The sequence below is a fragment of the Chryseobacterium rhizosphaerae genome (assembly GCF_003385455.1).
Classification (GTDB): Bacteria; Bacteroidota; Bacteroidia; order Flavobacteriales; family Weeksellaceae; genus Chryseobacterium; species Chryseobacterium rhizosphaerae.
Window position 1 is genome coordinate 1 of record NZ_QNUF01000017.1, and the last position, 57,671, is coordinate 57,671.

49 protein-coding genes (1 of these 49 running past the window's edge) are annotated in these 57,671 nt (G+C 35.9%); 22 read left to right on the forward strand and 27 right to left on the reverse strand.

Annotated features, from left to right (window positions below):
* Positions 1-360 precede the first annotated feature (360 nt).
* The 17 genes from DRF57_RS14375 to DRF57_RS14455 form a co-directional block, all read right to left on the reverse strand.
* Positions 361-1,047, reverse strand: a complete 687-nt coding sequence (locus DRF57_RS14375; RefSeq protein ID WP_115919250.1) for a hypothetical protein — start codon at positions 1,045-1,047, stop codon at positions 361-363.
* Positions 1,048-1,059: 12 nt separating this feature from the next.
* Entirely contained in the window at positions 1,060-1,923 is an 864-nt protein-coding gene (gene rfbD, locus DRF57_RS14380) for a dTDP-4-dehydrorhamnose reductase (RefSeq protein WP_047492537.1), read from the reverse strand.
* A 43-nt stretch (positions 1,924-1,966) separates the two neighbouring features.
* Positions 1,967-2,452 carry an acyl-CoA thioesterase gene (locus DRF57_RS14385; protein ID WP_084087138.1) on the reverse strand — a complete coding sequence of 162 codons (486 nt, stop codon included), beginning with the start codon at positions 2,450-2,452 and terminating at the stop codon, positions 1,967-1,969.
* A 70-nt stretch (positions 2,453-2,522) separates the two neighbouring features.
* The gene (locus DRF57_RS14390; RefSeq protein WP_115919251.1) at positions 2,523-3,026 is read right to left on the reverse strand and encodes an OmpH family outer membrane protein; all 504 of its coding nucleotides are present in this window, start codon (positions 3,024-3,026) and stop codon (positions 2,523-2,525) included.
* Between the two features lie 73 nt (positions 3,027-3,099).
* Complete coding sequence (locus tag DRF57_RS14395) at positions 3,100-3,648, reverse strand: OmpH family outer membrane protein (protein WP_047492528.1); 549 nt, start codon at positions 3,646-3,648, stop codon at positions 3,100-3,102.
* Between the two features lie 8 nt (positions 3,649-3,656).
* Positions 3,657-6,200, reverse strand: a complete 2,544-nt coding sequence (bamA, locus tag DRF57_RS14400; protein ID WP_115919252.1) for an outer membrane protein assembly factor BamA — start codon at positions 6,198-6,200, stop codon at positions 3,657-3,659.
* 28 nt (positions 6,201-6,228) lie between these two features.
* The gene (locus DRF57_RS14405) at positions 6,229-6,978 is read right to left on the reverse strand and encodes an isoprenyl transferase (protein WP_047492522.1); all 750 of its coding nucleotides are present in this window, start codon (positions 6,976-6,978) and stop codon (positions 6,229-6,231) included.
* 5 nt (positions 6,979-6,983) lie between these two features.
* On the reverse strand, positions 6,984-7,874 hold the full coding sequence (gene porG, locus DRF57_RS14410; protein ID WP_047492521.1) for a type IX secretion system protein PorG: 891 nt from the start codon (positions 7,872-7,874) through the stop codon (positions 6,984-6,986).
* A gap of 213 nt (positions 7,875-8,087) precedes the next feature.
* On the reverse strand, positions 8,088-10,589 hold the full coding sequence (locus DRF57_RS14415; protein WP_115919253.1) for an exopolysaccharide transport family protein: 2,502 nt from the start codon (positions 10,587-10,589) through the stop codon (positions 8,088-8,090).
* Between the two features lie 4 nt (positions 10,590-10,593).
* Complete coding sequence (locus tag DRF57_RS14420; protein WP_115919259.1) at positions 10,594-11,469, reverse strand: polysaccharide biosynthesis/export family protein; 876 nt, start codon at positions 11,467-11,469, stop codon at positions 10,594-10,596.
* A gap of 35 nt (positions 11,470-11,504) precedes the next feature.
* Entirely contained in the window at positions 11,505-12,623 is a 1,119-nt protein-coding gene (locus tag DRF57_RS14425) for a glycosyltransferase family 4 protein (protein ID WP_115919261.1), read from the reverse strand.
* A gap of 110 nt (positions 12,624-12,733) precedes the next feature.
* The gene (locus tag DRF57_RS14430) at positions 12,734-13,735 is read right to left on the reverse strand and encodes a glycosyltransferase family 2 protein (RefSeq protein ID WP_115919263.1); all 1,002 of its coding nucleotides are present in this window, start codon (positions 13,733-13,735) and stop codon (positions 12,734-12,736) included.
* Between the two features lie 3 nt (positions 13,736-13,738).
* Positions 13,739-14,809, reverse strand: a complete 1,071-nt coding sequence (locus DRF57_RS14435) for a formimidoylglutamase (protein WP_115919265.1) — start codon at positions 14,807-14,809, stop codon at positions 13,739-13,741.
* Positions 14,810-14,967: 158 nt separating this feature from the next.
* Complete coding sequence (gene topA, locus DRF57_RS14440) at positions 14,968-17,529, reverse strand: type I DNA topoisomerase (RefSeq protein ID WP_115919267.1); 2,562 nt, start codon at positions 17,527-17,529, stop codon at positions 14,968-14,970.
* Between the two features lie 275 nt (positions 17,530-17,804).
* Positions 17,805-21,170: a T9SS type A sorting domain-containing protein gene (locus DRF57_RS14445; protein WP_157969897.1), complete on the reverse strand. Its 3,366-nt coding sequence runs from the start codon at positions 21,168-21,170 to the stop codon at positions 17,805-17,807.
* A gap of 306 nt (positions 21,171-21,476) precedes the next feature.
* Entirely contained in the window at positions 21,477-22,616 is a 1,140-nt protein-coding gene (locus DRF57_RS14450; protein ID WP_228450393.1) for an EpsG family protein, read from the reverse strand.
* On the reverse strand, positions 22,613-23,623 hold the full coding sequence (locus DRF57_RS14455; protein ID WP_115919271.1) for a hypothetical protein: 1,011 nt from the start codon (positions 23,621-23,623) through the stop codon (positions 22,613-22,615). Before DRF57_RS14455 ends, DRF57_RS14450 begins: the two co-directional genes overlap by 4 nt.
* Before the next feature lie 255 nt (positions 23,624-23,878).
* Between DRF57_RS14455 and DRF57_RS14460 the strand changes: the two genes are divergently transcribed.
* From DRF57_RS14460 to DRF57_RS14480, 5 genes are read left to right on the forward strand one after another with little or no spacing between them, the layout of a single operon-like run.
* Positions 23,879-27,472: an MMPL family transporter gene (locus DRF57_RS14460; RefSeq protein ID WP_228450392.1), complete on the forward strand. Its 3,594-nt coding sequence runs from the start codon at positions 23,879-23,881 to the stop codon at positions 27,470-27,472.
* Between the two features lie 42 nt (positions 27,473-27,514).
* Positions 27,515-28,429 carry a hypothetical protein gene (locus DRF57_RS14465; protein WP_084087121.1) on the forward strand — a complete coding sequence of 305 codons (915 nt, stop codon included), beginning with the start codon at positions 27,515-27,517 and terminating at the stop codon, positions 28,427-28,429.
* A gap of 1 nt (position 28,430) precedes the next feature.
* Positions 28,431-29,570 (forward strand): beta-ketoacyl-ACP synthase III, encoded by a 1,140-nt coding sequence (locus tag DRF57_RS14470; protein ID WP_115919275.1) that lies wholly within the window; start codon positions 28,431-28,433, stop codon positions 29,568-29,570.
* Positions 29,570-30,001: a hypothetical protein gene (locus tag DRF57_RS14475; protein WP_047492494.1), complete on the forward strand. Its 432-nt coding sequence runs from the start codon at positions 29,570-29,572 to the stop codon at positions 29,999-30,001. Before DRF57_RS14470 ends, DRF57_RS14475 begins: the two co-directional genes overlap by 1 nt.
* Before the next feature lie 5 nt (positions 30,002-30,006).
* Positions 30,007-30,450: an ABC transporter permease gene (locus DRF57_RS14480; RefSeq protein ID WP_047492491.1), complete on the forward strand. Its 444-nt coding sequence runs from the start codon at positions 30,007-30,009 to the stop codon at positions 30,448-30,450.
* Positions 30,451-30,872: 422 nt separating this feature from the next.
* Here DRF57_RS14480 and DRF57_RS14485 read toward each other — a convergent pair whose 3' ends face one another.
* Positions 30,873-33,785: a M16 family metallopeptidase gene (locus tag DRF57_RS14485; RefSeq protein WP_115919277.1), complete on the reverse strand. Its 2,913-nt coding sequence runs from the start codon at positions 33,783-33,785 to the stop codon at positions 30,873-30,875.
* A 378-nt stretch (positions 33,786-34,163) separates the two neighbouring features.
* Here DRF57_RS14485 and DRF57_RS14490 point away from each other — a divergent pair, with 378 nt between their 5' ends.
* From DRF57_RS14490 to DRF57_RS14515, 6 genes are read left to right on the forward strand one after another with little or no spacing between them, the layout of a single operon-like run.
* Positions 34,164-34,568: a hypothetical protein gene (locus DRF57_RS14490; RefSeq protein ID WP_047492487.1), complete on the forward strand. Its 405-nt coding sequence runs from the start codon at positions 34,164-34,166 to the stop codon at positions 34,566-34,568.
* A 56-nt stretch (positions 34,569-34,624) separates the two neighbouring features.
* Positions 34,625-35,620, forward strand: coding sequence for a BtrH N-terminal domain-containing protein (locus DRF57_RS14495; RefSeq protein ID WP_047492484.1), 996 nt, complete (start codon positions 34,625-34,627; stop codon positions 35,618-35,620).
* A gap of 1 nt (position 35,621) precedes the next feature.
* On the forward strand, positions 35,622-36,380 hold the full coding sequence (locus DRF57_RS14500) for an ABC transporter ATP-binding protein (RefSeq protein ID WP_047492478.1): 759 nt from the start codon (positions 35,622-35,624) through the stop codon (positions 36,378-36,380).
* Positions 36,367-37,635 carry an ABC transporter permease gene (locus tag DRF57_RS14505; protein WP_115919279.1) on the forward strand — a complete coding sequence of 423 codons (1,269 nt, stop codon included), beginning with the start codon at positions 36,367-36,369 and terminating at the stop codon, positions 37,633-37,635. The genes DRF57_RS14500 and DRF57_RS14505 overlap by 14 nt, the downstream gene beginning before the upstream one ends.
* Before the next feature lie 53 nt (positions 37,636-37,688).
* Positions 37,689-38,117 (forward strand): acyl-CoA thioesterase, encoded by a 429-nt coding sequence (locus DRF57_RS14510; protein ID WP_047492471.1) that lies wholly within the window; start codon positions 37,689-37,691, stop codon positions 38,115-38,117.
* Positions 38,114-39,247, forward strand: coding sequence for a beta-ketoacyl synthase N-terminal-like domain-containing protein (locus tag DRF57_RS14515; protein ID WP_115919281.1), 1,134 nt, complete (start codon positions 38,114-38,116; stop codon positions 39,245-39,247). Before DRF57_RS14510 ends, DRF57_RS14515 begins: the two co-directional genes overlap by 4 nt.
* Positions 39,248-39,292: 45 nt before the next feature.
* Here the strand turns inward: DRF57_RS14515 and DRF57_RS14520 are convergent, their stop codons facing one another.
* Complete coding sequence (locus DRF57_RS14520) at positions 39,293-40,231, reverse strand: hypothetical protein (protein ID WP_146894365.1); 939 nt, start codon at positions 40,229-40,231, stop codon at positions 39,293-39,295.
* Between the two features lie 275 nt (positions 40,232-40,506).
* Here DRF57_RS14520 and DRF57_RS14525 point away from each other — a divergent pair, with 275 nt between their 5' ends.
* The 11 genes from DRF57_RS14525 to DRF57_RS14575 all read left to right on the forward strand — a co-directional run bounded on the left by DRF57_RS14525 (position 40,507) and on the right by DRF57_RS14575 (position 48,512).
* Complete coding sequence (locus DRF57_RS14525) at positions 40,507-41,046, forward strand: beta-ketoacyl-[acyl-carrier-protein] synthase family protein (RefSeq protein ID WP_115919285.1); 540 nt, start codon at positions 40,507-40,509, stop codon at positions 41,044-41,046.
* Between the two features lie 64 nt (positions 41,047-41,110).
* Positions 41,111-41,368, forward strand: a complete 258-nt coding sequence (locus DRF57_RS14530; protein ID WP_084087107.1) for a phosphopantetheine-binding protein — start codon at positions 41,111-41,113, stop codon at positions 41,366-41,368.
* 76 nt (positions 41,369-41,444) lie between these two features.
* Positions 41,445-42,644 carry a beta-ketoacyl-[acyl-carrier-protein] synthase family protein gene (locus DRF57_RS14535; protein ID WP_047492462.1) on the forward strand — a complete coding sequence of 400 codons (1,200 nt, stop codon included), beginning with the start codon at positions 41,445-41,447 and terminating at the stop codon, positions 42,642-42,644.
* Entirely contained in the window at positions 42,641-43,702 is a 1,062-nt protein-coding gene (locus DRF57_RS14540; RefSeq protein ID WP_115919287.1) for a beta-ketoacyl synthase N-terminal-like domain-containing protein, read from the forward strand. Before DRF57_RS14535 ends, DRF57_RS14540 begins: the two co-directional genes overlap by 4 nt.
* Positions 43,703-43,897: 195 nt before the next feature.
* The gene (locus DRF57_RS14545; RefSeq protein ID WP_047492456.1) at positions 43,898-44,653 is read left to right on the forward strand and encodes a polysaccharide deacetylase family protein; all 756 of its coding nucleotides are present in this window, start codon (positions 43,898-43,900) and stop codon (positions 44,651-44,653) included.
* Positions 44,646-45,272 carry a LolA family protein gene (locus DRF57_RS14550; RefSeq protein WP_047492453.1) on the forward strand — a complete coding sequence of 209 codons (627 nt, stop codon included), beginning with the start codon at positions 44,646-44,648 and terminating at the stop codon, positions 45,270-45,272. Before DRF57_RS14545 ends, DRF57_RS14550 begins: the two co-directional genes overlap by 8 nt.
* Positions 45,238-45,879 (forward strand): hypothetical protein, encoded by a 642-nt coding sequence (locus tag DRF57_RS14555; RefSeq protein WP_115919289.1) that lies wholly within the window; start codon positions 45,238-45,240, stop codon positions 45,877-45,879. The genes DRF57_RS14550 and DRF57_RS14555 overlap by 35 nt, the downstream gene beginning before the upstream one ends.
* Positions 45,880-45,883: 4 nt before the next feature.
* Positions 45,884-46,480, forward strand: coding sequence for an outer membrane beta-barrel protein (locus tag DRF57_RS14560; protein ID WP_115919291.1), 597 nt, complete (start codon positions 45,884-45,886; stop codon positions 46,478-46,480).
* A 4-nt stretch (positions 46,481-46,484) separates the two neighbouring features.
* Complete coding sequence (locus DRF57_RS14565; RefSeq protein WP_115919293.1) at positions 46,485-46,865, forward strand: 3-hydroxyacyl-ACP dehydratase; 381 nt, start codon at positions 46,485-46,487, stop codon at positions 46,863-46,865.
* A complete protein-coding gene (locus DRF57_RS14570; protein ID WP_047492450.1) occupies positions 46,862-47,338 on the forward strand; it encodes a hypothetical protein in 477 nt (158 codons plus the stop codon). Before DRF57_RS14565 ends, DRF57_RS14570 begins: the two co-directional genes overlap by 4 nt.
* 4 nt (positions 47,339-47,342) lie before the next feature.
* Complete coding sequence (locus DRF57_RS14575; protein WP_115919295.1) at positions 47,343-48,512, forward strand: DUF2062 domain-containing protein; 1,170 nt, start codon at positions 47,343-47,345, stop codon at positions 48,510-48,512.
* Positions 48,513-48,572: 60 nt separating this feature from the next.
* Here DRF57_RS14575 and DRF57_RS14580 read toward each other — a convergent pair whose 3' ends face one another.
* The 8 genes from DRF57_RS14580 to fabG form a co-directional block, all read right to left on the reverse strand.
* Positions 48,573-51,206, reverse strand: a complete 2,634-nt coding sequence (locus DRF57_RS14580; RefSeq protein ID WP_115919297.1) for a T9SS-dependent M36 family metallopeptidase — start codon at positions 51,204-51,206, stop codon at positions 48,573-48,575.
* Positions 51,207-51,367: 161 nt separating this feature from the next.
* Positions 51,368-51,733, reverse strand: coding sequence for a hypothetical protein (locus DRF57_RS14585; RefSeq protein WP_047492443.1), 366 nt, complete (start codon positions 51,731-51,733; stop codon positions 51,368-51,370).
* Positions 51,730-53,415: a C45 family autoproteolytic acyltransferase/hydolase gene (locus DRF57_RS14590; RefSeq protein WP_115919299.1), complete on the reverse strand. Its 1,686-nt coding sequence runs from the start codon at positions 53,413-53,415 to the stop codon at positions 51,730-51,732. Before DRF57_RS14590 ends, DRF57_RS14585 begins: the two co-directional genes overlap by 4 nt.
* Before the next feature lie 12 nt (positions 53,416-53,427).
* Complete coding sequence (locus DRF57_RS14595; protein WP_115919301.1) at positions 53,428-54,945, reverse strand: phytoene desaturase family protein; 1,518 nt, start codon at positions 54,943-54,945, stop codon at positions 53,428-53,430.
* Between the two features lie 135 nt (positions 54,946-55,080).
* The gene (locus DRF57_RS14600) at positions 55,081-55,965 is read right to left on the reverse strand and encodes an LpxL/LpxP family acyltransferase (RefSeq protein ID WP_115919303.1); all 885 of its coding nucleotides are present in this window, start codon (positions 55,963-55,965) and stop codon (positions 55,081-55,083) included.
* A 132-nt stretch (positions 55,966-56,097) separates the two neighbouring features.
* Complete coding sequence (locus DRF57_RS14605) at positions 56,098-56,352, reverse strand: acyl carrier protein (RefSeq protein ID WP_047492437.1); 255 nt, start codon at positions 56,350-56,352, stop codon at positions 56,098-56,100.
* A 4-nt stretch (positions 56,353-56,356) separates the two neighbouring features.
* Positions 56,357-57,577 (reverse strand): beta-ketoacyl-[acyl-carrier-protein] synthase family protein, encoded by a 1,221-nt coding sequence (locus DRF57_RS14610; protein WP_115919304.1) that lies wholly within the window; start codon positions 57,575-57,577, stop codon positions 56,357-56,359.
* A 1-nt stretch (position 57,578) separates the two neighbouring features.
* Positions 57,579-57,671: the 3' portion of a 3-oxoacyl-ACP reductase FabG gene (gene fabG / locus DRF57_RS14615; RefSeq protein WP_115919306.1), read on the reverse strand. Its footprint extends 639 nt past the window's final position; 93 of the gene's 732 nt are visible here — the last part of the coding sequence; the start codon falls outside the window, past its right edge; it ends in the stop codon at positions 57,579-57,581.

Genomic DNA, 57,671 nt, shown 5'->3' on the forward strand with positions numbered 1-57,671 from the left:
TCTAAACCCTCAATCCATCTACTCCTGCGCTCCCATATTGGGACTGCAAAGATACAAATCTTTTTCACTTTCGCAACTTTTATTTTTAAAAAGTTTTGATCACGTTTTTTAGAATTATTATCTTATAAAGTATATCGTTTCTGCTTAGCTAAAAGCTCTTCTGCGCTTACTGAATATCTTTCGTTTTTCAGTGGGGCAAAGGTAAGTCAACTTACCTATACCAAACAAGTTTATTTAACTTTAAATTTACAATTATGTAATATTTAAATCTAACATACTGGATCGCAGGGTTAAAAATTTTAAACAAGATATAAAATTTAGCCTTCCAGTATTTAGAAACAGGAATTAAATAGGATATTGTTATTTTAATGGTGTATCATCTTTATAAATAAGGCTTAGAAACTCGGCATAAGATTTCTCCAAACCATGCACATCACCAGATTTAAGATTCAAACCACCATTTCCGGAAGTATCTGATTTAACTTTCAAAGATGAAATCTGAAAATACATATTATCCTTATTATCCTTTGGCTGAACTTTTATCGTAGAACCCAAAAGTTTTTTCGTTGAAACGGTATAGATTTCCCCGGGAACAATTTTTACTTTGATAAATGTCCGGGGTTGTAAGGTATAGTCTTTCTGATTAACACTAATCTTCTGAGCTTTCTCCGAGGAAGCAAATACATACAGCATGCCGTCCTTCCCTACCCATTTTTCTTTGGGCGTATAATAAAGTGCAATTTTATAGTTGGCTGGATTAAAGGGCTGAGCAGTTCCATCAACATTTTCAAAAGGTTTTAGTGCAAATGCATTAGCACCTATCTCCTTTGCCTTTTTATACACTAATGAAAAAATTCCAGCGTCATCTTTTGTAAACCCCTGAACTTCTACTTCTCCTAAATAAATCGTCTCTGATAGGGTATCATCTTTCCGGTATAGAAATTTATCCTGGTTATCATTTGTCTTTTCTACCTTAATCAGGTAAACATTTTGTGCATTCCAAAACTGGAAGCACAATACAGAAAAGATGATTGCTAGATTTTTCATATACTCTATAAATTATTGTTGTGAAAGTATGCTTACACATTCTTCCAGGCTATTTTCCCAATGTTTAGCTTCTATATGGTAAGTTTCCTCTATCTTATCCAATGACATGGTACTTCTTACCGGTCTTTTTGCCGGGGTTGGGTATTGATCTGTTGTCAGAGGATTTAGTTTTACTGATGATTTTGAAAACTCAGCAATTTTTTTGGCAAATTCAAACCATGTTGTTTCCGGATAATTTGAGAAGTGAAAAATACCAAAAGTTTTTACCGGAGATTCAATAATGTTCATTATTGCTTCAGCAAGGTCATTGGCATTGGTAGGCTGCCCAAACTGATCAGCAACTATACCCAACTCATCTTTTTGAGAAAATAAATTCAGCATGGTCTTCACAAAGTTTTTATTAAACTCTGAATACAGCCAGGATGTTCTCAGAACAATAGTTTGGGGATTAATTTCCAAAGCAAGCTCTTCTCCTTTTCTTTTTGACTGACCATATACCCCTATAGGGCTTGTAAAATCATCTTCTGAATAGGCCAGGTTTGTATCTCCATCAAAAACATAGTCTGTAGAGACATGAATTAATATACTTTTATAATCTGTACAAGCCTGAGCAAGATGAGCTACTCCTTCAGCATTTACAGCAAATGCTTTTTCTTTCTCTTTTTCTGCCAGGTCTACCGCTGTATAAGCTGAAGCGTTGATGCAATAGTCAGGCTTGTTATCGTAAAAAAAGTCATTAACCTGCTCTTCGTTTGTAATATCTAAGGTTTTTGAATCTGTAAATAAGAATTCATATGTATTTTCAAAATCGGGAGCAATTTTTCTAATACAATTTCCTAATTGTCCATTGCTTCCTACTACTAGTATTTTCTTCATTTATATTATTATTTTAAATTAATAAAAAGATTAATCCTCAATTTTAAGAATTCCTTGCGTTTTGAGATCTCAGGAATTTAACTCTTGGCTGAAAGTCTTTCTGCTCTAAATCTACATAAAACTTATGGAATGTCTCTTTGATATCTTCAGGATGAATTTCTGATTTTCTGGTTTTAATATTGAAATAAATAACCGTTACCCAAAGCACAGCATGAACGGTTTTTTCGTCCAAGCTTTTCATCAGAATTTCTACTTTAGCTGTTCTATCCTGTATTTCTATTGTTTTACTGCTTATTACGACCTGGGTATTGTATCTTACTTCTTTTAAATAGGCAATTTCATTTTGAATTGCGATCCAAGTACAGCCAGTCTGTTTAGTATATTCCTCGTAGGTAAATCCATAAAATGTTTCTACATGATCCTCTCTTGCATTGAACATATAGTCCAAATATTTTACATTATTTAAATGTCCGATTGGGTCACAATCACTAAACCTAACTTTAACCGTGGTTGATACTTCTTTTTCCATTCCGCAAAAATAAAAAAACCACCTCTAAAAGAGGCGGTTAGTTTTATAAATCTTTGTTAATTCGCAGAAATTATTGAATTCCCAATTCTTTCTTTACAGCTGCAGTAGCATCTGGTCCTGCTTTGTAAACAAATGCTGCTGAATTTGCATCCATGATATAATCATATCCGCTAGCTTTAGCTACTTTTTCTACTGCATCGTTTAGTTTTTTCTCAATAGGTGCGAAAGCTACATCTTGTTTTGCTTGTAGATCTTTTTGAGCTTTATCCTGCATTTGAGCTATTTCTTCCTGAATTTTTTGTAATTCAGCTTCTCTAGCTTTGTTTTCGTCTGCAGTCTTTTTAGGAGCTTCTTCAGTATACTGCTTTAGTTTTACTTGCCCTGCATCAGCTTTTTTCTTGATCTCAGCTTGTTTAGTATCCAAGAATGTTTTGATATCAGCATCTGCTTTTTTCTTTTCAGGCATTGCATTAAGAACTCCCATCACATCTAAAGTAGCAATTTTTTGAGCTTTTGCCATACCTACCGATACAACCATCATTACTGCTGCAAATAATACACTTAATTTTTTCATAACTGGTATAATAAATAATTTAATTTGTTTTTAGACTTCAAATTTAAGCAAAAGTTAATTTGATAATTAATTTTTATTTTTTGCTATTCGTTTTTTCTTTCTTATCAGTTCCTTTCAACAAAATGTCTAAGACCTTGTCTGTAAAATCATATTTTTTTTGGAGAAAAATAACACTAATGTTATTGCTTTTATCAAGAACTATGCCCAAACCATTTTTCTCAGACATTGTTTTAATAGCATTCCATATCTGATCCTGGAACGGTAAAACAAGATTTGTTCTCAGTTTTGTAATTTCACCATTGGCGCCAAAACGAAGACTGGTAGTTGTTTTAACATTCTTATCAAGATCTACTACTTCTTTTTCTCTTAGCTTTAACTGATCTCCTATCAATAATACTTTTTCACTTTCAAATGCAGATTTCTTTCTTTCATACTCTGATTGCAGATTTTGAAGTTCTGACTGCCATGTATCGATCTGTGAGTTTAATCTTGCTTCGGCTTCTTTATACTGAGGTAATTTATTTAAAATATAATCAGTATCCACCACTCCTATTTTCTGAGCATTATTAAGCCCAAACAATAAAAGCAATACGAATGTGAAAGTTACTTTAAAGTTTTTCATATTTATAATTATAATGATTGGTTCATCAAGAAGTGAGTCTTCCAGCCTGATGGGTCTGTTCCGGAAATTGTCTTATCAAATCCATAAGCGAAATCAAATCCAATCAATCCAAACGCTCCCATATAAACCCTTACCCCTACTCCTACTGATCTCTTCAGCTGGAAAGGATTATAATTTCCCCAAGAATTCCAAACATTACCTCCTTCAGCAAACGTTAATGCATAAATCTTAGCTGTCTGATTCATTGAAATCGGATATCTTAATTCTAAAGTAAATCTGTTATAGATTGTTCCACCTCCTTTTGGAGTGATGTCTCCCTGAGAAGCATCTCCTCCGTAGTTAGAAGCATTTTCATAACCTCTTAAAGGAATTAATTCTCGACCATCATATCTACCTCCGAAAAGACCGGTTCCTCCCATATAAAATCTTTCAAATGGCGGAGCCCCTAAATTGCTGTTGTAACCGTCCATGAATCCCATTTCAGCAGAAGATCTTAAAACTAACTTTCCGGCAATTTCATTATATACATCTGCCTTGAACTTAATTTTATAGAATTCCATCCACTTATATTTATCGATGGCAGCCATTGTAGAATAATCTTTTTTACCAAACAATGAATATGGAGGGGTCAGCTTTGCAGAAAGCTCAATATTAGAACCTGTTGTAGGGAAAATAGGGTCAATACCTGCTGAGTTTCTGCTCAATCCTACATTGATACTAAAGTTATTAGCATCTCCATAATATTCTGTAGTATCTCCAAACTGGAAAGGATAATTACTGAAGTTATACTTTTGAAACTGAACACCTGTATACAATGAGAAGTAATCATCAGGCCAGTTCAAATATCTGTTTAATCCAACAGATGCCGAGAAGATATTTAACTTTTGTGAGTTTCCTAAATTATCACTGTATCTTACTCTTGAGTTATTTAAACTTACAGAAAGTGCAGTTGGTTTTGTTCCGAATAACCATGGTTCAGTAAATGAAATACCATAGTTTTGGAAATATTGTCCTGCCTGCATTTGGATAGATAACGTCTGTCCATCACCCTGAGGTACTGGTTTAAAGTCTTTAAATTTAAGGAAATTCTTTAGGGAGAAGTTATTAAACGTCAATCCTAAAGTACCAATAAAGCTGTTACCACCATATCCTGCCTGCAGCTGAACCTGGGAAGATCCTTTTTCTACAAGCTTCCAGTTAACATCTACGGTATTATCCTGCTGGTTAGGCTGAATGTCCTGTCCGATCTGTTGTGGATCAAAGAAAGACATCCCGGCAAGATCAAAATACGTTCTTTTGATTTCCGTCTTTTTGAAAAGGTCACCAGGTCTTGTTCTTAAAGCTCTCAATATAACGTGGTCATGGGTTGTGGTATTCCCTTGCCATGTTACTTTATTCCATGTAGCCTGTTCTCCTTCAGTAATTCTGATTTCCAGATTAACGGCATTCCCCGTTACGGATTTTTCTATTGGGGTTACATTAGAGAAAAGGTATCCATTATTCATGTATACAGATTTAATATCTGAATCATCTTCTTTACCACCATCTTCTCCAACTTTTTTGTTGAATCCTACTGCATCGTAAATATCTCCCTTCTTATATCCTAACAATCTCTGTAAGTAATCTGTAGGATATACAGTATTTCCAGTGAATGTAACATCCCCGATATAATACTTTTTACCTTCATTCAACTTTACATTGATTTCGTAATTATTTCTCTTATTTCTCCATACGGAATCTGAAACGATTTTCGCATCTCTGTATCCTAAGGAGTTATAATAATTGATCAGGCCACGCTTGTCTTCCTGGTATTTGTCTTCAATGAATTTTGAAGACTTCAAAATTCCTCCGATACCAAAACGCTTTTGCTTAGTTTCTTTGAAGGCCTTATTTCTAAGTTTACTGTCTGTAACACTTTCGTTACCTTCAAATTCAATATGATCAATTTTTATTCTTTTACCCTTATCTACATTGATCGTCCAGTCTACTAATGCAGGATCTCCTGCATTGACTTTATCTTCAATGTTGATTCTAGCATCTGCAAAACCTTTTTTAATATAGTCTTTTGGGATGTTTGTTTTAAGGCTTGAGATTAAATTCTGGGTAATTTTAGTTCCCGGTTTCAGATTATTATCCTTAGCAAGTTTTTCGCTTTTAGATTTACCGATTCCTTTCCCTTTGAATTTAACTTCTCCAAGTTCTTTAAGGTCTTCCAGATAGAATCTAAGAATTACAGTTTGCCCTTCAATACTTTGAACGTAAACTTCCACTTCGGAAAAAGATTGTGTATCCCATAGCTTTTTAACAGCATTGCTGATTTTTTGCCCTGGAATATCTACGCTTTCTCCTTTGGATAATCCTGTAAATCGTAAGATTTGAGCTGGTGTATATTTTTTTACCCCATCTACAACAATGTCTTTAAGTGTATAAGTACCTACTTCACTTTCTGCATGCACAGCATTGTTTACTTTTGTGCTATCCTGTGGAGTTACTTGTCCATAAAAATGCGCAGAAGCAGCAAACATAATGATGGGTAATAGTCTAAACTTCATTTTATCGAGTCTTTCTTTTCTTAAAATTTTATTGGCCTGTTAGTTGCTCACCGGTTAATCCGTATCTTCTTTCTTTGTTTTGATAATCTACAATACACTGGAAGAAGATATCCTTGGTAAAATCCGGCCATAGAACATTTAAAAACTGTAATTCTGCATAGGCGATCTGCCAAAGAAGAAAATTACTTATTCTTATTTCTCCACTGGTTCTTATCAGCAAATCTACAGGAGGAAAGTCTTTTGTATACAGATAGTTTTCGAATAATTTTTCATCAATATTCTCTACCTCTACTTTTCCTTCTTTTACATCAGAACTTATATTCTTTATGGCGTTCAAAATTTCATTTTGTGAACCATAGCTTATAGCCAATACTAAGTTTCCTTTTGTGTTTTCTTTTGTAAGTTCTACCACACGCAGCAATTGTTCTCTTACTAATGTAGGCAGTTTTTCCAAATTCCCTATAACATGCATCCTTAATCCTTTACTGAAGATTTCTTCTGCCTCAAGCAGTAGAGTCTCAACCAGTAGATTCATAAGGCTATTTACTTCTTCAGCAGGACGGCTCCAGTTTTCTGAAGAGAACGTATAAAGAGTTAAATAGGGAATATTGATCTCATTACATGCATTAATGGCATTTCTTACAGCATTAATGGCATTTTTGTGGCCGAAAGTTCTTTCTTCGCCACGAGATTTTGCCCATCTTCCATTGCCATCCATAATGATAGCCACGTGTTTCGGTAAATTCTCAGAATTTATTTTATCTTTAATCAACGACATATTAATTAATCACAATAACATGGAGGTCTTCCGAATGAAAAAGTCAGTCCTAAACTGAAAGTATTCATCCAATCATTAGATCTATCATCTCCAATATTTCTTTTTTTAATAAACTCCTCCTCTCTTTCTTTAGCAACAGCATAATAGTTTCCTGACTGCAATAATGAACCTCCGGTGGTAGGGTCTAAAATATCTGCATTATAAGAAGCTTTGATATCTTTAGAAAGCACTTTGCTATGATCCAGCTGATCAGTCAACGTATATCTAAATGTAGCCTCTGCAAATATAGCCCAAGAATGGTTAAATTTATATTTCAAACCAACACCAAAAGGAATATGCATTGTCACTTTTTTTCCTAATGAATATTCTGTGGAAGTTTTAAAGTCCAATTCATTGATAGGAGCTTGTGCTACTCCATCTGCATCTCTTCTGAAATCATTCATAAGAGTAGCCTTGGGAGCATCAAACATTAAAGCTCCGATACCTCCGAAAATATATGGACTTACCATGCTTATCTGCTCGTTATTTATTGGAAAAAAGTTGTATTCAAACATTAAGCTTGCTTCATACACATTATTCTTTCCAAATGAGTTTCTGTTTTTTCTGTATTCTTCTTTCGCAACCTTGTCGCTAAACTGAATCTGGTTATACCCTAAGTCCAATCTAACAGTCTGGTGCGGATTAAAATTAAATCTATATAATAATCCTCCATAAAATGGGAATCCCCAATCTGAAACTTTATTTAAATCCAACGGCTTTTGTAAAATATAATTCGTACTTCCTACATCTCCCACTAGGTTACTCATACCTAGACGAATCCCCAATTCGTTTCTTTGTGCCTTAACACTTACTACTCCAAGGAGAGCAAGGAAGCTAAACAATAATTTTTTATTCATAAAAGAATATGGATTTATGGTTATTTTAAAATTTAATTTTTGCAAATATAAAACATTTTTATATTAATGATAATCTTAATGTTTAGTTAAAAATAAACAAAAAAACATAATTTGTTATAAAGTAAACGATAAAGTGGCAAAAATATTCTTTTTTTCACAGATTGAAAATACATAATATATAGAAAAACCCCCATTATATGAGGGTTTAAAGCTCTATTTTTTATTAAACATTGTCTGCACTTTGTTCCTTATCCTGATCAACAATGGTTCTTTATAATTTTTATCTTCATCAAAATAACCGTACCCATAGCCGTAACCGTAGCCATAACCATAGCCGTAACCTTGTTTTGTATTATAATCATTATAAATAAGCCCTAGATGATTAATTTCATTATTATGATACTTATCGGTAATCATTTTAAGCATATATTTTTCGGTATACTCATGACGAACGACATAGATATTGGCGTCAGAATATTTCATCAGTTCATAAGAATCTGCAACCAGACCTACCGGCGGAGAATCTATAATAATGAAATCATATTTTTCCTTTAGTTCTTCCAAAAATTTAATATTTCTCTGGCTCATTAAAAGTTCAGAAGGATTTGGCGGAATGGGCCCGGAGGTCGCTACATCCAGATTTGGAATTCTCGTTTTATTGATAATCTGGTCTATTTCTACTTCTCCTGTCAGGTAGTTTGAAATCCCATATTTATTGTCAATTTTAAAGTCTCCAAAGATCTTAGGCTTTCTAAGGTCCATTCCCAGGAGGATTGCTTTTTTATCACTCAGACCAATTACAGAAGCTAAATTGATAGAAACATAAGTCTTTCCTTCTCCACCAATGGAAGAAGTTACCAATATTACCTTCCCTTTTTCTTCTTCATTATTCATTAGGAACCTCATACTCGCTCTTATTCCTCTAAACGCTTCTGAGACTGATGATTTTGGCTGTTCCAAAACAGTAAGCATATTTTCGTTACTATTATTTCCGATAACACCCAGTAGTGGAATCTTAGTGGCACTTAATAGTTCTTTAATATTTCTCACCTTATTATCCAGAAGTTCTCCTATTAAAATAAATAAAAGAGGAAGAAGTAACATTCCTAATATAATAATAATCTTAGCCAGTTTTATATTGGGAGCGATAGGGTTCTGGCCTAAATTCTTAGCAGGGTCAATAACCGTGATATCAGACTGGTTGGTCGCCATTCTCATCTGTGTATCATTCTGCCTTCCCAAAAGACTGTTATAGGTAGCTTCTATCATATTATACCCTCGTTCTGCATCCAGATATTTTCTTTCTTTTTCAGGGTATAAAGCAAGGTCTGAATTGGCATCTGAGACATCCCGATCAATTTTATTGATCTCATCATAGTATTTAGTATAATAATTTCTCAGACTATTTGATGCCCCCATTCTCGACTCATTAATAAGTCGGTTGATTTCTTTCATAGGTTCAGAATTCGCTTTATAAATTAAAGCCATTTCTGATCTTTTAGCATATAAAGCCTTCAGTTCGGTAACAGAAGCAGAGAACATACCATCCTCGAAGCCTGCTGCATTAGTTCCGATCATTTTGTCGAAATCCTGGGATTGAAGGGTATTCTTAATTGTATTAAGTGAACTGATTTTACTAACCAGATCAGCTTTTCTGGATTCAAGCTCTTTTATTTTATCTAGAGACTTCTCATCCCTGTCTTTAATATTATAAAGTTTCTCTGATGTTTTTAAATAATTCAGCACGTTAGCACTTGAATCTAACTTCTTTCTTATATTACTTAAGTTCCCCTGCAGATAAGCTTCCGTGTTTTTGTTCACTATATTTTTATCAGCAAGTCTTTTTTTCTGAAGTTCAGCCACAGACTTATTAAGAAAGTTTACAGTACTGTTCAGATTGTACCCTTTCTTTACAATAACCATTATCGTACTGATTTCTTTATCGAAATCTACAGCAATTGTAGAAACAATATCATTAACACTTTCATTGACAGTATTCAGATTAATAATGATATTCTCAAATTTGATTTTAGGAGTTACCAAGTTTTGAACCAGCTTAAATCTTAAGTTAGGAGAATTATACCATTCATTTATCCTGATAATTTTATTAGCAGGTCGGGTATAAGGTCTAATGGCCTGAAAGTTTTCTGCTTCGTAGCTGTATAAGTTGGTAGATTCTCCTTCTTCCGGAAGAACCACCTCATATGTTCCATTTCCTTTTGGAATTAGGGTAATGGGGTAATGGGTCTGCTGAAGATGTTTTTTATCAATCTCAAGAAATACCGGAGAGTCATCTTTGTCCAAATAGGTAGACTTTATAAGCCCTTTGGTAGAATAATTAACAAACAGATCCAGCTCTTTTACCAAAAACTCATTGTGAGATCGTGATAAAAGCATTTTCTTTAAAAATATTCCGTCCTGGTTACCATTTTGCCCCCAGATAAAATTAATGGACTGGCTTGCCTGAGTGGGTTGTAAAAAGCTGGCAGTATTGTTTGAAGTACTTAAGGATATATCTGATGCAAATATATTCTGCGCGTAATATTTACTGTATATCCAAGAAATGGCATATCCAATAAACAGCATAAATACAAACCAATACCAGTTTTTAATTATTCTTCTTACAAAATGTTCAATATCAAATAATGCAAACACCCCATACTTTTCTTTTGAGGAGTCATTTTTTCCTACTTTTTCGTCTTTTCCTGGAATCATAGGATTAAAGTTTTTGTAGGATTGTATATAAAGTCAATGCAGTTGTAATTGCCGTCACACTGGTAAGTAGTGTCTGAATAGGATCTTTTCCGAATCCGTTCAAGCTTTTCTTTCTCGTGTTCAGATAAATTTCATCTCCATTCTGCACATAATAAAAAGGAGAATTCATAAGATCTTCCCGGGTAAGGTCTATTTTAGCAATTTTAATTCCTTCCGGTAATTTTCTATGAATTACAACATTTTTCCGGTCGATTGTTCTGTTCAGCCCACCATTTATGGCTAAAGCTTCGGTAATAGTCATTGTATTTTTATGCGCCACTTTCTCACCTGAAATACCGGTAGTTTCTACATCTCCAAGAATATAGTAGGTAATTCCGTTCGTATTTAATCTTACTTCAGATTTACCATCCTGAAAGTTTTCATTTACTTTTCCTTGAATTTCCTTGCTTATATCATCCAACGTTCTTCCTTCAGCTTTTATATAGCCTACTCCAAAAACATTGATATCACCATTAGAGTCTACTTTTAAACCGTTAAAATAAAAGCTTGTATTTCCTCCAAAACTGGAACCTTCTCCAGTTCCTCCACTAGTTCTTCCTATTCCGGAAGCGGCATTATTCAAAACGGGAATACCTACTCCTCCGGATGCATTATAGGCAGAATAAAACTGGGCAGCATCTCCTTTAGGAGTGGTAACGATGTTTAAATTGAGGATATCATTTTTAGTAATCCTATAAACAGGGATATTGTAGGGAACAAGACCTTCTTCGTTTATGACAAGACTCTCACTTGGCTGTAAATATCGCACATCCTTTGTTGTGATGCAGGAAGTAATTAAAAAGGGTAATATTAAAAATAAATACTTAAAGTTCTTCATCATGTTAAAATATGTTTACAAAAGTAAAGATTAAATTGTTAATTTTTGTTATTTCTTAACCGATACAATAAATCCGGTAAATAAGCTCCCAAAAAGCCCAGTGAAATAATAACCAGTAGCAGTAGATTTACATTCATATGTCTTAAATAATAAGCAATTCCTACAATCATGAGATAGTAAAGAATGATATAGAAGGTTGATCTCCTGTGGGTAAGGTCAAGTTTCAGCAGCTTATGGTGAATATGGTTTTTATCTGCATCAAAAGGTGACTTTTTATTGTAAAGCCTTATCATAATTACATTTAACGTATCTACAATAGGCAGAATTAAAATAGCCACAGCCACAACGGGTGCAGATTGTAAGTGATATCTTGGTACATCTGCCAGTTTTTTATCAATAAAAATATCAATAAAGCAGATAGATGTGAATGCTAACAAAAAGCCTAGCAACATAGATCCTGTATCCCCCATAAATACTTTATTGGTTCTATAGTTTGACAGATTATAATACAGAAATGCCAAAACAGTTCCTATGATCACAACGGATAAAATAACCAATGGATAATTATATTCCCCAAGTCTGTAATAGCTTATTCCGAACAGGGCACTGCAAATCACAGAATATCCTCCTGCAAGGCCGTCTATACCATCTATCAGGTTGAATGCATTGATAAGAACAATGAAAGTAATAATACTGAATACTACACTTACGAAGTAGCTCAGTTCATATACTCCAAATATTCCAAATAAACTTCGGATTCTGATATCTGATCCAATAACAACCAATGAAGATACGATGACCTGCGCCACAAGCTTTTTATAGGCCCTCATCACGACAATATCATCCATTACCCCTACATATAGCAGGATAATTAATGATGCAAATAAGAACTTATAGAGATCAAACAGCTCGTAGGCAAAAATAGAAGCACAGATCCCTATGGAATAGAAGATCGCTATACCGCCAAGATTCGGAATTTTTCTGAGATGTGAACTCCTTATTCCAGGTTCATCCATCAGATTCTTTCTTCTTGAAATCTTTACAATGGTAGGTACAGAAAAAAAAGTGATTAAAAAGGAGAATATAAAGCCTAAACCTATCTTCACATAGAAAATAGGTATCCCCGATCCGCTTAAGAACAATTCAAAATTTTTCATTTTTTTCTTATTCAGTTACTCATGCCTCGTTTGAAAAATCATCATATAGATACAACGAATCATCTACATCATAACGTTACTATCCGAAACAATAGTACTTACATTTGTGTTTACATTAATTTTCTTATCAGTTTCTTCTGCCCCGCAAAAAATAACAGATAAAAAATCTTTTTTTTCACTGGCAAAGATAAAAGATAATTCTTACCAAAACGACTATAGTTCAATATATCTTGAATTTTTATATGTCTTTTTTTCATGAAAACATCCAGTTGTTCAGCCATTTCATAAAACACTTCATCTTTTTTAACGAATGCCAGATACGCCAGAAATGAATAAACTCCTTCAAAAATCTGAAAATTTTTCAGCTCTTTTCTTTTATGAGTGTATTGTGATTCATTAAAGATATTTTCAACATCTGCTACTGCTTTCAGCATATCAAGTCCTTTTTCAGTATGGGTCTTTGTAATGGAGTCCGTACGCTCAAGGTACTGATAATGGTAATTCTGAGTTTGAGCAATTTTTTTGCATTCTAGCAAAAGCTGTGGAATAAGCTGAATATCTTCAAAGTGCACCCCTTTCTTAAATCTTTTCTGATGAAAGAGTTCTTTTTTAAACAATTTGTTACAGGCAAAATAGCTGATATCTGAAAAAACAGAAAAGTTTTTTTCAAGGTCTATCTCCTCAGGCATATGAGGTATTTGGGTCAGCTTCTGGGTAATTTCTCCATTCTGATCTACTTTTTGGATATTGCAAATCACCATTTTAGCCTGATGCTTTTCTGCCAGAAGAAGCATTTCTTCAAACATTGTTTCTGTAACATAGTCATCGCTGTCCACAAACCCAATATAATCACCTGTTGCCCTGTCAAGTCCGAAGTTACGGGCATCACTTAGTCCACCATTTTCTTTAGTGAAAGCTTTGATTTTTTCAGGATATTTTTGAGAATATTCTTTAATAACATCTTCAGAACGGTCCTTACTGCCGTCATTCACCACAAGAATTTCAATGTTTTGAAAACTCTGATTAACCAAAGAGTCGAGGCATTTTGTCAAATAATTTTCGACATTATACACAGGAACAATGATGGAAACTTTTGAAAGAGTATTTATCATACATTAAATTTTCGTCAGCCTTGCATTCAGCCAGCCTTTTTTGGCATCATCAAAATCTTTCCGGGAACAAGGAATACAGTTTTCTATATTCTCATCCTCACCAAAATACCATAAATTACTGAAAGTATCCCGTTTGAAAGCATACTGTCTGTCATCAACCAACACATAGAATATTTCATGATGTCTTTCTTTCGGATGTGATCTCTGAATATTAATACCTTCTGTCAGGTACCAGAGCATTTGAGCTAATAGCTGGTGATTCAGTTGATTTTCAGAATAGATATTATAATTAAAGATTCCTACAGATTTCAGATTTTCGCTCAGCCCTATTTCTTTCATATAGGCACAAATTTCTCTTCTATTCAACCCATTCACCTGAGGATTCATAGAAAAAGGCTCACTGAAACTTTCAATAGCATCGCAATTTACAGTTACAAGATCTGCTCTTCGGAAGAAAGGCTCTGTCTTTTCAGTAGAGTTCATCATTTCAGCCAAACGGATAATATCAAATTCTACTTCCTTAATCAACCGAACAGAATCTACTTCATTTAAATGTTTCTGATATCCTAAATGATGGTAATTTTTAATAGAAAAATTCTTTGCTCCAAAAATTTTGCTTAAAAACGTATACTCATTAATTTCTTCTCCCTGCTTAAGGGAGATCATATTACTGATCTGAGTAAAATTGAGACTTTTCTGATGAAAATTTAATGCAGAAAATAAAGAAAAGGCAAAGTCGTTGGAACCTCCTATAATGACAGGAATCGCTCTTTTATAATGACAGGCCGACAAAACTTCCTGTAAAATGTAATGGGTGTCCTGAACAGATTTCCCTGAAACCAAATCTCCAAGATCTACAATAGGAATTTCAAAATCAAGCTGAGAAAGTTTGTAAAACTCCTTTCTTACTGCTGTAAAATCCTGTACCTCTGCTTCACCGCCTGCTCCTCTGTAATCTGATACAAATAAAAGTACAATGCTGTCCTCTTTTATATCTTTTGTAATTCGACTTCCAATCTGCCAGGTTTCTGCTTTGAAATTTCTTGGTGAAATGATAAAGTCTTCAAAATCCATATTAATTCAAAAAATTTGATAAGGTGATAATTTACTAATTGCTTTATCTAACAAACATACAAAAAAAACCATAGCAACTCCTCACCTCTTTAGTGCTTTTATTCATAAAAAAAGCCGTTAACACTATTTGTTAACGGCTTTGTATTATTATTTTAATATTACTTCTTTTTAGCTGCTGGCTTTTTAGCTGTTGCTGTTTTCTTTACAGCGGCAGTTTTTTTGGCAGCAGGTTTTTTCTTTTCTGCAAAGGCATTTTTATCCTGAGCGGTAATCCATTTTTTCACCTCGTCCAGAGAAATGTCCTTCAATTCTTCAGCATCATATTTTGTATCATCATTTTTCTTTGGAATTTTAAACATTGCTTTTCCAAATTTGATGAAAGGTCCCCATCTTCCGTTTTCAAGAGATATTTTTTCTTTTTCCCACTGCTGGATATAACGGTTCGCTTCTTTTTCCAGCTTAGCATCAATCAGTTCATTGATATCGCTTTGAGAAAGGTTGTCAAAATTATATTTCTTCGGAACATTGATGAAAATATCTTTGTATTTGATAAACGGACCGAATCTTCCTGCTCCTTTGGTCACCGGTTCCCCTTTATAAGTGGCAATCGGCGCATCGGCTTTTTTCTTTTCGTTGATAATTTCCTCTGCACGGCTCTGGCTCACAGATAAAGGATCTTCACCTTTAGGGATACTGATGAAAGTATCACCCCATTTTACATAAGGTCCAAATCTTCCTACCCCTACAGAAACAGCATGCCCTTCAAATTCATTTAAATCAAAAGGTAATTTGAACAATTCTATAGCTTCCTCAAAAGTAATCGTGGCTATATTTTGGCCGGTCATCAATGAAGCAAAGATTGGTTTTTCTTCATCGTCAGTTTCTCCAATCTGAATCATCGCTCCAAATCTTCCAATTCTGGCGTGAACATTTTTACCTGTTTTAGGATCTACTCCCAATAATCTGTCTCCAGTTGCACGGTCAGCATTTTCTTCTACATCTTCAATTCTTGGGTGGAATTTTGAGTAGAAATCAGTCATCATTTCTTTCCACTTCTGATCACCATTAGCAATCTCATCAAAACTCTCTTCTACTCTTGCAGTGAAACCATAATCCAGAATTTCTTTAAAATTGTCAATTAAAAAGTCATTTACAACTTCACCAATATCTGTAGGAATGAATTTATTTTTATCTCCTCCAAACTTTTCGTCCAGGACTTCTTTTTTAATTTTATCTTTATTTAAAGTAATTTTAACAACTTCACGTGTATTCGGCTCGATCTCGCGTTTGTCCACATACTCTCTATTCTGAATTGTCTGAATTGTAGGAGGATAGGTAGAAGGACGTCCAATACCCAATTCCTCAAGCTTTCTTACCAAAGCGGCTTCCGTGTATCTCACACTCGGCCTTGTGAACTTTTCAGCAGCCGTAATTGTTTTATAAGTCAAAACTTCTCCAACACTTACTTTAGGTAATAATTTTTCGTTGTTTTCTTCATCATCGTCTTCTGTTTTTACAATACCATAAGCTTTCAGGAAACCATCAAAAATAATAACTTCTCCCTGTGCCTCAAAATGCTGAGGAAGAGATGCATTTCCAATTTCAATAACCGTTTTTTCAATCTTAGCATTCGACATTTGCGATGCAAGTGTTCTTCTGTAAATTAATTGGTATAATCTGTTTAATTGTGCATCAGTTACACTCTTCACTCTAAAATCTGTAGGACGGATCGCTTCGTGAGCTTCCTGTGCTGAAGCAGATTTCGTAGTATAATTTCTTGGTGCAGAATATTCTCTTCCGTATTCTGATATGATTTGCTTTTTAGCTCCTTCAATAGCTTCCTGAGAAAGATTCACAGAGTCTGTTCTCATATAGGTAATAAATCCTTCTTCATACAGCCTCTGAGCCAGACGAGTGGTGGTTGTCACATTATATCCTAATCTTGAAGAAGCTTCCTGCAACATTGTAGAAGTTGTAAATGGAGCAGAAGCAGAACGTGTCCCTGGTTTGGTTTCTACATTTAAAACTTTAAATTCTGTAGTTTTTACCTTTTCAAAAAAAGATTCAACCTCTTCTTCTTTGCTGAAATCTTTTTTCAGCTTAGCGGCAATTTCCTGTTCTGTATTATTCAGGAAGATCCCGTCTAGCTTAAAGCTTGCTTTTGGAACAAACTCACGGATTTCTTTTTCTCTTTCAACAATTAATCTTACCGCTACAGACTGAACTCTTCCTGCGGATAATCCCGGCTTTACCTTCTTCCATAAAACAGGAGACATTTCAAAACCTACAATTCTATCCAGTACTCTTCTTGCCTGCTGAGCATTCACCAGGTTTTGGTCAATATCCCTGGGATTGTCAATTGCTTTTAGAATGGCATTTTTAGTAATCTCATGGAAAACAATTCTTTTTCTGTTTTCAGGCTTCAGCTTTAGCTCATCTGCTAAGTGCCAGGCAATAGCTTCTCCTTCGCGGTCTTCATCGGAAGCCAGCCAAACCATTTCGGCCTTCTTTACTGCAGCTTTTAATTCTGTCACCAATTTCTTTTTATCTGCAGAAACTTCGTAATCGGGACTGAATGTGGCAAGATCTATTCCCATACCTTTTTTAGGTAAGTCCCGGATATGACCGAAACTGGATTTCACTTCAAAATCCTTTCCTAAATATTTCTGAATAGTTTTTGCTTTTGCCGGGGACTCGACGATTACTAAATTTTTCGACATTCTAAAAATTTTTTGCAAAAGTAAAGCTTTTTTATTATATACTTTTTGTTCTATTCGTTTAATTTGACAATTAGATTTCTTAAACGCGCATGATGACAAACCTCTTCAGACTAATCAAGTCCTTTATATTGTATGTTTTAGCATGTTACCAACTTATCAATCTTAAGGGATATAGAATTTTTCATCAACTGTTATAGACACAGAATATATGTATTCTCCAAAAAAAGCAGAATAAATAGGTTTATTCTGCTTTTTTTAGCTCTATTACTACAGGTTTACCTTTTTATAATTTTCACAACAGCCTCAGAATTATTTATTCTTATTAAATATCCTCCCGGAACTAAAGAGGAAAGATCTGTTTGTTTATTTTCAAATTTTCCCGATTTCACAAGCCTTCCGGAAACATCAAATACTTCATAGGTATAGTCCTTATTTTCAGATTCTTTAAGGTAAAGAATATCTTTAAAAGGATTGGGAAACACTGAAATATGCATGGTTTCCGTTTTAAGCTCTATAGTACTGAACCCCACGGGACTTCCTATACCATTCCTCAGCGCAGTGATTACAAATTTGGAAGCAGGTCCTTCTTCTTTTCCAAAAGCATTATATTTAATTCTTACACACCGGCAACCCATTCCAAAATACGGATCATTATTATCATGAAAGGCTATCAGGCGATTGGCAGCAGAAGCCGCATCAAATAATACATTAACAGCTCTTCCCAGATAATTTGAAGCCAGTGCATCCGTCCATATTCCTGCATACTGAAAATTCACCACATTAAAAGTTCCTTGTGGAGACTGATTACCTACAACATTTCTGAATGCCCGGGAACCTGAGTCAGGATAATTTCCAATGCTATACGCATTATCTAAAAACTGATACCCGATTGTAGAAGTGGTAGATGGATTTCTCACACGAATTCCCTTATAGTCGGTCACAATACTATAGGAGGTCGCTATATTTTTATCCTTTTTATACCATGGAGTCTGTCCAAAATCCTGTCCGGAAACCAGCGCTACACTGGTAAGATCCGGAATTCTCCATCCTTCAGGACATGGATCGAAAGGAGATTTTCCTCCGCCTCTTCCCCATCTTTCCGGAGCAAGATTGGGCTCATTAGCAACCCAGTCTGTTCCATTGGTATAGTTGGGCGACGCACTGTTAAATGGTGAAAAAGTACTTGGTATCATAAAAGCCAAAGGGTTCTGCACTGAATAAGATATTATTTTATTCACTTTATCAACCGGTTTATCTATTCCCTGAATACCCGAAGCGGGAGCATATGTATCATAAGGAACTATATATCCTGCTGAAAGGTTATTATAGGTTGCAGCTGAAAGTGTAGTATATGAAATGCTGCCATTATCCTGAACCTTCCCTAAAAATACATTGAAAGAGGCTCGGTTATCCGCATATTGAAATGTAGGAAAAGGATCTTTCCTTCCCCATTGGTAATGCAATCCTGTAGATGCTCTTATCTCTGAAAGCTCAGAAGCAGTAGGAGTTAACGGATTTTCAACATTGGGAAAAGCAGACAAAGCACCTATATTCCGGTCCAGAAATTCAGTCATCAGTACGATATCTGCTTTGTTTACATAATTTACATAATTCACGGCTTCTTTGACCGGCAGCTCTGTTGTATACGCGTAAGAAACCACAGGAGTATTCGTAATCCAGATATGCCAGCTCCAGTATACAGGGTTTGTAATGCTTCCGTTATGCAGTGTTATAACTGCATTTCCACTCTGGTTAGGCCGTATCTCTACTGATATGCGTGAAAATCTGATATCCTGAAGTGTAGACGGAGATGGGTTGACCATGGAAACACTGCTAATGAGGTTGACATTGGTAGTCCAGAGAACATTGGCTTTCAGATTATTAAAACTTGAGGAAATCAATATATTGGGGTTATTCAGCACCTGACTCTGCACCGAGAAAGCTTTACTGACAGGAATTTCCACAGTATAGGGCTGTGTACTTTTTGTAGCCAGATAGGTATTAGGGTTATTGATTCCTTCTTTGTAATCTGGCACTGCAGCAGGTATATATTCCGTTGGAAAATCATAATCATTGATCTTATACAACGGATCTTTTATACATCGGCATCCATTGGCATCTGAAGTATACATTCCGGACATGGGCATATAAAAATATCTTCCCCGGATATTGGGATAACCCGGATCGGGCACATCAGGTTGTCCTTTATCCGGAATCATCGTTAAGCCCCTGACACTAACTGAAGGAGAAGTATCAAAATGCCTGGTCATAGTAGCCGTCCATAATGCAGTATGATGCTGATCACTATATTGCCCTAAATGAGCATTCCTGATGAGTTGCCCGGTCCCCGGAAATACTCCCATATCATAACCGTTAACACTTGAGAGATCAAATCCCAAGTTCGGGTAGATCTTAAAACCGGTCATAAACGCCGGAACACCTGCGTCTGTCGGTTTTATAATGTGGTATTTATTGGCTTCGAAAGCATTTTTTCCTATATTGGTTTTAACTCCAAAAGGGGAAAAATCTACTCTGATATCATCTATATAAGAGGAAGATCCAAGATTGGCAACAAGCATAGACGGAATACGCCAGCCATTCGGACAAGGGTCATATGGGGATTTATCTCTATATGGTTTGGCACTGCTGTCGTTATTATAGCCTTCCGCAATTTTCCCTTGTGAATTATCAGACCAAAGATTAAGTTCCGAGAGCCTGTTATCAGGTAAATCAGAAGTTCGACCAAACCAATTTACAGGAAGATTGACGTCATTATTGTAATAGGCCTGCCCGGAATTATCATTCTTATTAATATAGATCAGGCCCAAAGGATTTTTTACAGAAAGCCTGATGTTATTTGTCACCTCTGCTGCAGAAAGCAGTACTACTTTCGTAAGGTCATCAATACTTACCGCATTGGTGAAATTTTTTGCCGCTCTATGTCTTACCCGCCCTATAGATCCTGATGCTTCATAGAAATCATTCCCTCTTGTTACCAGGGGCGGAATAGGGTCTTTTCTTCCCCATTGATAAAGCAATCCATTGCTTCTGTTCCAATCCGATGCAGTAATAGAACTGGTAAGAGCTCCCAGGTTTCTATCCATCCATTTCCACTCAAAATCAGGAATAAGCTCAACACTACCGTCTGATCTTAACCTTTGAAGGTTCTCAAAACTTTTATAAGATGAGCCATTGGAAGGATCATCGGTAACCCATACATGCCAGCTCCAGTAGATTTCTCCATTCACTCTGAAAGCAATAACTGCATTTCCTTTTTTAGTCTTATTAACGGGAACTTTTATTTTCGCATCCTGCCCTGATCCCGAAATTTCTAAAGCATAGGCCGCTCCTGATTTAATCAAACCATGCACATCTTCCCAAAGCACATCTGCTGTCACTGTCCCTCCAGGAATTCCGTTTCCTTTAATATAAGAATCACCTTCCCACATAGCATAAGCTTTTCTTACAGGAATAAACAAACCGTCACTACTTTGAGCAGGATCAAAATAATAGCTGTTAGGCGCCTTTTTCCAGTCAGGAATAACAATCAAACCAGGATTATTCTGAGGCTTATTCAACGAATCCAACTCCCTCGAAGTCAAAACGTTTACGCTATATCCAATTGAAGAAAGATCCTTCATGGACATTATGTTACCTTTAAAACAGAGACCAATCGACACTAAGCAAAAAATTGCTGCTAATTTTTTTACTAAACGTTTCATATTCTGGTTTTGTGTGTACTACAGAAATACAATTTTTAAGCCTACATCAAAAAAAACAGATTTAATTTAAAAATAAGCATATCATATTTTAATTAAAATAAAAATAATTAAAAATAAATCAATTACCGCTAAAAACTCACTATTCTTATATAACGAGATATTATTATATTGCAAAAAAGACAGCTCACTAAGAGCTGTCTTTTTCTTAAATTTTTTGAATATTTTCTAAGGAAGAATATGGTTCTTATATAAATCTATGGAGAACCTTCCCGCTTTTATATTATTAAAGGATGCAAAAACAATAAAATTAAATACTACCAAAGCAATGATAAATGCATAGATCATATTTTTAACCCTGGCCGAGACCACATACATTGCATTAGGAATTATAATATATGAAAACCCGATAAATGCTCCCGCAAGACGGGACGAGAATATAGGATTGTTCCTGAAAATAAAGTAGAAGCAAATTCCTACCACGGCATAATTCCGGTGGTATTCGTAGTAAGGATACAGCTCTTTCATCTTGGTATCAAAAACAAAGAGGAAAAAGGTAAGAATTGCCATCATTGCTTCCGGAATACCAATACCCCCATTCAATCTTTGTACAGTCTCATCCATATATCCGTTAAACCCTTCTACCAATGTACTTTCTTCCGTCATTCCATTTAAAAAATCTCCAAAGACCCTATAGATTTCAAAGGGCGACAGAAAGACGGAACCTATGATCATAATCAGCATAACGGTCTTGTTCAGAGGAACCCGGGCCAGCCAATACATGGGCAAAAACAGATAACATACACTATGAATTCCCGATCCTAAAAATATAAAGAACAGGTAATGCCACAGTTTTCTTTCTTTGATATAGCGTATTGCAAAATAGACGATAAAGGTACCCAGGTTTTGTCTTATCTGCCCACTTTCTCCGATGAAGAAGTTCGGAATAAACATAAAAAGGGTAAAGGTAAAGGGGTAAAAAGTATTGTCTTCTGTGTATTCTATCTTAAAGCTTATTGCAAAAATGGCTATAACAAGGGTGACAATATAAAAAGGGGCATTAAATACATTAAGCAATATCTTATTAATCAATGTATAGAGCCATTCTACATCCAGGGTATCCGGCCCCTTCAAATGGAGCATCTTCATAAAGATACTGTAATAGCTTTTCGTATCGGAATAAATATAAATACCCCGATAACTACCATAATCCGGCCCTACACTATCACGAAGCCCGGCAATGATGATCAGATAGATACCCAGAAACCAAAACCATTTTTTATCTACTTTTTTACCATATACCTCCTGAACACTGAAGAACAGCATATATATAATTGCAATAATATAATATGGATGTAATAAACTCATACTAACTGAATCTCTGCTGTTTTTTTAAACTGGTGAAATGTTATGATAATCCCGGTCAGAATCAAAGGAAGAAAGAGTCTCACTTCCCAAAACAATCCGACTAAGGTAATCATAATAAGATAAGGCAGTGAAAAGAAAAGATATTTGCCAAATACAAACCTGTTTTCTCGAACGGTACAAAGCCTATATATAAAATAAAGAACGATGACTGCAAAAACCAATCCCGCCAGATTAAACGGACTTGAAAAGTTTCTGTCTATATAAAAACCTTCTACAAAGGTAGTTTCTTCTGTGGTAATAAATTTTCTTAATCCAAGATAGGGAACCAGAAAAGCAACAACCAATGGAATTATTATCCATACAAATTGGTAATTTTTTTCCTGAACGTCTTTCACATTAAAGAAAACCGCCGCAAAAAAAGCAATATTAAGACATGCCGTTTCCCTTACAAAGGTGGAAATAATGATCAGGACGATTAAACTTCCATAATACCCCTTTTGCTGTGTATGCAGATATTTCAACGTAAGAAAAACACCTGATAAGTAACAAAATAAGGCAATAGTATCACAATTTGTAGGTGCATATTGAGCGATAACAATGAAAAAAACTGAAAGTAAATGAATGACCCTTCTTTGATTAACATCAGAAAACAACGTTTTAAACTGAAGCATTTTATTAATAAGAACCGAACAGAGGATAAAGAAAAAACTGTTCATCAGAAAAAGGCCATGATAAAATGGTGTTCCATTCTTAGACAGAAAATCTTTAAAGAAGGAAAAAGGCCCATTGATCAGATAATACATCACATCCGTCATCTGTACACTGAGATAATTAGGAATCACCCTATAAGCATATACAGAGGAAAATAAAAATTCCGGAGTTTTTTCTGATGTTTTCAACCTTGTATAGGAAGATTCAAATCCATAATAAGACATGGCAAACAGCAGAAGCGGAAGTACTATCACAAATAGAAATCCGTTTATTTTTTCATCATTTTTTTCCAACATATCTAAAACAGATTCTTATTTTTTAATAATAATTGTGGTTTAAAATACATTTCATTAAAGGGGAACTTTTGCAAAAGTAGAATATTTTTTCATTCTGCCTAGAATATTTTATTGATTTTCAGACAAAACTTATCCCTCAATTATTTTGAACTAATACTTAAAAATTTAAATTTGCAGACTTGACTTTTAATTGTAATGCATCGTTTTTTCATATTTTTATATTATCTGATTTCTAAAAACAAAACTATTGCTGTATTGAGTGCATTAGGAATCGCGGCTTTGTGTATTTTTTTCGCTTCAAAAATCAACTTTGAAGAAGACATCAATCAGATTATTCCTAAAAATGAAAAATCTGATCTTACGGCAAAAGTTCTTAAGCAACTTAACTTTTCAGATAAGATTATTGTTATTATAGAAAATAAATCCGGTGAAGACAGCTTTCAGCTTTCTGAAACAGCAGATACCTTTTTACAGAAAATTGAACCTTTACAAAAATACATTGGTTCGGTTCAGGGCAAAGTAAATGACAATGAAATTTCGGAAACATTTGATTTTGTCAATCAGAACCTCCCTCTGTTTCTGAATGAGAATGATTATAAGGAAATAGGACAAAAACTTCAGAAAGACAGTATTGCCCGGCAGGTGGAGAACAATTATATATCATTGGTCTCTCCTACAAGTCTTGTTACCAAAGAATTTATCAAAAAAGATCCTTTGGGACTTACTTTTTTGGGAATCAAAAAACTGAATGCCTTAAACATCAGTAAAGATTTCAAACTTGAAGACAGCTATATCGTTACCAAAGATGGTAAGAACCTCTTACTGTTTATTGATCCCAGGAATAAAAGCAATGACACCAAAGGCAACGAAGCTTTTGTGAATCAACTTAATACGATAAGGGAAGCTATTAATAAACAGTTCAAAGGCAAAACTGAAATCAGTTATTTCGGATCTCCGGTCATTGCTGTGGCCAATGCCCAGCAAATCAAAAAAGATATTCAGAATACGGTCATCATTTCAATGACGGTACTTCTGGTCCTGCTGATTTATTATTTCAGAAATGTCTTTACCCCTATTATTGTTTTTCTACCCACAGTATTTTCTGTGCTACTCGCTCTATTAATATTATATTTTATCAAGGATAAAATCTCAGCCATTTCATTAAGTGTAGGGGCTATTCTTATTGGTATTACCATTGATTATGCCCTGCATATCCTCACTCATTATAAACACAATAATAATATTGAAGAGCTATATAAGGAGATTACACAACCCATCATTCTTAGTAGTGCAACCACTGCCGTTTCTTTTTTATGTCTGGTTTTTGTACGCTCTGAAGCATTAAAAGATTTGGGGCTTTTTGCTGCCATCACCGTTATTTTATCTTCCATCAGTGCATTGATCATCGTACCTCAGCTTTATAAGCCTAAAAAAGCATCGGAAAAACACAATACAAATTTTATAGACCGAATTGGTTCATATCCGTATGAAAAAAACAAACCCTTGATTATTGGTTGCTCTTTAATTATTCTGGCCTGTTTATTTGGCTTCAGACATGTAGGCTTCAATGAAGATATCGGTGATTTGAATTATATCCCGAAAGAACTGAAAATAAGTGAAGCGAAACTTCAAAAGCTTTCTGATATCACTTCAAAGTCGATCTACACAATCTCATACGGAAACTCCGAAGAAGAAGCATTGGCCAGAAATTCAAAGTTGAATCAATTCCTTGAAAAAGAGAAGAAAGAAGGGAAAATTTTAAGCTACAATTCAATTGGTAACATTGTCCTTTCTGAAAAAGATCAACAAAAGAAATTGGCCGAATGGGAACGTTTCTGGGATACTGATAAAAAGAACAACACCATTTCTGAACTGATCAGCAATGGAAACAAATTTGGATTCAACAGTTCAGCTTTTGATAATTTCAATGAGGTTTTACATAAAAAATATTCGGTTTTAAGATTGAAAGACTATGAAAGTGTAAAAGCATTACAGATTTCAGAATTCTTAAGCAACGAAAACGGTTTTTACACCGTCTCAAATGTTGTAAAGGTAGACGAAAACAAAAGAGATGCTTTCATTAAAGATATTGAAAAGAAACACGATGCTCTCGCCATTGACCGTCAGCAAATGAACGAAAATTTTCTTGGTCTGTTAAAAAGGGACTTCAGTACTTTAATCAACTATTCTCTTTTAGCGATCGTTTTAACCATTATTGTTTTCTTCAGAAATTTTGAACTGACCGTTCTTACCATGTTTCCGATTGTTTTAACTGGAATTGTTACTGCTGGAATCCTTTATTTTCTAGGTCTGGAACTCAATATATTCAGTACAGTGGTATGTACCCTGGTCTTCGGGGTAGGTGATGATTTTAGTATCTTCCTCACACAGGCTATGCAAAAAGAGCATACTACAGGGAAAAATGAACTTCCAACTTACAGAACATCAATTATTCTGGCTGTGTTCACTACGATACTTTCTATTGGATCCCTGATTTTTGCCAAACATCCGGCATTACATTCTTTAGCATTGGTTGCTTTAATCGGGATGTTCTCTGTGATTATCATTACCTCCACGTTATATCCGTTCTGGTTCAGGCTCTTAATTACCAATAGAACCAAAAAGGGACTTTCTCCAATTACATTCAGATTATTCCTTAATTCATTTTTATCATTTTTATATTATGGATTGGGAGGACTGTTATTTTCAGCTTTCGGAAGTTTTTTCGTAAAAAATGCTAAGGGGAAAACCTTAGATATTATAAAACTGATCTTAGCCCGGTTTTTAACATCGGTACTTTATTCAAATCCTTTTGTCAGGAAAAAAGTCATCAGAAATACCTCTGAAGATTTCAGTAAACCGGCAGTGATCATTGCCAATCACACTTCTTTTTTAGATACCCTGGCTATTGCTATGGCTACTCACAAAATTATTTACCTGGTCAATGATTGGGTATATGAATCTCCTGTATTTGGAAAGCTGGTAAAAGCATTAGGTTTCTATCCCGTTTCCCAGGGTATTGAAAATGGAATGGAAAAACTGAAAGAAAAGGTTAATCAGGGGTATTCCCTTGTCGTTTTTCCTGAAGCAGAACGTTCTTATACCCATGATGTCAAAAGATTCCACAAAGGAGCTTTCTATCTTGCCGAGCAGTTTGGCTTAGATATCCTACCCCTTTATATTCACGGAAATTCTGAGGTACTACCGAAAGGAGATTTCATTATTTATGACGGAAGCATTACTGTAAAGGTAGGAAACAGAATTAGCAAAGACGATACAAGCTTCGGAACTACCTATTCCGAAAGAACAAAAAAGATCAATGCTTACTTCAGGAACGAATTTGCCAAGCTTAGAGAAGAACTTGAAGATGAGAATTATTTTAAAAAGAAATTACTCCTAAGCTACTTATATAAAGACACCGATGTAGTACAAGAGGTAAAAAAAGATTTCAACACCTATAAATCTGTTTATTTTGAACTCAACAACCACATTTCTAAAGATGCCAACATTCTGCATATAGCAAATGATTTTGGGCAAAAAGATGCTTTACTGGTACTTTATCAGGCAAGCAGAAAAGTCTTCTCATTCATTAAAAACAAGGAAAAAAGAGAAGTTGCCGCCCAATCTTATCTGGTGAAAAACAGGAAGCTTCACTATATACAGGATCTTGCGGAAGTTAATAAAAAGATGGATGTACTGCTTATTTCTGATGAAGGATTTTCACTGAATAACATCCAGGTCCTTCCGGAGATTATCATTTTTGTTAATATAAATAATACCTCATTTAAAAACGAAAATTACACATTAAAATTCAGCTCTGACTCATTAAAAGTATTTAAAGCTGAATAATAAATATGAAAAACATATTTTTGTAAACGTTAAAAAATAGTAATGAAAAAAAACATACTTGTAATATATTATTCACAAACCGGCCAACTGGAGGATATTGTGAGAAATATTGCCAGGCCTTTTGAAGCTCAGAAGGAAGAATATCATATTACCTATTATAATATTAAGCTGAAGGAAGATTTTCCTTTCCCCTGGCCAGGTGATGTTTTTTTCAATACCTTCCCGGAGTCTTATCTTCAGATCCCTAAAGAAATACTCCCTCCATCGGAAGAAGTACTGAATACAAAATACGACCTCATCCTATTCGGATATCAGGTATGGTATTTAACGCCTTCTATTCCTATTATTTCATTCCTTAAAAGTGGGTATGCAGAGAAGATTCTTAGGGATACCCCTGTGGTGACCATTTCCGGAACAAGAAATATGTGGATGCTTTCCCAGGAGAAACTTAAGGTCTATTTAAAAGACTTAAAAGCAAAACTCGTTGGAAATATAGCTCTGGTGGACAGACATGATAATTATACCAGCGTATTGACTATCTTACGATGGCTGACAACAGGCCAGAAAGAAAAGTCGGGAATTCTTCCCGCAGCCGGCATTTCTGAGGAAGAGATTACAGGGTCTGTAAAATATGGAGAGATCATCAAAAATCACTTTAAAGATAATGATCTGGTGAATTTACAACCGGATCTGGTAAAAAACGGAGCCATTGAAATCCGTCCGTTTCTGGTACGGGTAGAAAAGGTAGGAAATAAAATTTTCACCGTATGGTCTAATCTGATTATAAAGAAAAAAGAGAAACGCCCATTGCTGATAAAATTCTTTAAGGTATATTTGATGGCAGCGATATGGATTATCTCACCAATCGTTTTGGTCTTACACCTGCTTACAACCCCTATATTTTGGTTTAAAAGACAAAAGCAAAAAAGATATTTACAAGGAATTAATTTAAAATAGAATGTACGACGTATTTATAACAAAAGCATCAACATACTTACCCAATGAGCCGGTATCGAATGATGAAATGGAGACCTATCTCGGTCTGATCAATGATGCGCCTTCTAAAGCAAGAACACTTATTTTAAGAAATAACAAAATCACAACAAGATACTACGCTTTAGATAAAGAAGGGAATCCTACGCACTCCAATGCGCAGATTACAGCAAAGGCAATCGAAGGGCTTTTTGATGAAAATTTCAAAAAGGAAGATATGAAATTATTATCTGTGGGAACTACTTCTCCGGACCAAATGCAGCCTTCACACGCTTCTATGGTTCATGGCGAGCTGAATATCGGAAAATCTATTGAGATTAATACCGCTACAGGTCTTTGTAATTCCGGGATGAATGCCCTTAACTACGGATTCCTTTCTGTAAAAGCCGGTATACACCAAAGTGCTGTATGTGCGGGTTCTGAGAGAATGTCTGCATGGATGACTGCTGATAAATTCAACCATGAAGCTGAAAATTTAAAATTATTGGAAGAAAGACCTATCATCGCATTCAAAAGAGAGTTCCTAAGATGGATGCTTTCTGATGGGGCAGGTTCTTTCCTGTTAGAAAATAAACCCAGAGAAAACCAGATCTCTTTAAAAATAGATTTCATCGACTTCTACTCCTACGCTCATGAAATTGAAGCATGTATGTATGCAGGATGCGAAAAACAGGAAGACGGAAGTTTAAAATCATGGGCAGATTATTCATCTGACGAGTGGTTAAAGCAATCTATCTTTGCATTGAAACAAGATACTAAAATCCTGGATAAATATATTCTGGTAAAAGGAGCAGAAAGTTTAAGATCTTCTTTTGACAAACATAATTTAGATCCTGAAAAAATAGACCATGTTTTGGCCCATATTTCTTCAGGTTATTTTAAAGAAGGCTTAAAAGATGAGTTCGCGAAAAAAGGAATGGATTTCCCTTGGGAAAAATGGTTCTACAACCTTTCCGATGTCGGAAATATTGGAGCAGGTTCTATTTTCATTGCCTTGGAAGAAATCATGAATTCCGGCAAACTGAAAAAAGGAGAGAAAGTACTTCTTTGCGTTCCTGAAAGTGGAAGATTTGCCTATTCTTGTGCCTTATTAACTGTTTGCTAATGGAGAACAGACTGCCAACATCCGACAAAGATTTTGTAGAAAGCCTTATTCCACAAAGATTCCCTTTTGTGATGGTATATGAGCTTACAGAATACTCTGAAAACCATCTGATTTCCGGATTTGAAATAAAAGAAGACAACATCTTTGTTCAGAACGGAGTTTTTCAGGCTTCAGGTATGATAGAACATCAGGCACAAAGTGTTGCATTACACACAGGTTATAAATATTTCCTGCTAGGGAAAGAAGCTCCTACAGGATATATTGGAGCTATAAAATCCTTTGAAGCGGAGGTACTGCCTAAAACCGGAGATCGTCTTATCTCAGAAGTTACCATTCTTAATGAAGTAATGGGAGTAACACTTGTAGATATCGTTACCAGATTAAATGGTGATGTGATAGCAAAATCTCAAATGAAAACTGCTGTAAAATAAGTCTAATGGAAATCAGGGAAGACCAAATGATCAATATACACAACTTTCTGCCTCATCGTGAACCGATGTTGATGGCTGATCATATCTTGGAATTAACCAAAGAAAAAGTTGTGACTTCCTTTGAAATAAAAGAAGAGAATATCTTTGTTCATAACAATGAATTCGTTGAAGCCGGGCTTATTGAAAATCTGGCGCAAACCTGTTCTTCCATCCTTGGACAAAGTTTTTTCGAAAACCCTGAAGCAGATACAAAAGTGATCGGCTTTATTACCAATATCAAAAAAATTGAAGTTTTTGCCCTTCCAAAAGTAGGGGATAAAATTATTTCAAGAGCCTCGCTTGTTTCTCAGTTTGAAAACATTTGCCATATCTTCTGTGAAACTTTCAATCATGATGAATTATTAATCAGAGCTGATATCAGCCTTTTTATTCAGGAGGTCAAATCGTAATAATCAATTCAAAATAAAAACAAAAAGCTGTACCGCAACGTACAGCTTTTGTTTTTTACAGTAGTAAAATACTTATTTTCTTTCATAGCCTGCCAGGTCTCCGTTCCGATTCCGATTTCAACCGCTCAACTGGTGATATATTTTGTTTACAACGTAATAAAATTGCCAATAAAATCTGAAAAATACAGAGTTAAAAAGATAACACCTTCTCCAGAACAAAACCATAAAACAATATAATTCAAATAATTACATCGTAAAAAAAACCAACCCAGGCTTTGATAAAAAAAATATCACACTGATGTATTTCACGTGAAACATTATATAAATCCGTGAAACCTGCATCATCACAAACATACTCATATGAACAATAAAAAAGGTGAGACATTCCTGCCTCACCTTTTTATTATATCAATCCAAAAAGATTAGTACCCAAAGATCTCCTCAAGAGACACTTCCTGGAATTCACCCATTTTGTTGATCGATTCCATATTCAGGTTCTCCTTCTTACCGATGATCGCTGTATTATACTGTACAGGTTTCACTTCTGTATTGTAGAATCCTGTAAGCTGAGGCAATGTCAGCCCCTGGATTTCTGCATAAGTATCTTTTCTGATATCATAATCAATACCTAATTTTTTCAGCGCAAGCTGGCTAAAGAAGATATTCGTTCTGTTTACTCTGTTAGAAGCAATCTGCTTCAGGGCAGAACCTCTTGCATTATCAAACTGTGCCGGGATTTGTGGCAATTCTGCCATCAGATCGTTCATTGCACTTACAGCCAAAGGAAGCTTATTAGACTGTGTTCCGATATAATTGGTAATATAATTTGCATGTCCTTTTTCTGATGCATTACCATAAGAAACATAGGCTGAATAGGCTAAAGATTTACTTTCTCTGATCTCCTGGAAAACAATTGAAGAAAGACCTCTTCCGAAGTATTCATTAAAGACATTTGATTTTCCAAAGTTGCTAAGGTTTACCGTACTTCCTTTTGCTACTTTAGCCATCTCCATCTGAACCATATCGTAATTGGTGAAATACACTTTTCCTGTTGTAGCTGGTTCCGTATATTCTTTAGCTTTTGCAGGCTGAAGACTTGTATTAACGACATACGGCTTCACCGCTTTCTCCAGACCTGCCTGATCCTGCCCGTAAAGGAATATCTGATAAGGATACTGATTCAACGTTTTAATTTTTTTCATCAGTTCTGTAACATCTATACCCTCAAGACGATCTTTGGAAACAATATCTGTCATTCTTGAATCCTTACCATACTTGGCATAATTCGAAAGAGCGGCCATGATTCTCCCTTTATCTTTCTTTCCTACGGCTCTTTCCTCCAGGATCGTTTTCACAGTCTGACTGTATATTGCTTTATCTGCTTTTACATTCGTCATCCAGTGATTCATCAGCTCTACTCCTTTCTTCATATTGCTTTCAAGACCGGTCAGAGTAACGATCATCTGATCATTGGAAGTTCTTATACTGTTACTGATTCCTAATTTATAGAATTCTTCTTTTAACTGCTCGGGAGTATATTTATCTGTACCAAGATAACCAAAAACAGTTCCTGCGATAGAAAGTTCTTTATCATTATCCGTTCCGAAAGGGAAAACATAACTTACCTGAGCAATTTCATTATACTTATTTTTCACAAAGCTTACCGTCTTATCTTTGACTTGTGAGGTTTGAATCGCTGCTTTATAATCAATAAACTCAGGCTTGATTTCGGCTACTTTTGTATTTAAAATACCTTTAAGAAAAGGAGACTGAACTTCTCTGTTCAGTTTAATGGGAGTAATCCCCGGGTTTTCTACCCGTACAAGCTTATCGTTGACTCCTTTTTCTTTATAAACGACTACGTAATTATCTTTAAAAAATTCATTAGCAAACTTAACCACATCTGCTTTTGTGATCTTCTCATACTCATTGATCTCATCCAGCTCCTGCTCCCATGTTCTTCCTTTAATATAAGAACCGTAAAGCTCTGTAGCTAATCCGTCTGCTGTTTCCCAGCCTTTCATACGCTGAACTTTCTTATCATTTACAATAGCTTTGAATATCCAGTCGGGGAATTGTCCCTTTTTCACAAGATCAAGCTGATCAAGCAACAACTTTTTAGCTTCATCAAAGCTTTGTCCTTCTTTAGGAGTAACACTCAGTGCAAACAGACCATACATTTTGAATGGTGATTCATAAGCCCCTGCTCCAAGAGTCTTTTGCTTCTGATTGATATTAAGGTCAATTAATCCCGCATCACCATTGTTGCTTAAGATTTCTGCAACAACGTCTGCAAGTCTGGCTTCCTGGCTTCCGTAAGAATCTGTTCTCCATGCCATGGTCATTCTTTGGGTAGACGGGCTTTTTACAGTTCTGGAAACCACTTTTGTCATAGGCTCTTCCGTTACCATTTTTTTCATCGGAAGATCTTTGTATTTGAAAGCACCAAAATATTGATCAACTAATTTTATAGTTTTGTCAAAATCAATATCTCCCACCAATACTACAGCCATATTATTAGGAACATAGTAGGTATCAAAATACTTATGAATTGCAACCATTGAAGGGCTCTTCAGGTGTTCTGAAGTTCCGATCGTTGTCTGCTGTCCGTTCGGATGTTTAGGGAAAAGGGCTTCCATTAAAGCATAGTTCACAAGACGTCCGTCATTATCCTGAGCTCTGTTGTATTCTTCATACACGGCCTCAAGTTCTGTATGGAACAGACGCAACACCAATTCTGAAAAACGCTCTTTTTCTACTCTCAGCCATTTTTCCAGTTCGTTGGATGGGATATTGTTTTTATAAACAGTTTCATCCAGCCAGGTATGGGCATTGGTACCTGTTGCTCCCAGTGAAGAGATCGCCTTGTCATATTCATTGGCAATAGCATATTTTGAAGCCTCCTGGGATACCTCATCTATCTTTTTGTAAAGTTCTTTCTTTTTCGCAGGATCTTTTTCAGCTTTATGCTGCTCGTAAAGATCAGAGATTTGCTGTAGCAAAGCCTTTTCTTTTACCCAATCCTGAGTTCCAAGATTGGATGTACCTTTGAAAACCATATGTTCAAGGTAGTGGGCCAATCCCGTATTATCACTTGGATCATTATTGGATCCTGTTCTTACAGGAATATAGGTTTGAATTCTCGGAGCATCTTCATTTTTTGCAAGATACACCTTCAGTCCGTTTTTCAAAGTATATACTCTTACACCGGCCTGATCATTCTTTACCGTTTCATAGGTATACCCTTGAGCATCCGTAAGCTTTTGTGTTTCGAATTTCTGCGCCATCGCACTTAACATGCAGAAAAGCGAAACAGAAATAAAAAATTTCTTCATAGTTGGTATTTAATAATTAATTTTTATAATCAAATTTCTCAAAAACATTAGTCTTACTATATAATACACTTGTTACAGCAAATCCATTACAAAGCAAATAATAGCACTCTATGGTTGGATAAGGTGGTATTATTTTCGATTAAAAATAAAATACTGGTATGTAGATCTAATAAAGCAGTAAGGCTAAAACAGACTCGATCCAACCTGATAAACAACACCCATCTATTCACCCATACACCCTATCTTTCAAGACAATAACTCCTCAAAATTTAATATGATTTACATATAATGTATTTTCACTATTTTAGCCAACTGATTAAAAAAATCAAAACAGGTGAACCATTTTTCATCTGGAATCTAAAAAATAATATTATTTAGATGAAAAAACAAGATCTGCCCCAAGACGAAAGTAATCTGAAATCCGCGAATATGACAGAAGTTCTGTATGTAACGGATGAAAACAACAATTATACTACGGCAAACAGCACAGGCTGGGATGCAAAGAAAGCTGCTTTGGATGAATCTATGGAACTCATTTATGAAAGAATTGAGGAAGCCAGGCAAAACGTTGCCAATAATACCGTAAGTCCCATCGTTTATTTTATGGAACTGAATAAAATGGATCTTGGAGTACTTGCCTCATATGTAGGCATGTGGCAATGGAGGGTAAAAAGACATTTTAAGCCCAGAATATTTACAACACTAAGCGAAACTGCACTGAAAAAATATGCTGACGCATTTGGAATTTCAGTGGATGAATTAAAAAACTTCGATGGGAAATAAATGGAAGCAGTCTATGCAGAATTCCATTGAACCAATGAAAAAGATAAAAGCTACAAATGAAATTAAACTTTGAACACCATCAGACTGCGCATTGCGAAAACGGTGTTGCTTCTAATCTATTGCTTAATAAAGGACTGAAACTAAGTGAACCGATGATCTTCGGAATAGGTTCCGGATTATTTTTCGTGTACCTTCCCTTTTTAAAGGTGAATTTTGCGCCTGGCTTCAGCTATCGTCCGATGCCTGGTGCTATTTTCAGCAAAGCAGCCAAAAGATTGGGAATTAAAATCAAGAGAGAAAAATTCTCCAATCCTCAGGATGCTCAAAAAGCACTGGAAAAAAATCTTGAGCAAAATATCCCTACAGGACTACAGGTAGGAGTCTTCAATCTTACTTATTTCCCTGAAGAATATAAATTCCACTTCAATGCCCACAACCTTGTGGTATATGGTAAAGAAGACGGAAAATTCCTGATCAGTGATCCTGTCATGGATTATGTCACTTCACTTTCTGAAGCCGAACTGGAAAAAGTAAGATATGCAAAGGGAGCCCTTCCCCCAAAAGGACATATGTACTACCCTATTTATGTTCCTGAAAATATCAATCTTGAAGAAGCGATAAAAAAAGGAATTAAGGATACCTGTAAAAATATGCTGGCACCGGTACCGCTTATTGGAGTAAAAGCCATGAGATGGGTAGCCAAAAGTATCCCTAAATGGGCAGAAAAGAAAGGAACGAAGGTAACCAACCATTATCTGGGGCAACTGATCAGAATGCAGGAAGAAATAGGAACCGGCGGAGGTGGTTTCAGATTTATTTATGGAGCCTTTCTTCAGGAAGCAGCAGTAATCCTCAAAAATGACCAGTTGAAAGAACTATCGCAGGAAATTACAGCGATTGGTGACCTTTGGAGAGACTTTGCCGTAGACATTGCCAGAGTGTATAAAAACAGAAATTCAAAAAGCAATATCTACAACGAGCTTTCAAAAACGATGCTTCATATTGCAGATCTGGAAGAAGCTTTCTATAAAAAACTGAGAAAAGCAATCTGATATGGCAGAGAATATGATTGAGGTTAAAAATTTATATAAAAAATACAAAAATTCCGATGAATTTTCTGTCAATGATATCTCTTTGAATATTGGCAAAAATGAAATCTATGGAATTCTTGGACCTAATGGAGCGGGGAAGACCACTTTGATCTCCATGCTCTCGGGGCTCATCAAGCCTACTTCCGGGAAATTTCTGATCAACGGATTATCTCCTCAGAAGGATAACTCTACCATCAGACAGATCATTGGTATTGTCCCTCAGGAATATGCACTTTATCCCACTCTGACAGCAAGAGAAAATCTCATGTTCTTCGGAAGCCTGTATGGTTTAAAACATAAGCAGCTCACCCAAACCATTGATGAATCTCTGGAAATTATGGGGCTTTCAAAATTTGCCGATAAACAGGTAGGGCAGTTTTCCGGAGGAATGAAACGCCGTTGTAACCTCATCGCAGGAACACTTCATAACCCGAAAGTTTTATTTTTGGATGAACCTACGGTAGGAGTTGATGTTCAATCCAAAAAAGTGATTATTGATTTTCTTCAGGAACTGAATAAAAATGGGACTTGTATCATTTATACTTCACATCACCTTTCAGAGGCCGAAGAATTCTGTACGAAAATTGCCATCATTGATAAAGGAAAGATTCATGCAGTAGGAACCCCGGAAGAACTGGTTTCCCAAATTGCTCACGCCGAAAACCTGGAGGATGTTTTCATTTCATTAACCGGAAAAGAATTAAGAGATGTTGTTGTATAAACTGTGGAGGAGTTTTATTAAGGAAATTCTTCTCCTGAAAAGAGATATCGGAGGAATAGTCATCATTTTTGTGATGCCTTTGCTTTTAATTGTTACCATTACCCTGATTCAGGATTCCACCTTTAAAAATCTTGAAGGCTCAAAAATCCCTATTATTTTTATTGACAATGATCAGTCAGAGGTTTCCAAGAGTATAAAAGGTGAGCTGGAAAACAGCAAAACATTCCAACTACTGACCAATTTCAACGAAAAATCGGCTCAGAAAGCAGTCTTCTCCGGAGAGTATCAGATGGCTATTGTCATTCCTGAAGATCTGACTAAAGACCTCAATGCCAATATTGATTCAAAAGTTCAGACCATTGTAAGTTCCTTTGGATTGGAAACGGATACTGCAGCAGTCAAAAAAACGGATTCAAAAACAAAAGAAATTCACTTATACTTTGATCCTGCTACCAATGCCGGGTTCAAAAATTCGGTTATGAATTCTGTCAATAAGATGGTTTTTGAAATCGAGAATAAAAAGATTTATAAAGCATTCCAGGATCAGCTGGGAACAACAGAGAATCTCAGTGAGAATAAAAACCTGATCAGCTTTAAAGAGATTACACCCAAGAAAGGAAAAATGGATGTGATGCCGAATTCCGTTCAGCATAATGTTCCTGCATGGGCTCTTTTTGCCATCTTTTTCATCGTTGTTCCGCTCTCTATCAATCTGGTAAAAGAAAAGAGCCAGGGAACCAGCGTGCGGGCAAGAATAAGCCCAACTCCCTATTTCGTTCATATTTTAGGAAAAACATTTACCTATCTTATCATTTGCATCATCCAGTTTTTACTGATGGTAGCAGTAGGAATATATCTTTTCCCTTATATGGATCTTCCGGCATTTGATGTTTCTGGAAAAATGTTTCAGCTTATTACGGTAACCTTGTTTTCAGGGCTTGCAGCCATTGGATTTGGCGTTTTGCTGGGCACCATAGCGGATACCCAGGAGCAGTCGGCACCTTTTGGAGCCACTTCGGTTGTTGTGTTGGCCGCTATCGGAGGAATATGGGTTCCTGTATTTTTAATGCCTGAATTCATGCAGACCGTAGCCAAGTTCTCTCCTATGAACTGGGGACTGAATGCTTATTATGACATTATCTTAAGGAACAGCGGAATTGGGGGAATTGCTAAAGAATTAATATTTTTATTTGTATTTTACCTTGTCACCATATCCATATCCATTTTTTATGAAAGAAAACTCCATAATGTTTAAGCCAGGAGTTTCCTTACCCCACAAAAACAAAAAAATATAGGAAGAAAACAAAAATGCAGTCTAAAGAAAACATATTAACCTGTACTGAAGAAGTAAGAGTACGGTTCAATGAGACGGATCCACTGGGAATTGTCTGGCACGGTCATTATATTGTTTATTTTGAAGATGGCAGAGAGGCTTTTGGCCGTCAGCATGGTCTTACGTATCTTGATATTCAGAAAGCAGGATTTGTAACACCTATTGTAAAAAGTACCTGTGAGCATTTTCTTCCTTTAAAATATGGTGAAACCTTCAGAATTGTCACTACATTTATCAATACGGTTTCAGCCAAGCTGATCTACAGGTATGAGCTTTTCAACCAGGAAGATAAATTGGTTTGCAGTGGAGAAACTATCCAGGTATTTCTGGACAGCGAAGGAAATTTATGTCTTTACAATCCTGAGTTTTTTCAAACCTGGAAAGATAAAATGGGATTATCATGATGAAGGAAATTTTTATTACAGATTATAATTGCGTTACTCCCCTTGGATTTAATGTAAATTCCAACTGGAGTTCACTGTTAGAAGGGAAATCAGGAGTAGCACTACATAAAATTACAGAAAATCAGGAAGCTGTTTACGCCTCTATGATTGATTCTGAAAAACTGAACGAAGAATTCAGTAAAAACTTTGAAAATCAAAGTTTCACAAGGCTGGAGAAGATGATCCTTCTAAGCTTGAAACCTTTGATAGAGAGCCATCCTGTCACAGCAGACACGGCACTTATCCTTTCCACTACAAAAGGAAATGTGAGTTTATTAAAAAATCAGACTGTTTTACCCGAAGGTGCTTACCTTGCTGTGTTAGCACAGAAAATTGCAGATTTTTTTGGGTTTAAAGCCAAGCCTATTGTTGTTTCCAACGCTTGTGTATCCGGAGTAATGGCTATCGCTGTTGCCAAAAATATGATTCAGGCAGGACAATATAAGGATGCCTTTGTGATCGCAGGAGATGAAATTACAGAATTTGTGATTTCAGGTTTTAATTCTTTCCAGGCCATTGGTACAGAAGCTTGCAAGCCTTATGACAAAAACCGGAACGGAATCAATATCGGAGAAGCCGGAGCTTCGGTATATATTACCTCTTCTCCCTCTGAAACTGAGAAATTCAGATTTAAAGTGGCAGGAGACTCCGCGGTGAATGATGCCAATCATATTTCAGGACCTTCAAGAACCGGAGACGGTCTGTATGCAAGTATCAGAAATGCCATGGCAGAAGCAAAGGTTTCTTCAGACCATATTGATTTTATTTCGGCTCATGGAACAGCTACCCTGTACAATGATGAAATGGAAGCTATTGCATTCAACAGGATGGAACTTCAAAATGCTCCGCTAAACAGTATGAAAGGATATTACGGACATTGTCTTGGAGCTTCCGGATTGCTGGAAAGCATTATTTCAATGGAGAGTGCCCGCCACCATACATTACTTCCGTCTAAGAATTTTGAAGAAATGGGAATATCCCAACCCTTGAATATTATCAAAGAAAATCAGACTGCAACCATTCAATATATTTTGAAAACAGCTTCAGGATTTGGAGGATGTAATGCAGCGATTGTATTGGAGAAATGCTAATTTAACTATATCATAACTAAAAATAAGACCACCAAATTGGTGGTCTTATTTTTGCCGGTAGGTTGCTTTCCAAAGTTTAACTGAGTCTTCAACATATCTTCCTGCAATTGGAATTACTTTTCCATTTTCAATTCTATAATACTTTTCAGGAAACTTGAATTGTTTTAGTTGAGTAATTTGTTCATCAGAACCAGAACCAGTACCTGGCAGATTAAAATAAATCGATTGATCAAAAGTTATGGCAGTTGGTTGATTGTTTTCAGATTTATAATACCCTTCCATATAAGTATCAACCGGAGTTGCCCATCTTCCATCTACAGTTTTATATACTGGAAAAAACTGATATTTCATTTGGATTAAATCACCACAGTATTCTCCGATAAAAGTTAATACATTATCATAATTCCTAAAATCATATTCAAACTTACTAATATGATCAAAAGCATTAAATGTAATCTCCGAACTAGGATAATGATCTCCCAATTCCTGTTCTATTTTATATTCACCCTTATATTCACTATCCACTATGTCCTCGCAATATTTAGAAGTATCAACAGTCGTAACCTTCATTTTTTTTCCCACGAAAATATATAGCTTAGATGGGGTTTCCTGATTACACTTATTAATAGAAACGCATGGCATAGGTTTTAAAAATACCTTAATATTATGTTTTATAATATCTGCCACCTTATATTTCTGGGTAATATATTTTCTTTTATAAAAATAGAGTGTATCTGTAGGTTTTGCGGTTATAGAATAATTTCCAGCAGAATCTGGATAGGTGGAAAAAACTTTATTATTAACCAGTTGATCGTACCCATCCCAGTTTTTATCTTTAAATGCCTTATCTCGAAACTTTCTTAAAGTATCATTAACACTAATTGCCATTCCCATTCTTCCTAGAGAATCTTTAGCAATACCTTGAACAGTTAATGTCTGAGATTGATAAAGAGTAGAACAAAGAATTAAAAATGAACAGATCATTTTTTGTAAAAAAGTTGTTATCATAATCGATAAAAATATCCTATTTCAAAATTTCCTTTTCATTATTTTATGAAAGTCAAATCCATTGTATATAGTAACCTGATGACACGTCTAATAATGTTTATTTGCAGCATTTTTAATTCGTCAAATATAGCTATTTTATTCACACACCTGTGCAAAAAGCATTTCTAACTCTCAGCATTATGGTATAAAACCAATAACTGTTAGCCATCATTCCAAATTATTTTATATTTGTAAAAAATGGAAGCGCATTAATGAGGAAAATCAATACCTGCACCATAGAAAATTCAAAAATAACCGTTGATGGAAACCTTATTTTTGAAAGTGAAAGCAATACATTCCCGGAATTTGCCAAAGAAGCTTATAAAAATCTGGAGCTGAACTATCCTAAGTTCCACAAAATGGACAGTCTAAGTAAACTGGCCTTCCTTGCTGCTGAAATGATATTGAAAGACGGGGATCATAGCCGGACCGCTCTGGTTCTTGCCAACAAATCATCCAGTCTTGACACTGATTTCAAATATCAGGAAAGTATTAATTCCCAGGAAAATTATTTCCCAAGTCCTGCAGTATTTGTTTATACCTTACCCAATATTTGTGTAGGTGAAATCAGTATCAAACACAAAATGCAGACGGAGAATGCTTTTTTTGTTTTGGATGAATTTGATGAAAATTTTTTAAACAATTATTCGGAGCAGCTCCTCCGATCCGGAAAAGCAGATAAAGTATTATGTGGCTGGGTTGAATTGTTTCAGGAAAATTACAAAGCTTTTGTATATTTGCTAACCTTATAAAAAAGTAACAATATAACAGTGTAGCAATGTAACAATTATTGGTAAACTGGTAAATGATATAATTATGGAAAACTTAAAAACTGAATTGAAGCACAAAATTATTGAAGTTCTTAACCTTGAAGATGTTTCTGTAGATGAAATCAAAGATACAGATCCATTATTCGGAGGCGGATTGGGACTTGATTCTATCGATGCTTTGGAACTTATCGTTCTTCTTGATAAAGATTACGGAATAAAATTAGCTGATCCTAAAAAAGGAAAGGAAATTTTCCAATCTATCGATATTATGGCTCAATTTATCGAAAACAACAGAACAAAATAAACTAATACAACAATCTAACGGTGTAACAATGTACCAATAATTGGTAAACTCTTACATTGTTACAGTACTTACTAAAATGAGCCAAAAAATTGCCATAACAGGAATGGGCATCATTTCCTCTATTGGAAACAATGTGGAGGAAAATTTTATTTCACTACAATCCGGGAAGCACGGAATTTCAGATATCCAGATGTTTGAAACCCGTCATGCCGGAGCGATTAAAACAGGTGAAGTAAAGTTATCTAATGAAGAACTTATACAAAAGCTTCAGCTTGATGAAGACAATAATGTAACAAGAACTTCTTTATTAGGAATGGTTGCCGCAAAAGAAGCGATAGAAAGTGCCGGAATTTCAGAGATCAACGGATACAGAACCGGATTGATTTCTTCTACCAGTGTAGGGGGAATGGATATCACTGAAAAGTATTTCTACTCTTATGAAAACTTTCCTGAAAAGCAAAAATATATTGATGCTCATGATGCCGGAAACTCCTCATTGGCTATTGCGGGTTATCTGGGATTGAAAGGCATGGTTTCTACCATCAGTACCGCCTGTTCATCTGCAGCCAATGCCATTATGATGGGGGCCAAGCTGATTAAAAACGGAGTTTTAGACCGTGTCATCGTGGGAGGTACCGATTCTCTTTCAAAATTTACTTTGAATGGATTCAATACACTGATGATTCTTACAGATTCTTATAATACTCCTTTTGACAATGATAGAAAAGGACTAAACTTAGGAGAGGCAGCCGCTTTTTTGGTGCTTGAATCTGAGGAAATTGTAAAAAAAGAAAATAAAAAAGTTCTTGCTTACCTTTCCGGTTATGGAAATGCTAATGATGCCCATCATCAGACAGCTTCTTCAGAAAACGGACAGGGCGCATTTCTGGCCATGCAGCAGGCTCTCAAGATCTCGGGATTAGCTAAAGAAGACATTAACTATATCAACGTTCATGGAACCGCAACTCCTAATAATGATTTATCAGAAGGAATTGCTATGATCAGAATCTTTGGGGAAAACCAGGTTCCTGAATTCAGTTCAACAAAAGCATTTACAGGACATACTCTGGCCGCCGCTGCCGGGATCGAAGCTGTTTTTTCAATCTTAGCAATGCAAAACGGTCTCATTTTTCCGAATCTTAATTTTACAACGAAAATGGCAGAGTTTGACTTAACACCTGTCACTGAACTTAAAAAGAAGGATATCAATCATGTACTTTCCAATTCATTTGGATTTGGAGGAAACTGTTCAACCTTAATATTCTCAAAATCATGAGTTCCGTTTACATCAACAGTGCATCCTGCATATCTGTTCAGGACACTTTAAACGAAAACATCCTACAGAATCTTAGTCCTGAAAGTTCAGTACAAATGCTAAAAGCGATAGAACCTAATTACAAAGAATTCATTCCTCCTGCTATGATCAGAAGAATGTCTAAAACAGTAAAAATGAGTTCCGTTGCTTCACATTATGCATTACAGGAGGCAGGAATCACACAGCCGGATGCTATTATTGTAGGAACCGGAATGGGCTGTTCTCAGGATTCTGAAAAGTTTTTGAAAAATGTAATTGATAATAATGAGGAGTTTTTAACGCCTACATTCTTTATCCAATCTACCCATAATACAGTTTCAGGGCAAATTGCTTTAGCACTGCAGTGCCATGCTTATAATTTCACCTATGTAAATACCTCTTCATCTCTGGAGTTTTCATTACTGGATGCTCAGCTTCAGATCAAAGATGGAGAAGCCGAAAATATCTTGGTAGGCTCTACCGATGAACAGACCGGCAGAACGATGGAACTCTACTGCCTGCACAACATCATTAAAAAAGAAAAAGATCTTCCTGCAGATTATTTACATTCCACAACTGATGGAGTAATCTGGGGCGAAGGAGCCAGTTTTTTTGTAGTAGGAAAAAATAAGACTGAAACTTCTTATGCAAAGCTTACAGACATTCGGATTATCAATACATTAGAACTGAATGAAACTCAGGATTTTATTCAGGATTTTCTAAAGAAAAACAATCTCTCAGACCGTGATATTGATGCGGTTATTCTAGGTTTCAGCGGAGCTGCAACATCTGATGTATATTATACAGAAGCTATGAATATATTTCCAGCTTCAGCTTTACTCTATTACAAACATTTAAGTGGAGAATTCAATACAGCCAGTGGTTTTTCAACTTTTTTAGCCTGTCATATTCTTAAAGAACAACAGATTCCGGAGGTAATGATGGTCAACGGAAATACAAAAAGTGAAGTGAAAAACATACTTTTATATAATCATCTGGCAGGGCATGATCATAGTTTGGTATTACTGGAAAGAGTGTAATTGACAAAAAGACAAACCAACAGATAATAATACTCTTTTGTTTAGCATTCAGAGCAGGATGAGGTGAGGTGTAAAAAATCTAAACACTAATGATTTGAATTAATCAGTTCCTATTCCTCCGGAATGGCACAATCAATGCAATAATATAGGTAAAACAGGTACTCATTTCCCTGTTCAATTTTAAAACAACGAACGATGAAACACTATTTCTTCATTCTATTTTACCTTTTCTGTAACGTTTTTATTTATGCGTTTCATGGAAGCTTTTGGGTATATATAGCTTGTTTTCTGGCTTTTTCTGCAGTAGTTGTTTGGGGTTCTTTCCATATTGAACTGGGATATTTCGTCAACAGTATCACCCATAAGCGGACAAGAGCTAAAGAAGTTGCTCTTACTTTCGATGATGGTCCTACGGAGTTTACGCCCCAATTTTTAGATCTGTTAAAAGAACATCAGATAAAGGCCACTTTTTTCTGTATTGGAAAACAGATTGAAAAACATCCGGAAACCTTTCAGAGAATCATTGAAGAAGGTCATACCATTGGAAATCACACGCTGACTCATTCTAACTCGACAGGCTTTTTATCTGCTTCTAAAATGATTGAGGAAATTGAAAAATGCGACGACGTGATATCCAAAGTGGGAAATATAAAAACGGAATTGTACAGACCTCCTTTCGGGGTTACCAATCCCAATATTGCAAAAGCTATTAAAAGAACCCATAAAAAGAGTATAGGGTGGAATGTCCGGTCTTTAGATACCGTTATTGATAATGAAAAGAAAATTTACAGAAGAATAACGAAAGGCTTACGAAAAGGAAGTATCATCCTTCTCCACGACACATCGGAAAAGACTTACCGTGTACTGGTAGATTTATTAGTATTTTTGGAAGATAAAAAGTATGCTACTTTTACCATTGATTCAATTACAAATTCAAAGAAAAATGATTAAAAATATTGCTTTCGGAGCATTTTTATTAATATCCGGTCTCTTTTTTGCTCAAAATACAGCAATGTCCGGAGCTGAAGCAAAAGCTTTTGTCTCCAAAGTTTCCTCTGAAACCAAAGAGATCAAAACACTGCAAAGCGATTTCACCCAAACCAAAAAAATGGACTTTTTGGATAAGAACATCGTTACGTACGGAAAAATGTCATTACAGACCCCGAATATGTTGAGCTGGAAATATACAAAGCCTTATCAATACAGCATTGTATTTAAAAACAATAAGATCTTCATCAATGATCAGGGGAAAAAGTCCTCTGTAGATGCAAAAAGCAAAACATTTGAAAAGATCAATAAACTTATTGTAGGAAGCTCGAATGGAACCATGTTCAGTGATCCTGAATTCACTGTAACTTATTTTAAAAGCGGAAATTACAATATTGCGAAATTCGTTCCTAAAACATCTCAGCTTTTGAAATATATCAAACAGATTGAACTTTATTTCCCAAAGAACCAGTCAACGGTTTCCCAGGTTAATATGACGGAAGCCTCAGGAGATACTACCAATATTGTTTTCAAAAATACCAAGATCAATGCTTCGATTCCTGCGTCTGAGTTTAGTTTATAGCCTGATGTCAATAGGGGTTATTTCCTGTAAGTCTTATCAGCTTACGGATGTACAACCTATTTCTGAATCAAAGAAAACCGTGGAGAACCTTTATTTTTCTTCAGCTGAAGATTATGTATACAAGTGCCAGATGGACATTTACAAAAATCATGTAAGCGGCATTCTGATCATCAAAAAACTGAGTGAGACGACACACCGTGTCGCATTAACTTCAGATTTCGGAAATAAGCTGATTGATTTTGAGATTTCACAAGATGATTTTAAACTGAATTATGTTCTTCCGGATCTCGACAAAAAAGTGGTCATCAATTTTCTAAAAAACGACTTTCGGGAACTTTTGAAAAAACAGTATCCAATCAATGAAAGTTTTGAGAATAAAGACGCCAGAATTTACCTGTCAAAAAACGATCATAAAGGCTATTATTTATTTTTCAATAAAGAAAGCGGATTGCTGAAAAAAATCATCTATACCAGGAATAATAAAGAAAAAATCGATTTTACTTTTGAGGCAAAAAAGCATATCTTCGCGGACAGCCTAAACCTGCAGCACAAGGATTTTAGGATCAATATAAAACTAGTTCAAATAACCGAGACGGAATCAGATTAACTTCATGAAAAAATTATATTTCTTATTTATTGGGCTCCTTTCAGGGGTGTCTTTTGCACAGGTAACTTTCAACCCGGGAATAAGGTTGGGCGCCAATATTTCACACCTTTCTGACGGCCAGACTAACTATTGGTACAATGATTACCAAAGCTACTATCAGTACGGAGCCGATAAGTTTGATATAAAGTCAAAAGTCGACTTTTATATCGGTTTTCAGGCCAATATACGTTTCGCTAAATTCTATGCTCTTCAACCGGAACTTTATTATACCCGCCAGGGCGCTAAGTTTGAAAGCGAAAACCCCGGTGTAGAAACAAAAACAGTCGATCTTTCTTATGTGGGCGCGGCGGTTGTCAATAAATTTTATTTCGATAAATTTAATATCCATTTCGGACCCACTTTAGAGTTTCTTACCGATAGCAAAAACATCCCTTCCCCTATTGGTGTAGATTTAGGAATATTACTCGGTGCCGGATACGACATCACAAAAAATATCGGAGTAGAAGCCCGAATCAAAAAAGGATTTGTGCATGTATATAACGATCACACCAATGTAACATTCCAGACTGGAGTTTATTATACTTTTAATCTTAAAAAATAAGATCATGCAGACCATTCTTACAGATTTTTATACATTACAGTCATACGAAAAAACAGAAAACGGAAGTTTTATTGCTGATATCAGCTTAAACAAGGACCATGATATTTTCAAGGGACATTTTCCGGGAAACCCTGTGACACCAGGAGTATGTATGATGCAGATTGTAAAGGAACTCACTGAAGAATTTGTGGGTTCAAAATTATTTTTAAAAACAGCATCCAACGTTAAATTCATGGCAATTATCAATCCTTTTGAGACACCTGATTTAAGACTTCAGCTGGATATTGATGAAAACGGAGAAGATGTTAAAGTAAAAAATATCACTTCTTTTGGCGAGACTATTGCATTAAAGATGTCTGTAAGCTATAAAAAATTGACGTCATGAAACTTATTTTATCCTTCTTAGCGGCATTTATTTTTTTCTTCCAGTCTGATCTGGAAACGGTGAGAAACAGCTATGCTAAAGCCAATGAATCTAATGCCAATACCCAAAATTTTATTGACACTGCAGAAAAGCAATCCGGCTCTGATGCGGTAACTTTAGGATATAAGGCGGCAGCTAAAATCATGGAAGCTAAAGTTTCTAAAGGAAATAGAAAATCTTTGGTAAAAACTGGAGCGACAAGCCTTGAAAGCATCATCAAAAGCAATCCTAATAATGCAGAACTGCGTCTGATCAGGTTAAGCGTTCAGGAAAATATTCCCAAAATAGTAGGATACCGCGGCAGTCTGAAAGAAGACAAAACCTTCCTTCTGAATAATTACAGCAAACAGAATACAGCCCTGAAAAACTATATCAAAAGGTTTGCTATGCAGTCTAAAACCATTACCGGAGCAGAAAGAGCCACTTTAAAATAAAACCATGTCCCTTGCTGAAGTACAAAATGCAATTTCCGAAAAGAAGATCTGCATTTTAATACCTACCTACAATAATGAAAAAACTCTGAAAAGGGTAATTGACGGTGTTCTCAGCTACACCGGAAGTATTATTATTGTCAATGACGGTTCTACCGATTCTACACCGAATATCCTTTCTCAATATCCTGAGTTAACTGTCATCACCTTACCTCAGAACAAAGGCAAGGGAAACGCATTAAAAACAGGTTTCAGAAAGGCTAAAGAATCAGGATACCGTTATACCATTACCATCGACTCAGACGGACAGCACTATCCGGATGATATTCCGGTATTTGTAGAAGCGCTTCTTCAGGAAAAAGAAGATGTATTACTCATCGGGAACAGAAATATGTCTCAGGACGGTATTCCTAAGAAAAGTAGTTTTGGAAACCGTTTTTCCAATTTCTGGTTTTGGTTTGAGACCGGAATTAAACTGGAAGATACCCAATCCGGTTACAGGCTTTATCCCTTACATAAAATTCCAAAGAAATACTTTACTCCCAAATTTGAATTTGAGATTGAAATCATTGTAAGAACCGCATGGAGACATGTTCCGGTAAAGAATGTTCCTATAAAAGTTCTGTATGACCCTGCTGAGCGGGTTTCCCATTTCAGACCGTTCAAGGATTTCACAAGAATCAGTATCCTGAATACAATTCTGGTGACGATTACCCTGATTTACATTATTCCGCGAAACTTCATTAATAATTTCAAAAAAAAAAGTTTTAAAAGATTCATTCAGGAAGATGTCTTAGAAAGCGATGGAAGCAACCGTACAAAAGCTTTTTCCATTGCACTTGGAGTCTTCATCGGGCTTTCTCCTTTTTGGGGGTTCCAGACCCTTCTTGTAATTAGCTTATCGGTTCTTTTCAAATTGAATAAAGTTCTTGCATTCATCGCTTCCAATGTGAGCCTCCCTCCCTTTATTCCCTTTATCATTGCCGCGTCTTTATTTCTGGGCGCCCCATTTGTAGAGGGTGACAGCAATATCCTAAACCAGGATTTAAACTTTGAACTGATTAAGAATAATCTCCTTCAATATGTCATCGGGAGTTTTATCTTAAGCACAGCATTATCTGCCATCTCAGGAATAATCACTTTCCTGTTTCTGAGCAAACTGAATCCGGAGTCCTAAATAAAAAATAAAGCCCTGAAATACAATATTTCAGGGCTGTTTACAGTATAGTATTTTGTTCTATTTTGAAACAATAATCTTCTGTGAATAATCAATTGCGTTATTTTTGATTTTTACAATATATACTCCGTTGATCAACTTATCAGCACTGATTTTAGTATGCTTATTAAGATTGATATTTTCCGTAGTCATCAATTTTCCTGTAAAATCATAAATAGACACGGTAGTAATTCCTGATGCGTTCATTCCATCAGGTATTCTTATCGTAAATTCACTTTTTACCGGGTTTGGATAGATAGAAATACCTTTAGAAACAGAAGCCTCTTTTACCGCAAGGTTGGCACATTCTGCAGGTACTGTAAAATCTTCTACCTGATCATTGATATCCGGTAAAGGCTGATTAGCCCCAATCACCAAGCCGTTAAGAGTACCTGCCGATGCATTCACCCCTAATCCTCTTTTAGCAAATACACTCCAGATCATACATTTATTCTCTCCATTGGTTGTTGCCTGATCGGCTGCCAGAATAGCATCTCTTCCCTGTGCAAAGGTAGGATTACACTGCTGTAATTTAAGAGCATCCATTACCAGCTGAAGAACTTTTGCACTTCCACTGTTAGGATCAGCTAGCACATCACTGCTGTATCCATATTTCTCAACATATTTCCAGTTAAGATCCCATAACATGGAAGCCCAGATAAATCCGATACTATGAACATCCGGTACGGTAACTGCAATTCCGCTAATGCTACCATTAACCTTCATTCCATTGGTACGTCCATAAGTATAGTTATTGATTGCAAAATCCGGAGAATACTTGGCTGGTCTTATCCCTGCTCCGGTTGTTGTTTCTCCTGAAGAGAATGTTCCCACACCTCTTGCTATAGAAGCATTATCTCCTGGCTTTGTAGTTAACATCAATGCAAAGAAATCAGACCATCCTTCTCCCATTTGCTCGTTGGATGTGAAATAAGATAGACAAGAACTTCCTGTTCCTGTAAGACGGTTAGAAATTCCATGTCCATATTCATGACTGATAATACCATTATCTAAACTTGCATCTCTATAAACTGCCTCTGTCTTCAATGTAGCGTTACCTACAATACCATTATTCAAATCATTGACTAAAAACTGCCCTTCTGATTTTCCAACCATAATGGTAGGAATTGTAACCGTATTATCAGTTCCTCCAAGACCTACGGGCTGATCACTGCTTGGATGATATTGTATAACCCCTACTGCTCCTGCATTTTGAAGGTTTTTGGTTTTAACGGAAAAATTACATCCGGCCGCATTTACAACAGCTATTTTCCCTGTAAGACTTCCTGCTGTTACAGCTGTACAGGCATCAGCCGGTACAGAAAGAGCTAAATCACCGGTTACCGGTGTGCCACCGATAAGCTGTGGACCAAAATTAGCTGTTCCGGCTGCCGGTGTTCTTGCTACATAATTGGTAGGTGCATTATAATAAAGATATCTTGCTCCATTGGGAACAAAAAGATACATCTGCATTCTTCCGCTGGTTCCGTCAACTCCCGGATTAAAGTTAGCATTATTCAGACCACTGCCATCTCTTGATTCTGCCAAAACAGGGTCATTCTCGGTACCTCCTTTTCCAAAATTATTTTTCTGATAGTTTCTCGCAGTCTCTGTAAATCCAAACTTATAAAATACATCATGCATTTTATTGCTAACGTAAAACAAGTTTGTAACTGCTGCAGAGGTATAGTTTTGTTGCATTAACGTCACGTCCACTGGGAAATCAAAAGCTCGTGCAGCTCCTCCGTCAGGGGAAAACTGTGGTGCATTTGTATTGGCCTCATCAGTATAGGCAAAGGCATTATTACCTCTTGTAATGGTATAATGATTAGTACCGTCAGAATGCCATCCCTCAGGAGAGGCTGTCAGATCCCAAGGGTTGGTAAGCAGTGTTCTGCCTCCAAAAGTAGGTGCCTCAACAGGAAATGCAAATACGTTATAAGACGCATTATCAGGAGCTAAAACAAAATTGGTTTGCTGCTGTGAAACACCTGCCGTATTAAGCGGAGCTCCTGCAGGTTGAATAGCCGGCGACAAGCTTTGAGGCAGCTGTTCAAATGCATCTGTATGGAAATCACAGGAAAGCGTTGTATTCTCCTGGTATAGAACAGAACCGTCTTCTGTGCTTACAACAACATTCCATACGTTGCTGGTTGCTTTTTCTTCAATATAAAACTGATACCCAAGTAGTAAATCCCCTCCCTTTGCAAAATAAACCGCATTGGCTTTTATTGGCTCTTCTTTTCCTTCGCTATTTTTTACTGTTTGGAGACCATTAAACTTTTTAGCTGTTTCTGCAATAAAAGTATCTTTTTTAGAGCTTTCGCTTCCCCTGATCCCTGCAATGTTTTTAACAAAAGTATCCGCAAAGCTCAACACCTTACCTTCTCTCACCAGAACATTTGCCGAGCTTCCAAATACAGGAATACCGTTTACGGTTTGCTGTATTCCTACAACCTCACCTTTCAAACTAGTAGACGGATCTACATTGATTACTTTAAAAACTTTAAGTTTTTCATCAACTCTTTGGAAAGAGCCTTTTTCAGAATTAACATAATCTTTTATTACTTGTTCATACTTCTGAGCAGAAACTGCTCCAAAGCCAAAGAAAGAACAAAGCAATAAAAACTTAACACTAAGTCGAATTTTTTTCATTGATTTTACTTTTTAACCGATGTTAATATATATTATTTCACCAGTTAGTAGAAAAAACCATAAAAATGTTACATAATTTTCAAAAAAACTATTAAATCACTTGATTAAAACACAACTAAAGCCTGTTTTTACAGAAAAATAATGATTTAAATCAAAATAAACTATTGATAAACAACATCGAAAAACGATAGAGGACTCATCATGATTGTGACAAATATCGAAAGAATTACTAAAATCATCTGGACCGTATGATAGGTTTTTTCACGGTCATTTTCATTGATCTCAAAAGTAAATTTAATCTTATCCGGCCTCCTGATAATCAGCCCGGTAAAGATGAGAATGATAAGATTTAATACTACCGGTAAAAACAGAAATATTTTACTCCCATACTCATCTTTTCTCCCTCCATAGCTGTGAATTGGTATAATTTCCGGAACCGAGCTATACACTGAGAAAAGATAGACGGAATAACACAGAATAATAACAAAGGGAATACAGAATAAGACTTTTATATATTTCGGGATCATTTCAGTTTCTTTAAAGTTTTTTTCAGAAATTTCTCAGTGTCCTTTCTATCGGGTACTGTTGTAATTTCTTTTGTTAAGGCTCTTTCAAATTCCGCCTTTGCTTTGGAATACTCTTTCCTGTAAAAATAATATTTTCCAGCCATATAATATCCTTTCCAAAAATCGGGATTTAAGGAATGATAGCGGGCAATATAGTTATCTGTAAGAAACTCACGGTTTTGAATTGCATCACTTATTTTTGTATTCACCACTCTGTATTCCTCATAGTTTTTAAACTCCTGAGACTCTACAAAGGGATCCTTCCCGATATTAAGCTGTGATTTTGAAAGGTCGCTATGCTGCAACCCTTTATCCGAGAATATTGCATTAAGATCATAACATACGAATTCCCCAAGCTGATATGGGCTGGAAGATACCCAAACCAATTTTTTCTGAGGAGAAAATATAACCGCATGATGAGCTAACAGCTGGTTTAGTGACTTTTCGTTACCATAACCGATATTTTCACCTTGCAACCCTGATCTGTTTCTTAAAATAGAAGCCATTTTCTCCGGGGTAAGCTTTTTTTCTTCCTGAAGAAGCTCCTGCAGCTTTTCGTACCTATATTCTGAATGACTTTCTTCGATATGCTTTTGGTTCCTTGTATCATCTTTATAGGCCTCAGACTGAAAATGATTAGTGCAAAGGACCTTGCTTGTATTTTGCACGCTGTAGACTCCAAAGTTTTTGGGCGATACTTCAATGATTATAGCCTTTTTATCATGAGCACTGCCGACCAAAATAGATTCTGAAACGAAAACCTTTCTCTTTCTGGCAATAGCAATGGCTTCATCTATATTTTTGGCATACTGTAAGATCTCTCTTGTTACCAAGGAAATAGGGGTTTTGGCTGTTAAAGGAATTTTTGATTTCCCCGCATTGATGGTCACCGTAATTCCTTCTTTATTCATTCCAGAAACCACTCCTATCATTCCCGGCCAGCTTACTGACATATAAGAAATTCCCTCTTCCGGCTTCACAAATTCCACCAACTTATTTTTTGCAAAATCATCACCCACATAAAAATCAAAATTCCTTCCTATCAGAAGATCTCCGTCCTCTGTATTTTCATTCCAGACAGCCAGTGAAGAGCAGCCTACCATGGCCAGATCCTGCATAGCATGCCCAATATCGTGTGCTCCATGCAGGTAAAGATTCCGTAAGTATTTTGGGGCAATAAAATCATACTGATCTGATGAATACTGTGATAATCCATACAGTTCAGCCTGATAATCTTCTCTTACATTAAGATACATTTTTCTGTTGTACCATTTTAAAAAGCCTCTCAATATTTTCTGTCGGAATTTTGAAGGGACAAACCCCTCCACTTTTGAAAAGAAAATCCCTTCCTGTTTCTGCATCAGATTTTGTGTTAAAGCCCCATTATTATACCCTAACTGAAGTGGATTCCCTGTTATATAAAGCTCCCAGAGCTGCTGTTTATTTTTAGTCAGATAATTCTGTTTATAGCTAAAGGTCGTATCATTTATTCTATTTACTTTGGGAATCTCCAGTGAATATTGTTTTACATCGGGAAGGTGATGAACAGACTTTGATACCCCACATGAAACCAGGATACAGCAAAAAAGAAAATACAGAAAAAGTCTTTTATAGATCAGAGAATTGGTATCAGTTTTTTTCACGTTGGGTTCTTATTACATCATTTGATTTAAATGTCTGTCTATAGTTTCCTTACCTAAAATTTCAGAGCAGGTATTGAAAGCTCCGATAGTTACCCCTAAAATTCCGTGCATATTCACAGACTGACCTGTCAGAAACAGATTGTCAATTTTAGTACGTGGAGAAACCATTGTTTTAAGTGGGTTTTCAGAGTTTTTCATATAACCGTACATATTTCCTTCAAAACTACCGATATAATCACGATAAGACAACGGTGAAGAAGTATATATTTTTTTGACAGCATGTGTAAGGTTAGGAATTTTCTTTTCCAGGGCATCAAGCATTTGCTCTGCTTTCGCCAGCTTAAACCGCTCATACATCTCTCCCCTTTCATGATCATCAGCCACTGTATTGAATGTATTTTCCCAGTCTTTAACCTCATCAAAGTCCATATAGGAAATAGCTGTCAGACTTTCTGCAAACTCAGGATAATGCCTGGAGGGTGACGATGAAAGCATATAGGTTTCCGGCCATGTTTCTTTCCTGTAACGGAAGGCACTCCACACCAGCTCCTCGGAGGAATAGTGGTATACATTATAATTAAAATTGGGAATAGTATTTGGCTTTAAGACCAAATATACACTGAAGCATGATGAAACAGGCTCCCAGCTTAAAACTCTGTTGAGAAAGGATTTTTTTAATCGCTCTTCTCCTATTAACTTGATGGTTGAGCGGATTTCAATATTTGAAATTATTTTTTTTGCCGTATATTCTTTACCGGAAGCTGTTTTCACTGATGTCAGTACATTATTGTCATCAAAAATAAAACCTGTTACCTCAGCATGTTTATGAATATCTGCCCCATACTGACGAAGTTTTCTGATCAATAATTTAGAAATCTGGCTTCCTCCTTTTATACATTTGTAAGCACTCTGGATGTAGGAATTTACAGTTAAAGCATGAACATAAAAAGGAACGTTTTCAGAATCTCCGGCATAAAGGAAATTAGAGCCTAGTAAAACCGATTGCAGTTTTTTATCTGAAGTAACTGACTCTATAAACCTTCGGGTATTCAGATGCAGTATTTCTTCATTATAATTATCTTTTCCCACGACGTTATATCTGGGGAACTGGCTGCACACATATTGAATTTCCTCACAATAATTTTCAAGATTTTCTCTTTCGTCCGGAAAATAGACCGATAGCTGCTCAACAAAGTTCTGATATCCCTGAGCATGTGGATAATCAATAGCGTCCTCACCAAAGGAGATTCTGTCATATCCGTCTTCATCCATTCGCTGAAGGTCCAGATCATCCATGATTTCCAGATAGGAAAAAAAAGTATTTAGATTTTGCCCCTTGGAAAGACCTCCCAAATAGTGTACTCCCGTATCAAAGACGAGCTTATCCCGTGAAAAAGTCTGTAAATTACCTCCGTACTGATTGTTTTTCTCCAATACACATACTTTAAGCCCTTCTTTCGCCAAAATAAGAGCCGAAACAAGACCTCCCAATCCGCTGCCGATTACAAGTATGTCATATTCTTTCTTCAAGGAGAATGTGCTTTAATTTAGAAATTAAGACTGCTCATCAAGAGGTGATCTGCCTTCGGTCTTTTAAAGATCCATAGACAGGCTAATCTAAATGGTTTCAGTTTTTGTTAGTTTTCAGGGATAAAAATAGAAAAATTAATCAACATCATCCCAAAAATCAAAATAATTAAACCATTGGAGCGGATATTTTCTGACCATGGTCTCCAGATTTTGAACGTAAGACTGCAGAAGTCCCTGAGAATCCCTGTTTTTAATATTCTGAGCAAGTCTTGCATAGAGATGGTAATGAAGATTATTTTCTTTCATTACATAAACATACACCACAGGTACTCCTAATCTCGAAGCAATAAGAAAAGGGCCTGCCGGAAATTTCGCACTTTTCCCCAGTAACTCGGTTTCCAGGAATTTGGATCCTTCAAAATAACGGTCGCCGGTAAAACAGATCAACTCATTATTTGACAATGCCTGATTAATCTCAAAGATATGCGACATATCTTCTTTGACATAAATAAATTTAATGGAACTTTCTTTTACCGCAACACTTTCCAGGTATTCTTTGATCACGGTAACTTCCTGATCTGTAGTCACCAGATTGATCTGGCAGTCGAAATCGATATCTGCAAAGAAATGTTCTGCAATTTCAAAATTACCGATATGGGCACTGATCAGAACACCTCCCTTTTTAGCGGCTAAAAGGCTTCTGAGGTTTTCAATACCATCAAATTCATACGTGTATTTTTCTCGTAGTCCGGCAGAAATAGCCGTTTTATCAATCAGTACTTTTCCAAAAGTGAAGTAACTGTGAAATATGGAGCGCAAAGCCTTCCCATATCCGTAGTTGAGTCTTTTCTGAAAATAATAAAGAATATATCGGTTGCTTTTTTTCTGGAACAGAAAGTAATAGGCAGCCACAAAATATAGGACAAAATATGAACTTCTGATTCCGATATTTCTAATACACCAAACGAATATTCTGTATCCTGATACCGTTCCTTTAGATTTACCTTTCCACTTGTTCATAAATATTGTTTACCAATGTAACCGTATACCAGCGCAACAATTATTGTATTAAATGTGTCCGGCATTGGTATACTGTCACATTATTATATGGGTATTATTGTAAAGAATAAAGATCTACTCAATACTAGGTAATTAAGCTTTTTTCTCAGCAATCTTATTTTCAATGGTTGTATAGAAGTCATCAAATGTCACCATTTTTTTGAAATCTGCTTCTCCTAATTTCACTCCGAAATTAGATTCAATCACCACAACCATATCAATATAATCTAAGCTATCTAAGCCTAATGTACTTTTAAGATTGGCCTCATTACTGATTTCGTCTCCGTCTACCTCGAATTCATTTACCAGAAAATCATTAACAATGGCCACTATTTTTTCCCTTTCCATGTTTTTAATCAAATTTTTTAACTATTAATGCAGAATTGGTTCCCCCAAACCCAAAAGAATTCGACAAAAATACATCAATTTTTTGATTTTTTGTTTTGGAGACTAAATTTATCCTTTGAGCCTCATTATCAGGATTTTCAAGATTTATATTAGGAGCTACAAAATCATTCTGCATCATCAGAATAGAGTAAATAACTTCACTTGCACCTGCCATCCAGCATTCATGTCCCGTCATGGATTTAGTAGAACTTACGGGAACTTCACTTCCGAAAATCTCATAAATTGCTTTTGCTTCGTTAGCATCCCCAATAGGAGTGGAGGTAGCATGAGCATTAATATAATCAATATCTGAAGCAGCTAATCCGGATTGTTGTAAAGCTCTGCCCATAGCTAAAGCCGGTCCATCAACATTAGGGGTTGAGATATGTCCTCCGTTTGAAGAAAAGCCGTAGCCTATAATTTCAGCAAGGATAGGAACGCCTCTTCTTTGTGCTGATTCTAAGCTTTCTACAATTAAAGTGGCTGCACCTCCGCTGGGAATCAAGCCATCCCTTTCTGTATCGAAAGGTCTTGATGCTTTTGCAGGTTCGTTTTCCCGTGTTGAGAATACCCCCAACCCGTCAAAGCTTGCCATTGAATATTTATTGGTTTCCTGTGCTCCTCCACAGATGATCATATCCTGAAAACCGTTCTTGATCATCATAAAGGCCAGCCCCAAAGAATGCGACCCACTTGCACAGGCAGCACTGATGGTAAGATTAATTCCTTTCAACTTGAAAATCGTAGAAAGGTTCATCGTCACTGTTGAGTTCATTGATTTAAAGATCGCTCCCGATCCCATCAATGTAGTATCTTTTTTTTCCCGGGCAATATCAATAGACTCTACTACTGCCTTAGATACACTGTCATTTCCGTATAAAATCCCAACTTCATGGGTATCTAAAAAAGCTTCGTCAAGATTCGCCTGCTTCAAAGCATCAATGGTGGCAAGATAAGCATACTCACTTTCTTCTCCCATGCTTACACGCTGGCGTCTGTTAAGAAGATTTTTCAAATCCGGCTTTGGAACGACCCCTGTAAGGCCTGATCTGAAACCGAAGTTTTTTCTGTCTTCGTCTAAAACAATACCGGATTTTCCTTGATATAGGGATTCCCTGACCTCTTCTAAAGACGTCCCGATGCAGGAATAAATTCCCATTCCGGTAATCACAACCCTATTTTCCATCTTATGAATAAATTCCGCCGTTAATATTAATTATCTCTCCTGTAATGTAGGATGCTTTTCGGGAAGCTAAAAATGCTACTAAATCAGCTACTTC

Excerpts from the sequence above, each read along its gene's own strand:
- DRF57_RS14375 (WP_115919250.1), bottom strand. The coding sequence starts at position 1,047 with ATGAAAAATCTAGCAATCATCTTTTCTGTATTGTGCTTCCAGTTTTGG.
- rfbD (WP_047492537.1), bottom strand. The coding sequence starts at position 1,923 with ATGAAGAAAATACTAGTAGTAGGAAGCAATGGACAATTAGGAAATTGT.
- DRF57_RS14385 (WP_084087138.1), bottom strand. The coding sequence starts at position 2,452 with ATGGAAAAAGAAGTATCAACCACGGTTAAAGTTAGGTTTAGTGATTGT.
- DRF57_RS14390 (WP_115919251.1), bottom strand. The coding sequence starts at position 3,026 with ATGAAAAAATTAAGTGTATTATTTGCAGCAGTAATGATGGTTGTATCG.
- DRF57_RS14395 (WP_047492528.1), bottom strand. The coding sequence starts at position 3,648 with ATGAAAAACTTTAAAGTAACTTTCACATTCGTATTGCTTTTATTGTTT.
- bamA (WP_115919252.1), bottom strand. The coding sequence starts at position 6,200 with ATGAAGTTTAGACTATTACCCATCATTATGTTTGCTGCTTCTGCGCAT.
- DRF57_RS14405 (WP_047492522.1), bottom strand. The coding sequence starts at position 6,978 with ATGTCGTTGATTAAAGATAAAATAAATTCTGAGAATTTACCGAAACAC.
- porG (WP_047492521.1), bottom strand. The coding sequence starts at position 7,874 with ATGAATAAAAAATTATTGTTTAGCTTCCTTGCTCTCCTTGGAGTAGTA.
- DRF57_RS14415 (WP_115919253.1), bottom strand. The coding sequence starts at position 10,589 with ATGATTCCAGGAAAAGACGAAAAAGTAGGAAAAAATGACTCCTCAAAA.
- DRF57_RS14420 (WP_115919259.1), bottom strand. The coding sequence starts at position 11,469 with ATGATGAAGAACTTTAAGTATTTATTTTTAATATTACCCTTTTTAATT.
- DRF57_RS14425 (WP_115919261.1), bottom strand. The coding sequence starts at position 12,623 with ATGAAAAATTTTGAATTGTTCTTAAGCGGATCGGGGATACCTATTTTC.
- DRF57_RS14430 (WP_115919263.1), bottom strand. The coding sequence starts at position 13,735 with ATGATAAATACTCTTTCAAAAGTTTCCATCATTGTTCCTGTGTATAAT.
- DRF57_RS14435 (WP_115919265.1), bottom strand. The coding sequence starts at position 14,809 with ATGGATTTTGAAGACTTTATCATTTCACCAAGAAATTTCAAAGCAGAA.
- topA (WP_115919267.1), bottom strand. The coding sequence starts at position 17,529 with ATGTCGAAAAATTTAGTAATCGTCGAGTCCCCGGCAAAAGCAAAAACT.
- DRF57_RS14445 (WP_157969897.1), bottom strand. The coding sequence starts at position 21,170 with ATGAAGGATCTTTCTTCAATTGGATATAGCGTAAACGTTTTGACTTCG.
- DRF57_RS14450 (WP_228450393.1), bottom strand. The coding sequence starts at position 22,616 with ATGAGTTTATTACATCCATATTATATTATTGCAATTATATATATGCTG.
- DRF57_RS14455 (WP_115919271.1), bottom strand. The coding sequence starts at position 23,623 with ATGTTGGAAAAAAATGATGAAAAAATAAACGGATTTCTATTTGTGATA.
- DRF57_RS14465 (WP_084087121.1), top strand. The coding sequence starts at position 27,515 with ATGAAAAAAAACATACTTGTAATATATTATTCACAAACCGGCCAACTG.
- DRF57_RS14470 (WP_115919275.1), top strand. The coding sequence starts at position 28,431 with ATGTACGACGTATTTATAACAAAAGCATCAACATACTTACCCAATGAG.
- DRF57_RS14475 (WP_047492494.1), top strand. The coding sequence starts at position 29,570 with ATGGAGAACAGACTGCCAACATCCGACAAAGATTTTGTAGAAAGCCTT.
- DRF57_RS14480 (WP_047492491.1), top strand. The coding sequence starts at position 30,007 with ATGGAAATCAGGGAAGACCAAATGATCAATATACACAACTTTCTGCCT.
- DRF57_RS14485 (WP_115919277.1), bottom strand. The coding sequence starts at position 33,785 with ATGAAGAAATTTTTTATTTCTGTTTCGCTTTTCTGCATGTTAAGTGCG.
- DRF57_RS14490 (WP_047492487.1), top strand. The coding sequence starts at position 34,164 with ATGAAAAAACAAGATCTGCCCCAAGACGAAAGTAATCTGAAATCCGCG.
- DRF57_RS14495 (WP_047492484.1), top strand. The coding sequence starts at position 34,625 with ATGAAATTAAACTTTGAACACCATCAGACTGCGCATTGCGAAAACGGT.
- DRF57_RS14500 (WP_047492478.1), top strand. The coding sequence starts at position 35,622 with ATGGCAGAGAATATGATTGAGGTTAAAAATTTATATAAAAAATACAAA.
- DRF57_RS14505 (WP_115919279.1), top strand. The coding sequence starts at position 36,367 with ATGTTGTTGTATAAACTGTGGAGGAGTTTTATTAAGGAAATTCTTCTC.
- DRF57_RS14510 (WP_047492471.1), top strand. The coding sequence starts at position 37,689 with ATGCAGTCTAAAGAAAACATATTAACCTGTACTGAAGAAGTAAGAGTA.
- DRF57_RS14515 (WP_115919281.1), top strand. The coding sequence starts at position 38,114 with ATGATGAAGGAAATTTTTATTACAGATTATAATTGCGTTACTCCCCTT.
- DRF57_RS14520 (WP_146894365.1), bottom strand. The coding sequence starts at position 40,231 with ATGATCTGTTCATTTTTAATTCTTTGTTCTACTCTTTATCAATCTCAG.
- DRF57_RS14525 (WP_115919285.1), top strand. The coding sequence starts at position 40,507 with ATGAGGAAAATCAATACCTGCACCATAGAAAATTCAAAAATAACCGTT.
- DRF57_RS14530 (WP_084087107.1), top strand. The coding sequence starts at position 41,111 with ATGGAAAACTTAAAAACTGAATTGAAGCACAAAATTATTGAAGTTCTT.
- DRF57_RS14535 (WP_047492462.1), top strand. The coding sequence starts at position 41,445 with ATGAGCCAAAAAATTGCCATAACAGGAATGGGCATCATTTCCTCTATT.
- DRF57_RS14540 (WP_115919287.1), top strand. The coding sequence starts at position 42,641 with ATGAGTTCCGTTTACATCAACAGTGCATCCTGCATATCTGTTCAGGAC.
- DRF57_RS14545 (WP_047492456.1), top strand. The coding sequence starts at position 43,898 with ATGAAACACTATTTCTTCATTCTATTTTACCTTTTCTGTAACGTTTTT.
- DRF57_RS14550 (WP_047492453.1), top strand. The coding sequence starts at position 44,646 with ATGATTAAAAATATTGCTTTCGGAGCATTTTTATTAATATCCGGTCTC.
- DRF57_RS14555 (WP_115919289.1), top strand. The coding sequence starts at position 45,238 with ATGCTTCGATTCCTGCGTCTGAGTTTAGTTTATAGCCTGATGTCAATA.
- DRF57_RS14560 (WP_115919291.1), top strand. The coding sequence starts at position 45,884 with ATGAAAAAATTATATTTCTTATTTATTGGGCTCCTTTCAGGGGTGTCT.
- DRF57_RS14565 (WP_115919293.1), top strand. The coding sequence starts at position 46,485 with ATGCAGACCATTCTTACAGATTTTTATACATTACAGTCATACGAAAAA.
- DRF57_RS14570 (WP_047492450.1), top strand. The coding sequence starts at position 46,862 with ATGAAACTTATTTTATCCTTCTTAGCGGCATTTATTTTTTTCTTCCAG.
- DRF57_RS14575 (WP_115919295.1), top strand. The coding sequence starts at position 47,343 with ATGTCCCTTGCTGAAGTACAAAATGCAATTTCCGAAAAGAAGATCTGC.
- DRF57_RS14580 (WP_115919297.1), bottom strand. The coding sequence starts at position 51,206 with ATGAAAAAAATTCGACTTAGTGTTAAGTTTTTATTGCTTTGTTCTTTC.
- DRF57_RS14585 (WP_047492443.1), bottom strand. The coding sequence starts at position 51,733 with ATGATCCCGAAATATATAAAAGTCTTATTCTGTATTCCCTTTGTTATT.
- DRF57_RS14600 (WP_115919303.1), bottom strand. The coding sequence starts at position 55,965 with ATGAACAAGTGGAAAGGTAAATCTAAAGGAACGGTATCAGGATACAGA.
- DRF57_RS14605 (WP_047492437.1), bottom strand. The coding sequence starts at position 56,352 with ATGGAAAGGGAAAAAATAGTGGCCATTGTTAATGATTTTCTGGTAAAT.
- DRF57_RS14610 (WP_115919304.1), bottom strand. The coding sequence starts at position 57,577 with ATGGAAAATAGGGTTGTGATTACCGGAATGGGAATTTATTCCTGCATC.